The 57,671-nt window shown below is 59.4% G+C and carries 49 protein-coding genes, 1 tRNA gene and 1 riboswitch (2 of these 51 running past the window's edge); of the genes, 12 read left to right on the forward strand and 38 right to left on the reverse strand.

Annotated features, from left to right (window positions below):
• The 5 genes from SLIT_RS10380 to SLIT_RS10400 all read right to left on the reverse strand — a co-directional run.
• Positions 1-1,170, reverse strand: the 5' portion of a protein-coding gene (locus tag SLIT_RS10380; protein ID WP_013030204.1) for an ABC transporter permease. The gene continues 39 nt to the left of window position 1, outside the view; the window shows 1,170 of its 1,209 coding nt (coding positions 1-1,170); it begins with the start codon at positions 1,168-1,170; the stop codon falls past the left edge of the window.
• A complete protein-coding gene (locus SLIT_RS10385; RefSeq protein ID WP_013030205.1) occupies positions 1,167-1,847 on the reverse strand; it encodes an ABC transporter ATP-binding protein in 681 nt (226 codons plus the stop codon). The genes SLIT_RS10380 and SLIT_RS10385 overlap by 4 nt, the downstream gene beginning before the upstream one ends.
• Entirely contained in the window at positions 1,844-3,025 is a 1,182-nt protein-coding gene (locus tag SLIT_RS10390; RefSeq protein ID WP_013030206.1) for an efflux RND transporter periplasmic adaptor subunit, read from the reverse strand. The genes SLIT_RS10385 and SLIT_RS10390 overlap by 4 nt, the downstream gene beginning before the upstream one ends.
• Before the next feature lie 42 nt (positions 3,026-3,067).
• Positions 3,068-3,143 (reverse strand) — tRNA-Thr (locus tag SLIT_RS10395).
• A 45-nt stretch (positions 3,144-3,188) separates the two neighbouring features.
• Positions 3,189-4,208, reverse strand: coding sequence for an NAD(P)/FAD-dependent oxidoreductase (locus SLIT_RS10400; RefSeq protein ID WP_013030207.1), 1,020 nt, complete (start codon positions 4,206-4,208; stop codon positions 3,189-3,191).
• Positions 4,209-4,333: 125 nt separating this feature from the next.
• On the opposite strand from SLIT_RS10400, the gene SLIT_RS10405 reads away from it, so the two are divergent.
• Genes SLIT_RS10405 through SLIT_RS15300 form a run of 6 tightly spaced genes read left to right on the forward strand, consistent with a single transcriptional unit; the run spans position 4,334 to position 12,166 of the window.
• Positions 4,334-4,753, forward strand: a complete 420-nt coding sequence (locus tag SLIT_RS10405) for a type IV pilin protein (RefSeq protein WP_013030208.1) — start codon at positions 4,334-4,336, stop codon at positions 4,751-4,753.
• Positions 4,747-5,400 (forward strand): GspH/FimT family pseudopilin, encoded by a 654-nt coding sequence (locus SLIT_RS10410; protein ID WP_150102998.1) that lies wholly within the window; start codon positions 4,747-4,749, stop codon positions 5,398-5,400. The genes SLIT_RS10405 and SLIT_RS10410 overlap by 7 nt, the downstream gene beginning before the upstream one ends.
• Positions 5,401-5,402: 2 nt before the next feature.
• Positions 5,403-5,858, forward strand: a complete 456-nt coding sequence (locus tag SLIT_RS10415; protein WP_013030210.1) for a type IV pilus modification PilV family protein — start codon at positions 5,403-5,405, stop codon at positions 5,856-5,858.
• Positions 5,859-5,866: 8 nt separating this feature from the next.
• Positions 5,867-6,658: a prepilin-type N-terminal cleavage/methylation domain-containing protein gene (locus SLIT_RS10420; RefSeq protein WP_013030211.1), complete on the forward strand. Its 792-nt coding sequence runs from the start codon at positions 5,867-5,869 to the stop codon at positions 6,656-6,658.
• Positions 6,652-7,290 (forward strand): pilus assembly PilX family protein, encoded by a 639-nt coding sequence (locus tag SLIT_RS15295; protein WP_013030212.1) that lies wholly within the window; start codon positions 6,652-6,654, stop codon positions 7,288-7,290. The genes SLIT_RS10420 and SLIT_RS15295 overlap by 7 nt, the downstream gene beginning before the upstream one ends.
• Before the next feature lie 19 nt (positions 7,291-7,309).
• Positions 7,310-12,166, forward strand: a complete 4,857-nt coding sequence (locus tag SLIT_RS15300; RefSeq protein WP_013030213.1) for a pilus assembly protein — start codon at positions 7,310-7,312, stop codon at positions 12,164-12,166.
• 62 nt (positions 12,167-12,228) lie between these two features.
• Here SLIT_RS15300 and ispH read toward each other — a convergent pair whose 3' ends face one another.
• The 8 genes from ispH to SLIT_RS10470 all read right to left on the reverse strand — a co-directional run bounded on the left by ispH (position 12,229) and on the right by SLIT_RS10470 (position 24,170).
• Positions 12,229-13,158, reverse strand: a complete 930-nt coding sequence (ispH, locus tag SLIT_RS10435; protein ID WP_013030214.1) for a 4-hydroxy-3-methylbut-2-enyl diphosphate reductase — start codon at positions 13,156-13,158, stop codon at positions 12,229-12,231.
• The gene (lspA, locus tag SLIT_RS10440) at positions 13,139-13,615 is read right to left on the reverse strand and encodes a signal peptidase II (RefSeq protein WP_013030215.1); all 477 of its coding nucleotides are present in this window, start codon (positions 13,613-13,615) and stop codon (positions 13,139-13,141) included. The genes ispH and lspA overlap by 20 nt, the downstream gene beginning before the upstream one ends.
• On the reverse strand, positions 13,608-16,496 hold the full coding sequence (gene ileS, locus SLIT_RS10445) for an isoleucine--tRNA ligase (protein WP_013030216.1): 2,889 nt from the start codon (positions 16,494-16,496) through the stop codon (positions 13,608-13,610). Before ileS ends, lspA begins: the two co-directional genes overlap by 8 nt.
• Positions 16,489-17,415, reverse strand: coding sequence for a bifunctional riboflavin kinase/FAD synthetase (locus tag SLIT_RS10450; protein ID WP_013030217.1), 927 nt, complete (start codon positions 17,413-17,415; stop codon positions 16,489-16,491). Before SLIT_RS10450 ends, ileS begins: the two co-directional genes overlap by 8 nt.
• A 145-nt stretch (positions 17,416-17,560) precedes the next feature.
• Positions 17,561-17,986 (reverse strand): bacteriohemerythrin, encoded by a 426-nt coding sequence (locus tag SLIT_RS10455; RefSeq protein ID WP_013030218.1) that lies wholly within the window; start codon positions 17,984-17,986, stop codon positions 17,561-17,563.
• A 41-nt stretch (positions 17,987-18,027) separates the two neighbouring features.
• The gene (tldD, locus tag SLIT_RS10460) at positions 18,028-19,452 is read right to left on the reverse strand and encodes a metalloprotease TldD (RefSeq protein WP_223293788.1); all 1,425 of its coding nucleotides are present in this window, start codon (positions 19,450-19,452) and stop codon (positions 18,028-18,030) included.
• An 8-nt stretch (positions 19,453-19,460) separates the two neighbouring features.
• Positions 19,461-20,318 carry a carbon-nitrogen hydrolase family protein gene (locus SLIT_RS10465; RefSeq protein WP_013030220.1) on the reverse strand — a complete coding sequence of 286 codons (858 nt, stop codon included), beginning with the start codon at positions 20,316-20,318 and terminating at the stop codon, positions 19,461-19,463.
• Positions 20,319-20,384: 66 nt separating this feature from the next.
• Positions 20,385-24,170, reverse strand: a complete 3,786-nt coding sequence (locus SLIT_RS10470; RefSeq protein WP_041420852.1) for a YhdP family protein — start codon at positions 24,168-24,170, stop codon at positions 20,385-20,387.
• Between the two features lie 140 nt (positions 24,171-24,310).
• Between SLIT_RS10470 and glnE the strand changes: the two genes are divergently transcribed.
• Positions 24,311-27,064 carry a bifunctional [glutamate--ammonia ligase]-adenylyl-L-tyrosine phosphorylase/[glutamate--ammonia-ligase] adenylyltransferase gene (glnE, locus tag SLIT_RS10475; protein ID WP_013030222.1) on the forward strand — a complete coding sequence of 918 codons (2,754 nt, stop codon included), beginning with the start codon at positions 24,311-24,313 and terminating at the stop codon, positions 27,062-27,064.
• Here the strand turns inward: glnE and SLIT_RS10480 are convergent.
• Positions 27,061-28,389 carry an adenylate/guanylate cyclase domain-containing protein gene (locus tag SLIT_RS10480; RefSeq protein WP_150102999.1) on the reverse strand — a complete coding sequence of 443 codons (1,329 nt, stop codon included), beginning with the start codon at positions 28,387-28,389 and terminating at the stop codon, positions 27,061-27,063. The genes glnE and SLIT_RS10480 overlap by 4 nt on opposite strands.
• Positions 28,390-28,555: 166 nt before the next feature.
• On the opposite strand from SLIT_RS10480, the gene SLIT_RS10485 reads away from it, so the two are divergent.
• Genes SLIT_RS10485 through SLIT_RS10500 form a run of 4 tightly spaced genes read left to right on the forward strand, consistent with a single transcriptional unit; the run spans position 28,556 to position 32,123 of the window.
• On the forward strand, positions 28,556-29,476 hold the full coding sequence (locus tag SLIT_RS10485) for a branched-chain amino acid transaminase (protein WP_013030224.1): 921 nt from the start codon (positions 28,556-28,558) through the stop codon (positions 29,474-29,476).
• 22 nt (positions 29,477-29,498) lie between these two features.
• Positions 29,499-29,699 carry a zinc-finger domain-containing protein gene (locus SLIT_RS10490; RefSeq protein WP_013030225.1) on the forward strand — a complete coding sequence of 67 codons (201 nt, stop codon included), beginning with the start codon at positions 29,499-29,501 and terminating at the stop codon, positions 29,697-29,699.
• Positions 29,700-29,730: 31 nt separating this feature from the next.
• A complete protein-coding gene (gene waaF / locus SLIT_RS10495; RefSeq protein WP_013030226.1) occupies positions 29,731-30,744 on the forward strand; it encodes a lipopolysaccharide heptosyltransferase II in 1,014 nt (337 codons plus the stop codon).
• Positions 30,745-30,746: 2 nt separating this feature from the next.
• Positions 30,747-32,123 carry a phosphomannomutase/phosphoglucomutase gene (locus SLIT_RS10500; RefSeq protein WP_013030227.1) on the forward strand — a complete coding sequence of 459 codons (1,377 nt, stop codon included), beginning with the start codon at positions 30,747-30,749 and terminating at the stop codon, positions 32,121-32,123.
• 18 nt (positions 32,124-32,141) lie between these two features.
• Here the strand turns inward: SLIT_RS10500 and SLIT_RS10505 are convergent, their stop codons facing one another.
• From SLIT_RS10505 to SLIT_RS10575, 15 genes are all read right to left on the reverse strand, one after another.
• Positions 32,142-32,654, reverse strand: a complete 513-nt coding sequence (locus tag SLIT_RS10505; protein ID WP_049870991.1) for a response regulator — start codon at positions 32,652-32,654, stop codon at positions 32,142-32,144.
• A gap of 109 nt (positions 32,655-32,763) precedes the next feature.
• Positions 32,764-35,385, reverse strand: a complete 2,622-nt coding sequence (gene alaS, locus SLIT_RS10510; protein WP_013030229.1) for an alanine--tRNA ligase — start codon at positions 35,383-35,385, stop codon at positions 32,764-32,766.
• A gap of 90 nt (positions 35,386-35,475) precedes the next feature.
• Positions 35,476-35,949: a recombination regulator RecX gene (gene recX / locus SLIT_RS10515; protein WP_013030230.1), complete on the reverse strand. Its 474-nt coding sequence runs from the start codon at positions 35,947-35,949 to the stop codon at positions 35,476-35,478.
• Positions 35,927-36,952 (reverse strand): recombinase RecA, encoded by a 1,026-nt coding sequence (gene recA / locus SLIT_RS10520; protein WP_013030231.1) that lies wholly within the window; start codon positions 36,950-36,952, stop codon positions 35,927-35,929. Before recA ends, recX begins: the two co-directional genes overlap by 23 nt.
• Before the next feature lie 84 nt (positions 36,953-37,036).
• The gene (locus SLIT_RS10525; protein WP_013030232.1) at positions 37,037-37,528 is read right to left on the reverse strand and encodes a CinA family protein; all 492 of its coding nucleotides are present in this window, start codon (positions 37,526-37,528) and stop codon (positions 37,037-37,039) included.
• On the reverse strand, positions 37,525-38,691 hold the full coding sequence (locus SLIT_RS10530) for an O-succinylhomoserine sulfhydrylase (protein ID WP_013030233.1): 1,167 nt from the start codon (positions 38,689-38,691) through the stop codon (positions 37,525-37,527). The genes SLIT_RS10525 and SLIT_RS10530 overlap by 4 nt, the downstream gene beginning before the upstream one ends.
• A gap of 69 nt (positions 38,692-38,760) precedes the next feature.
• Positions 38,761-38,834, reverse strand: a riboswitch (SAM riboswitch).
• A gap of 30 nt (positions 38,835-38,864) precedes the next feature.
• Complete coding sequence (purF, locus tag SLIT_RS10535) at positions 38,865-40,391, reverse strand: amidophosphoribosyltransferase (RefSeq protein ID WP_013030234.1); 1,527 nt, start codon at positions 40,389-40,391, stop codon at positions 38,865-38,867.
• Between the two features lie 34 nt (positions 40,392-40,425).
• Positions 40,426-40,905, reverse strand: coding sequence for a CvpA family protein (locus SLIT_RS10540; RefSeq protein WP_013030235.1), 480 nt, complete (start codon positions 40,903-40,905; stop codon positions 40,426-40,428).
• A 9-nt stretch (positions 40,906-40,914) separates the two neighbouring features.
• Positions 40,915-41,574 (reverse strand): SPOR domain-containing protein, encoded by a 660-nt coding sequence (locus SLIT_RS10545; RefSeq protein ID WP_013030236.1) that lies wholly within the window; start codon positions 41,572-41,574, stop codon positions 40,915-40,917.
• Positions 41,575-41,592: 18 nt separating this feature from the next.
• Positions 41,593-42,963, reverse strand: coding sequence for a bifunctional tetrahydrofolate synthase/dihydrofolate synthase (gene folC / locus SLIT_RS10550; RefSeq protein ID WP_013030237.1), 1,371 nt, complete (start codon positions 42,961-42,963; stop codon positions 41,593-41,595).
• 16 nt (positions 42,964-42,979) lie between these two features.
• Complete coding sequence (locus SLIT_RS10555) at positions 42,980-43,330, reverse strand: DUF3147 family protein (protein ID WP_013030238.1); 351 nt, start codon at positions 43,328-43,330, stop codon at positions 42,980-42,982.
• A 4-nt stretch (positions 43,331-43,334) separates the two neighbouring features.
• On the reverse strand, positions 43,335-44,219 hold the full coding sequence (gene accD, locus SLIT_RS10560; RefSeq protein WP_013030239.1) for an acetyl-CoA carboxylase, carboxyltransferase subunit beta: 885 nt from the start codon (positions 44,217-44,219) through the stop codon (positions 43,335-43,337).
• A 13-nt stretch (positions 44,220-44,232) separates the two neighbouring features.
• Complete coding sequence (gene trpA / locus SLIT_RS10565) at positions 44,233-45,030, reverse strand: tryptophan synthase subunit alpha (RefSeq protein ID WP_013030240.1); 798 nt, start codon at positions 45,028-45,030, stop codon at positions 44,233-44,235.
• Positions 45,027-46,226 (reverse strand): tryptophan synthase subunit beta, encoded by a 1,200-nt coding sequence (trpB, locus tag SLIT_RS10570; protein ID WP_013030241.1) that lies wholly within the window; start codon positions 46,224-46,226, stop codon positions 45,027-45,029. Before trpB ends, trpA begins: the two co-directional genes overlap by 4 nt.
• Positions 46,207-46,836 (reverse strand): phosphoribosylanthranilate isomerase, encoded by a 630-nt coding sequence (locus tag SLIT_RS10575; protein ID WP_013030242.1) that lies wholly within the window; start codon positions 46,834-46,836, stop codon positions 46,207-46,209. The genes trpB and SLIT_RS10575 overlap by 20 nt, the downstream gene beginning before the upstream one ends.
• Positions 46,837-47,045: 209 nt before the next feature.
• On the opposite strand from SLIT_RS10575, the gene SLIT_RS10580 reads away from it, so the two are divergent.
• Complete coding sequence (locus SLIT_RS10580) at positions 47,046-48,260, forward strand: cation:proton antiporter (RefSeq protein WP_013030243.1); 1,215 nt, start codon at positions 47,046-47,048, stop codon at positions 48,258-48,260.
• A gap of 38 nt (positions 48,261-48,298) precedes the next feature.
• Here the strand turns inward: SLIT_RS10580 and truA are convergent, their stop codons facing one another.
• The 9 genes from truA to leuA all read right to left on the reverse strand — a co-directional run.
• Positions 48,299-49,063, reverse strand: a complete 765-nt coding sequence (truA, locus tag SLIT_RS10585) for a tRNA pseudouridine(38-40) synthase TruA (RefSeq protein WP_013030244.1) — start codon at positions 49,061-49,063, stop codon at positions 48,299-48,301.
• Positions 49,060-49,680, reverse strand: coding sequence for an energy-coupling factor transporter transmembrane component T family protein (locus SLIT_RS10590; RefSeq protein WP_041420853.1), 621 nt, complete (start codon positions 49,678-49,680; stop codon positions 49,060-49,062). The genes truA and SLIT_RS10590 overlap by 4 nt, the downstream gene beginning before the upstream one ends.
• A gap of 59 nt (positions 49,681-49,739) precedes the next feature.
• Positions 49,740-52,448, reverse strand: coding sequence for a motility hub landmark protein FimV (locus SLIT_RS10595; protein ID WP_013030246.1), 2,709 nt, complete (start codon positions 52,446-52,448; stop codon positions 49,740-49,742).
• Between the two features lie 125 nt (positions 52,449-52,573).
• Complete coding sequence (asd, locus tag SLIT_RS10600) at positions 52,574-53,677, reverse strand: aspartate-semialdehyde dehydrogenase (protein WP_013030247.1); 1,104 nt, start codon at positions 53,675-53,677, stop codon at positions 52,574-52,576.
• 22 nt (positions 53,678-53,699) lie between these two features.
• Positions 53,700-54,764, reverse strand: coding sequence for a 3-isopropylmalate dehydrogenase (leuB, locus tag SLIT_RS10605; RefSeq protein ID WP_013030248.1), 1,065 nt, complete (start codon positions 54,762-54,764; stop codon positions 53,700-53,702).
• Between the two features lie 26 nt (positions 54,765-54,790).
• Entirely contained in the window at positions 54,791-55,429 is a 639-nt protein-coding gene (leuD, locus tag SLIT_RS10610; RefSeq protein ID WP_013030249.1) for a 3-isopropylmalate dehydratase small subunit, read from the reverse strand.
• Positions 55,429-55,719 carry a hypothetical protein gene (locus SLIT_RS10615; protein ID WP_013030250.1) on the reverse strand — a complete coding sequence of 97 codons (291 nt, stop codon included), beginning with the start codon at positions 55,717-55,719 and terminating at the stop codon, positions 55,429-55,431. The genes leuD and SLIT_RS10615 overlap by 1 nt, the downstream gene beginning before the upstream one ends.
• A 10-nt stretch (positions 55,720-55,729) precedes the next feature.
• Entirely contained in the window at positions 55,730-57,130 is a 1,401-nt protein-coding gene (leuC, locus tag SLIT_RS10620) for a 3-isopropylmalate dehydratase large subunit (RefSeq protein ID WP_013030251.1), read from the reverse strand.
• 163 nt (positions 57,131-57,293) lie between these two features.
• Positions 57,294-57,671, reverse strand: partial view of a 2-isopropylmalate synthase gene (leuA, locus tag SLIT_RS10625; RefSeq protein ID WP_013030252.1) — the end only. It continues 1,314 nt past the right edge of the window; only the last 378 of its 1,692 coding nucleotides appear in the window; its start codon lies beyond the right edge, outside the window — the gene reads right to left on this strand; its stop codon occupies positions 57,294-57,296.

The following is a 57,671-nucleotide window of genomic DNA, read 5'->3' on the forward strand; positions in this document are numbered from 1 at the left end:
CGCACGCCGTGCCGGCCACACGCTGAACAGGATGCCTGTGCCCAGTGCCGTGCCGCAGGCCGCAAGCACCGCCCACCACGGCGGACTGACCGGCAGACTGGGATATATCTGCCCAATGACGATACTGCCCGCATAACCGAGCACCAGTCCGACGACACTGCCGGCGGTCGAAAGTAGTGCCGCCTCGGCAAAGAACAGCATGCGTATCTGTTTGCCCGGCGCGCCCAGCGCCTTGAGCAGGCCGATCTCCTTGACGCGCTGCGCCACCGCGATGAGCATCACGTTCATGATCAACACCCCCGCCACGGCCAGGCTGATCGCGGCGATGCCTCCCACGGCCATGGTCAGCGCGGTGAGGATACGGTCGAAGGTGGCGAGCACGGCGTCCTGCGTGATGACAGTCACATCCTTTTCCCCGCTGTGGCGCTGGAACATGATCTGCTCGGCATCGTGCTTGGCCTGTTCGATGGAATCGCGGTTCTTGGCTTCGATGAGGATACGGAACAGCCCCGACGTATTGAATAATTGGTGAGCGGAGGCAACCGGTACGATGACCAGCTCATCCGTACGCATGCCCATGGATTCTCCCTGCGAAGCCAATACGCCGATGACCCGGAAGCGCCGATCACCCAGCCGCACCCATTGCCCAACGGCTTGCTCGTTGCCAAACAACTCCTGTTTCATCTGCTTGCCGAGTACGCACACCGAGGAGCTTTCATGAATATCGCCCGCCGGCAAAAACTTGCCGATGCCGATGCTCATATGGCGCACTTCCAGCAAGTTGGACGTGGAACCGAGCACCACCACTTCGCGGTTCAGCGCACCGCGCGACAACGTGGCGGAACCGACGGTCAACGGCGCGATGCGCCTGATCGCTCGGCTGCGCAACAGCGCCTCGGCATCGTCCAGCGTGATATCGCGCGGCGTCTGCCCGGACATCAGGCCCGGGCCGACGCCTGAGGTTTCGGTGCGCCCGGGCAACACGATGACGAGATTGGTGCCGAGCGAGGAGAACTGGTCGACCACATACCGGCGCGCCCCTTCGCCCAGCGCAGTGAGCACCACCACTGCCGCCACGCCGATGGACATCGCCAGCATCATCAACAGCGTGCGCGTCGGGCTGCCGCGCAGGCTGCCAGAGGCGAATTGCAGGGTGTCGGCGAGTTTCATTTTGCGTGTTGTACATCGGAAACGATGCGGCCATCCAGCATGTGTATCTGGCGCCTGGATCTTGCACCGATCTCGGCATCGTGCGTCACCACCACCAGCGTGATGCCCTGCTCCATCAAACCTTCCAGCAATTTCAAAACTTCCCAGCCGGTACTCCGATCCAGATTGCCGGTCGGTTCATCGGCCAGCAGCACCGTGGGGTTCATCACGGTGGCGCGGGCGATGGCCACACGCTGGCGCTGGCCGCCGGAAAGCTGATCTGGTCGGTGATCGGCGCGTTCTGACAATCCATAGTTTTGCATCAGCACTTGCACGCGCGCTCTGCGCTCTTCGGACGGAATACCCGCGAGGATCATCGGCAATTCGACGTTCTGTGCTGCGGTTAGTCGAGGGACAAGGTGGAAGGACTGGAACACGAAGCCGATCTTTTCGCGGCGTACGCGTGCCTGCTGCTCGTCGTTCAGGTCGCTGACGTTGCCGCCATCCAGCAGGTAGGTGCCGGATGTCGGCCGGTCAAGCAGGCCAAGCATGTTGAGCATGGTGGATTTACCCGAACCGGACGGCCCCATGATGGAAATGTATTCACCCGCATCGAGGCGCAGGTTGATGTCGCGCAATGCGGCGACTTGCTGGTCGCCGACGATGAAGGTGCGGCAGACGTTTTGCAGTTCGATCATTTCGCCGGCTTGGCCTGTTCTGGAACGGCACGCACCCCGGCTTTCACGCCCGGGCGATCCAGTGAAGACACGACCCGATCACCCTCTTCCAGGCCGGAAGTCACTTCGGCGTATTCCCAGTTGGACAGACCCGTCGTCACCTTGCGTTCTTCCAGTACGCCGTCGTTGCCGTAGCGCAGCACGCGATTGCCTTCCAGCAAGGTCTGCGTGGGGATGCGCAACACCTGATTGCGCACATCGTAGATGATCTCGACGTCGGCACTGTAGCCCACGAGCAGGTTGTTCTTCTCGTTGAGCTTGTCGAATTCCACTTCGACCTCGACCGTGCGCGCCTGTTTTTCCAAGTCGAGCACGTATGGCGCGATGCGCCGCACCTTGCCGCCGAATACGCGCCCCTTGATCGCATCCAGCGTGATGCGGCTGCGCTGCCCGATCTTGAGTTTGCTGGCGTCCACTTCGTCGATCGGCGCACTCACATACATGCAACTGTCGTCGATCAGATCGATGGCCGGCAGGGTCGGGATCCCGGGCGGCGACGGCGTGGCATATTCGCCCAGCTCGCCGCTGATATCCGCCACCACGCCGTCGAACGGCGCACGCAACACCATGCGGTCCAGCGTGGCACGGGCAAGCGCGATGCGCGACTTGCTCTGATCGATATCGCCCTTGGCGGAATTGCAGGCCGACTGCTTCGACGATGCATCGGTGAGCGCGCGGTCGAGTTGCTGCGCCGAGATGAATCCCTTGTTGCGCAATTCCTGCGAACGCACAGCATCGCGCTGTGCCGCATCGGCCAGCGTGCACACTTCATTCACACGGGATTGCGAAACCTTGAGCTGCTCTTGCGCCAGCCGCTCCTGGGCATGCAGGTCATTGTCCCAGAGCTCGAGCAGCACCTGTCCCTTCTTCACGCGCTGACCTTTCTTCACCTGCAGCTTGGATATCTGGCCTCCGGCCGCGGGCGACATCTTGGCTCGGCGGCAGGCATTCACCGTACCGGCGCGGGTATTGCTCACCGAGGCCTCCACAGTGCCGCGCTCGACTGTTTGCAGTAGCACCGGGATAGGCTTGCTGCGTGTGAAATAACCGATACCGACCGCCAATGCGGTGACGGCAACGACTGCGATGGTGAGCTTCTTGTATTTTGACGGGATGCTGCCGAGTTGCGGGAAAGTCATTGACGCTCCTGACCGTTCGCTGCCGTGATGAAGCTGGAAGAGTGGTGCCGATGACCGGGATCGAACTGGTGACCTACGCGTTACGAGTGCGTTGCTCTACCAACTGAGCTACATCGGCGTTCCGGCGCGGATTATAAGCGGACATGCGAAGAAGCGGCAACGCTTAACGCCACAGATAGGGTGAAACATCGAACGGCTGTGGTGTGCCGTTGATCGTATTCATCAGCACTTCCACGCTGGCCGGTGTCATGGTTACGCCGTAGCGGTAATGACCGCTGTTGATAAAAAGGTTGGGCAGGTGCGGATGCCGCCCGATGGTCGGGATGTTGCCGGGAGAACCAGGACGCAACCCTGCCCAATGTTTGATGACAGGCATTTCACGCAAGGCTGGCAACAACACAGCCCCGCGTTGCAACAGCATCGCGTGCGCCTCTTCGGTGGTGCTCTTGTCGAAACCCACATCCTCGCGCGTACTGCCCAGCAACAGATGGCCGTCACGGCGCGGAATCAGATAGATGTCTCCTTGCAACACGATATGCGGTAGCGGTGGCGCGTCGAATTTGAACAGCAGCATCTGTCCGCGTATCGGCTTGATGTCGGCGTGCAGGGCATGTGCACCCAACAGCACTTTGCTCCATGCGCCTGCGGTCACGACGTAGGCATCCGCGCTGAAATCGCCCTGAGTCGTTGCCAGATGCGTGACCTTCCCCGCTTTCTCAACGATCTGTTCGACTGCGCATTGTTCCACGATGCGTCCACCAAGCTGTTCGACACGGGCACGCAGGCTTTGCATCAGACGCGGATTGCGCGCCTGGGCGATGTCCGGCAACAACAGCCCATCGTCGTTTCGTTCAGCCTTCATCCCGTGCGTGGCACACCATCGCAGCGCAGCCAGCATGTCGAATGGCGGCATCACCAGCATGCCGCTGCGCTGATATTCGGGATCGATGCCCGTCGCCCGATGCAAAGCCTCGGCGTAGTCGCCGAACAGGCCCATGCCGCGCAATGCCAGCCGGTTCACTTCGTCCGGATAGTCCCAGGGGCACAGCGGCGACAATATCCCGCCGCCCGCCCACGAAGACTCCCGCCCGACCGGACCGCGTTCCAGCACGGTCACGCCGCCACCCTGCCGCAACAGAGCTTCCGCCGTCGCCAGCCCCAGCGCGCCGGCCCCTATCACCATGAATTCAGTACCCAAAATCACCCTTCCATGCCGCTGGTCTGGCAAAATTGCCTCTCATCGGTTTTGACTAACCGTATTGACATGTTCTGTTCTAACTTTCGCATTACAAAATTTGGGAGAGCAAAATGAAATTGCACAAAGGATTTACCTTGATCGAGTTGATGGTCGTTGTAGCCATCATCGCCATACTAGCATCGGTGGCTTTCCCCGCCTATCAGGATTACGTCGTCAGAAGCAAGATTCCCGAGGCGACTTCAACCCTCTCGACCATGCGCGTGCAGATGGAGCAATGCTTCCAGGACAATCGCTCCTATGCGACCTGCAACTGCAACAACACCGGCAACAATTTCGATGTCTCCTGCCCCGCGACGCCTGGCGCCACCACTTATACTTTGCAGGCGATCGGCAAGAACACCATGGCCGGATTCACTTATACCGTGGACCAGGCCAACGCCCAGACCTCCACCATCGCCGCGCCGGCCCCTGCCAACTGGCAAAGTCCACAACAGTCCTGCTGGATAACCAAAGCGGGGGGCCAGTGTTAATCAACAGACACAATTCGAAGGGCATGACCCTGGTCGAGATCATGGTCGCGCTGGCGATCGTGTTCATCCTGTTCGCCGCCGCCGCACCCAATTTCTCCGACTGGATACAGAACACAAAGATACGCTCAGCCACCGAGTCGATGTTGAACGGTTTGGCCATCGCCAAGAACGAGGCCGTGCACCGCAACACCACAGCGCAATTCGTCACCTGCGCAAGCAATGATTCGTCCTGGGACGTGGTCGTCTCTTCGGCTGCCGCCAATACCAATGTTTGCAATACCGTCGCGAACGCCGGAGTGGAAAGGGTGCAAAGTCAGATATTGCAAGGCGGATCGACTAACGCTTCGGTCAACGCCGGCCAAGCCACCATCGCCTTCAACGGTCTGGGACGGCAAGTGAGCTCGACAGATCTGCTTGTTGGGGGCGCCACGCCAAACCCTTCCGTGGCCGTAAATATCGATGTCAGCGCCAATCTCAGCGGCGCATCCTGTTACTGCCCGGCGGCGAATGCGGGTTGTGGTTATCCGCCTGCAATCAGCTATTCAACCACCGGCAAGCTGCGCTGCTTGCGTATCGTGGTGTCGTCCGGCGGGCAGGTGCGCATGTGCGACCCTGCGCTTACCCCCAATACACCCCAAGGATGCTGATCATGAAGACACAGCACAATCTTCCAGCTTTCAGACAACGCGGCGTGATGCTGCTGGAAGCGCTGATCGCCATCCTGATCTTCTCGATCGGCATCCTTGCCATCGTCGCCTTGCAGGCCAATTCGATCAAGCTGGCCAGCGATTCGAAATACCGTTCCGATGCCAATTTGCTGGCCAACCGGCTGATCGGAGAGATGTGGCTGGCGCACTCCGCCCCGAATTTTGCCACCGCTTACCAGACCGGCGGTGCTTCGTATACTGCCTGGGCGAATACGGTTGCCGCGACCCTGCCTACTACAGGCGCTTCCGCACCTACAGTCACCATAGTTCCATTTACCGCTGCAGCTTCCACGCCCAGCAATGCCGTCACCATCAATGTCTTCTGGACCGTGCCGGGTGAAAACACAGGCACTGCAACCGGCCACCAGTACAGCACCCTCACCCAGATAACCAACTAGGAGCCACTGTGTTTTCTGCCCACATTACAGTCCGCAATCACCATCATGCACGGGGCTTCACCCTGGTGGAGATCATGGTTGCCATGGTCATCGGCATGCTGGGCATCATCATCATGATGCAGATGTTCTCCCTGTTCGAGGGGCAGAAGCGAACGACCAGCGGTGGCGACGATGCATTGAACGCCGGCGCCATCGCAATGTATGGCATCCAGCAGAACGTGCAGCAGGCAGGGTATTGTTTTGCTTCGGCGACGTCCGCAGCCGTTGCTGCGCCCACTCTGTCGTGGAACGGGGCCACCCTGAGCCCGGTGATGATCAACTATGCTCCCCTGGCCATATCCGGCGTCAGGGACACCAATACCGACACCCTCATGGTCGCTTATGGCAACGATGCCTGCGCACCGGAATCCGCTTCGGGTGTCGCCGCTGCCGGCAACACGATCAACGTCCTGGCCTATGCAGTCAGCGGAGGCAACCTGAGGCAATGCGACTATGTCACCAGCGATTGCTCCCTCCCTGCCAACTGGATATCGATCGCCGGCGATGTGGTCAGCATGAGGGCAGAATGCAATGCGGGCCAAAGCGTCCGGCTCGCCCTGGTCACCAGGAACCACCAGCTGGAAAAAATAGCGGTCACTGGTGTCTCTGCACCTGTGCCGGCATGGTCAGGCACTGGCGCGATCGATTTGACGGGGACTTCGTTTGATCCCGGGTTTACATGGCAAAACTATCGCTACAAGACTTTTGAAAGCCTGATACCGATACGAAATTCATTGTGGACAGGAGCACCCGGATGTTAACTCCCACCCTTCAATCACGCGAACTCAACGGTCGCTCCAGGCAAAAAGGCGTGGTGCTGCTGATCACGCTCATCATGCTGGTAGCCATGACGCTGGCCGCCATCGCCTTGATGCGCTCAGTGGATACGACCAACCTGGTTTCCGGCAACCTGGCGTTCCAGCAATCTTCATTGAATGCTGCGGATACGGGCACGGAAACGGCGATTGCATACCTTTACAACAACGTCCCGAACTTGCAATGCGACGGCTCGACTCCCACCAACCCATGTGCAAACGGCTACAAGTCCTACCACCAGCCACTGCTGGAGCCGCCCACAGCCAACACCACCTGGGAAAGCTACTGGACTGCCATGGTAGGCGGCCCCGGCGTGGTGTCGCTGACCACCCTGCCAACAGGTTACAGCGGGGCATTCGTCATCGAAGCCATGTGTGGCAGCCCGCAACAAGTCAATTGCACCATCGCCACCTCGACCACCACGACGACGACCCCGCAAGGCCAGGATATAGGAAGTACATCTCGAGATTTCAGCTCGTCCACGCAAACCTCGAATTTGCATTACTACCGGATCACCACCAGGGTCGTAGGCCCGCGCAACAGCGTCAGCTACGTCCAGGCCATGATCGCGCTGTAACTTTTCAGAAGGAGTCATCATGAAGACTTTCACCCGCTCAATCAGATTCGCCGGCACTGCCCTCCTCTTCGGGACCATGCTCAATGCATATAGTGCGACCACGGATCTTGCAACGGCGCCGTTGATCACTTCGCCAACCTCATCCGTTCTGCCCAACATATTCCTCATGATGGACGACTCGGGCAGTATGGCCTGGGATTACATGCCTGATAACGCTGGCAATTTCAATGCCGGCACCTATGGCGCCGCCAGTCCGCAGTGCAACGGCATGTTTTATGACCATACCATCACCTACACGTCGCCCGTCGATTCGACCGGTGCCTCGTATGCGAACTCCAGCTTCACTTCGGCCTGGAACGATGGTTATAACACCACCGGGGGTTCGACCGACCTGAGCACCAGTTTCAGGGATCCCGGCGGCGACCCGGTGCAACCGGCTTTTTATTACAAATATACCGGTACGCAAACCACCGAAAAACTGAAGGATTATTACAACTCAAGCAGCCAGTTTTACCTGGAATGCAACAGCAAGGTAACTACCGCCACCATTACCTTCAGTGGTACTTCCAGCACCACTGTTACCAGCGTCACCGTGAACGGGACGACCATCGCGGTAAACTCCACGACCAGCAGCAGCAGCACCATGGCGAGCAACGTCGCCAGTGCAATCAATGCTTCCGGTACGGGATACACTGCCACCAGCTCAAGCAGCAAAGTGACCATAGCAGGCATATCACCTGCAGATGTTGGCACCACGCCAAGCGTCAGTGTCAGCACCGGTACAATGAGTTCCACCACAACAGCATTCTCGACCACAACAGGTTCCGGCGTATTCACCAAGGTGCTTGTGACCTCGACTTCCGGTCCCGGGGCGACGGATGAACGCACCAATTTCGCCAACTGGTGGAGCTATTACCACACGCGCATACTGATGATGAAGACGGCAACCGGTCAGGCATTCAGTTCGCTGGGCACCACGTTCCGCGTCGGCTTTGCCACCATCAACAACAATACCGGTTCGGATCTCCTGGCTCTAAACACCTTCGACGCGACACAGAAAGCCGCCTGGTATGCCAAGCTGTATGCCACCAGGGCGAACAACAGTACCCCCCTGCGCCAGGCGCTTGCTGATGTCGGCCGCATGTACGCGCACAAGTTGCCCTCAACTAACTCGAACAATGCGCTAACCAGCAGCGTGCCGGATCCAGTCCAGTTCTCCTGTCAGCAGAACTTCACCATCCTGACAACCGATGGTTTCTGGAACGGCCCTACCCCAACCGATCTGTCCGGCAATGCCATCGGCAACCAGGATTATTTCGAGCCAAGGCCGATGTACGACGGCGCTAACTATTCCACCACGACCGTGACACCGTACACGACTGTGCAGACCAGGCAGACCGTCACCACGGGACAAACCACCACATACACCTTCACTTATACAGTCACATCGATAGGTTCTGCGTGTACAACGCCAAGCATCACGGTATCCCATACGGTCAGCTCATTGACTGACAACGGCAAAACGATTGCCGTAGGCATCGCCAGCACCAATCCGAACACTTCGCGCTGCCACCAACTGGCCGCCAATGCCTGGATATGCAGAAGCAGTAGCAATCCTTTTTCCGGGTCATCCGTCACTGACTCGACCGGGACGACGTGGAGTCTGGTCAACAGTTTTTCCGGCAACACCGGCTGCGTCAGCGATCGCACTGCATTCGGCAGCGGCTACAGTTCTTCCGTGGGAGCCTGCCAGAGCAAAGCTGGTGTCGGCGGTTCCACCGTCACCACCATACCGCACTCGATCGTAGAAACCGCAACCGGTTATACGGCAACCTCGGTTGACCAGTACACCGCCGACCAGCAAACGACCCAAACCACCATCAACGGGGTGGTCGGCCCGACCAGCGCACTGACGCCATCGACGCTGACGTACAACTTCACCGGCAACCTGAGTTATACCTCCACGGTTCCCACCTTTACCGTGGGCCCCGATAATGCAGGTACGCCGAACAGCGTATGCACGGCCACTGCCTCGCTTCCTGTTCCGGATCCGACGTCATGGGCCACGACCACTCCAACCGGCTGGGGAACATGGGACACGCCGCCGTATACAACCTCCATCACCGGGGGAACAGCTACCACCACCATAGTCAGCACGGTAGGCCCGACTGCGGGTACGCCTGTCGTCTCTTCATCAAACAGTGGGGGCACTTTCAACACACTGGCTGACGTCGCCGAGTATTACTACATCACCGATCTGCGCACCACCGCGCTGGGCAACAACCTTTCCGGCGCTCCGGGCGCGGTGAACGGCACAGACATCAGCGCCAACAATGTGCCGTCGAGCGGCCTGGATGCTGCAGCGCATCAGCACATGACCACATTTACTCTTGGTCTCGGTGCACGCGGAAACATGGTATTCGACCCCAGTTACGAATCCGAGACTGCCGCCAACGGCGGCGGCGATTTCTGGGATGTCAGGAGCGGCAACACCGCCAACGGATCGACCGTCTGTCCTTGGCAAGCCAGCGGAAGCTGCAACTGGCCGGTTCCGGCTTCCAACTCCATCAATAACATCGATGACTTGTGGCATGCCGCTGTAGACGGGCGCGGCACCTACTTCAGCGCTGCCAACCCCTCCGACCTGGCAACCGCCCTTTCCAGAGCCCTGGCAGGCGTATCCGCCCGCACCGGCTCGGCAGCGGCAGCCACGACCAGTAATGCGTTCGTGACTCAGGGTGACAACTTCCTGTTCCGTTCGACCTTCGTCTCGCAACAATGGACGGGCGAACTGATACGCCAGCAACTGGATGTCACCACCGGCGCAGTCCTTCCTGCCATCGACTGGTCAGCGCAGGCTCTGCTGGATGCCAATGCCGCGCGCAACATCTATTTCTTCGATGCAAGTGCGACCAACAAACTGTCGTCTTTCACGCTGGCTAATCTGACCACAGCTGGTCTGAACAGCAATTTCATCCTGCCGCATATCGCATCGCTCAGCCAACTGTGTGCGGTCGGAGCCACTTGCCTGGCTAGCTGGACACCCAGCACCTTCTATACGGCAGGCGATGTATATCGGAACGGCACGACCTGGTACCAAGTCAATACGGCATACACATCAGGAGCCACCTTTGGTGCCCTTGATACCACCAATAGCACCGTGACGTCAGGCATCGAGGGACTCAACCTGGTGGCCTTCCTCAAGGGAGACCGCACCTACGAGGGTGCGTCCACCGACACCCTCACTGGCAAATACTATCGCCAGCGCAACCATGTGATGGGTGACATCGTGAGCTCCGAATCCAACTATGTGAAAGCTGCCCTGTCACCGTTCTATGGTGACCCCGGTTACAAGACTGGCACCAGCAACTTCGTCACTGCCATGGCGGACAGGCAAGCCATGGTGTATGTCGGCGGCAACGACGGCATGTTGCATGCATTCTATGCAGCAACAGACATGATGAGCAGCACGACAGGTCATGTCGTCTCGACCGGGGGCATCAACGTGAATGGCGGCGACGAGGCGTGGGCCTTCATTCCCACTGCGGTCATTCCCAACCTCTACAAGCTTGCCGACAAGAATTACCCTCTCCAGCACCAATATTACGTGGACGGTTCGCCAGTCACTGCCGATATCTGCATAAGCAATTGCACCAGCAACACTGCTGCCGTCTGGAAAACGATACTGGTAGGTGGACTGAATGGCGGCGGCACAAGCTACTATGCGCTGGACATCACCAATCCGGCCCACCCCATCGCATTGTGGCAGTTCACAGATGCCAACATGGGATACACCTATGGCAACCCCAAGGTTGTCAAATTGAAGACCGGGGAATGGGTGGTGTTGTTCACCTCGGGTTATAACAATACCGCTGGCGATGGACAAGGTTACCTGTATGTGGTCGATGCCTACACCGGCACACTGGTCACCTCGGTCAACGGCACGGGCATCATCGGCACCGGCGTTGGCAGCGTGGCAACGCCCAGCGGCCTCGGCAAACTCGATGCTCCGTTGGTCTCTCCCGGTGTCGATGCAACTGCCACGGCAGTCTACGCCGGAGACATGCTCGGCAACCTGTGGCGATTCGATATCAACGGCGATCTTGGTGCTGCAGGATATGACGCTCAGCTGTTGGCCACGCTGCAAGGTCCTTCCCCTGCCGGCAACATACAACCGATCACGACCAAGCCGTTATTGTCCCTGGTCAATAACACTGTTGTGATTTTTGTAGGCACAGGTCGCTACCTGGGCTCCACGGACCTGAGCGATACCAGCCAACAGTCCTTCTATGCCATCAAGGACACTTACCCGGCCGGTACGACACCCAGTGTCGCGATCTTTGGCAACCCGAGAACGCAGGGCACATTCGTGCAGCAGACGCAAACTTCGACGACCTGCCCTGTAGGAACTGCTGCGACGATCTGTACCTCGGGCCAAAGCGTGGTCGTCACCAGCAACAATGCCGTAAGTTTCTCCAGCAATGGAGGCTGGTACTTCGACTTCCCGCTGGCGGGAGAGCGAGTGAATGTCGACCCTGCGATCATCGATCAGACATTGGTCATCAACTCCAACGTACCCAATGCCAGTTCCTGCTCCGTGGGCGGCGACAGCTTCCAGTATCAATTGAATTACCTGACTGGCGGTTCAGTCTCCTCGTCACCCACAGGGGTCATCGCGACAAAACTCGGCAACGAGCTGACCACGCGCCCGGTGGTTGCGACACTGCTGGATGGCACTAACAAGGCTTACTCACAGGGTTCAGGCGGCGGCACACCTAACGAAAGCTCTGTCTGGAGCAACAAGGGCAATAACAACAATACGACTGCCACAGGAGTTCCCACCCGTAAATCCTGGCGAGAACTGATCCAGCAGTAAAGTTTTCAGATGGTTGAAGTATGCTGCGGCGCCCTCAGGGCGCCGCAGTTCTTTATGCGAAACTAAATGTTTGGGTTGAGCGCTTTCGGTAACGGGAATACCACGTTCTCCCGGATACCGTCCATCTCGCGCACGCTGGCCGCACCCAGTTCTTTCAAACGCGCGATGACCTCCTGCACCAGCACTTCCGGGGCTGATGCACCCGCTGTGATGCCCACGCGCTGTTTTCCTTGCAACCATTCCGGCTTGAGTTCGCTTGCGTTATCGACCAGATAGGCCGGGACGTTGAGGTTGCGTGCCACTTCGCGCAGGCGGTTGGAATTGGAACTGTTCGGCGAACCGACCACGATGACGAGGTCGCATTGGCCGGCCAGCAATTTCACCGAATCCTGGCGGTTCTGCGTGGCATAACATATATCGTCCTTTTTAGGACCGGTGATGAACGGGAAGCGCGTTTTCAAAGCGGCGATGATGCTGCTGGCATCGTCCACGGACAGGGTGGTCTGCGTCACATAGGAAAGATTCTGCTCATCCTGCACTTGCAGCGTCTGCACGTCGGCCGGTGTTTCGACCAGATACATGCCACCGTTGCTCTGCCCCATCGTGCCTTCCACCTCTGGATGCCCCTTGTGGCCGATCATCACGATCTCCCTACCCTGCTGGCGCATGCGCGAGACCTCGATGTGCACCTTGGTCACCAGCGGGCAGGTCGCATCGAACACGGTCAGACCGCGCGCTTCGGCTTCGCGCCGGACCGATTGCGGCACGCCGTGCGCACTGAAGATCAGGATACTGCCGGAAGGAACATCCTTCAGGTCTTCGATGAAGATCGCGCCCTTGGCGATCAGGCTGTCCACCACGAACTTGTTGTGCACCACCTCATGCCGCACATAGATCGGCGCGCCGTGCAGCGCCAATGCACGCTCTACGATCTCGATGGCACGGTCCACGCCGGCGCAGAAACCGCGGGGATTAGCGAGCAGCAATTCCATGTGTTTTTCCTTTGAAGCTGTCCCAGATCAGCAAGCCTGCACCGCAGGTGATGGCGGAGTCGGCCAGATTGAATGCGGCAAAGTGATAGCCACCCCAATAGAAGTCGAGGAAGTCCACCACATAGCCGTAGGCGATGCGGTCGATCAGGTTGCCCAGCGCACCTCCGAGTATGAAAGCCAGCGCAAAGCAAAACAGTTTTTGCGCATGATGTTTGCGCAGCAACCAGAATATCCACACCGAAGCGACGATGGCGATGGCGCTGAACAGCCAGCGCTGCGACCCGCCCGCCTCACTCAGAAAGCTGAACGCCGCGCCCGTGTTGTGTGCCAGCACCAGATTGAAGAACGGCAGCACGGCCATGCTCTCGCCATAGACGAAATGGCTGCTGACCGCCGCCTTGCTCAACTGGTCGAGCACGATGACCACGATTGAGACCAGCAACCAGCGGCTAAGCATAGCGGCGCGCCTCGCCCTCACCATACAGGTTGCTTACGCAACGGCCACATAGCGTGGGGTGATTGGCATCGCTGCCGACGTCGGAGCGGTAGTGCCAGCAGCGCTCACATTTGGCGTGTGCGCTCGGTGTCACTATTTCGGCTTGCATGTTTGGACTAATTGTTGATGCTTTTAAAGTTGCTCGCGAAACAATTAGAACAAGTCGCAATTCATCCCCTAGTGAAGCCAATGCATCATATGTTTTGCCCGATGCATTAACATCAACCTCAGCCTGCAAAGATGAACCTATGTATCCAGCAACACGAGCTCCCTCCAGTTGCTTTGTTAAAACTCCACGATATTCTCGAATCAAAGCCCATTTATCCAACAGGCTAGTCGCGTCTACATTCGGCAATTCATACCAAAGCTGCTCAAACACACTGACATCATCCTTGCCATTCAAAGTCGCCCATACCTCTTCTCCGGTGAAACTCAGGATAGGCGAGACCAGTCGCGCCAGCGCATGGGCGATGTGGTACAGCGCATTTTGCGCCGAGCGCCGCGCCTTTGAATTCTCGCCAGCGGTATAAAGCCTGTCCTTGAGGATATCGAGGTAGAAGCCGCCCAAGTCTTCCGAGCAGAAGCCTTGCAGCTTCTGCACCGCCAAGTGGAACTCGTAGCGATCGTAATCACCGCACACTGCATCCTGCAGCTGCTGAGTCAAAGCCAGTGCATAGCGGTCGATCTCCAGCCACTGCTCCACCGGCATCGCATCGCGCGCCATGTCGAAATCGGCGATATTGGCCAGCAGGAAGCGCAGGGTGTTGCGGATGCGACGGTAACCGTCGGTCACGCGCTTGAGGATCTCTTCCGACAGCGACATCTCGCCGGAATAGTCGGTCGACGCGATCCACAGGCGCAGGATGTCCGCGCCGAGCTTGTTGCAGATGTCCTGCGGCTCGATGCCGTTGCCCTTGGACTTGGACATCTTGTAGCCCTTCTCGTCCACGGTGAAGCCGTGCGTCAGCAACTGGCGATACGGTGCGCGGCCGTCGATGGCGCAGCCGGTGAGCAGGCTGGACTGGAACCAGCCGCGATGCTGGTCTGAACCTTCCAGATAGAGGTCAGCCGGATAGGCCAACTCTGGGCGGTTACGCAGCACGGCGAAATGCGTCGCACCGGAATCGAACCACACGTCCAGCGTATCAGACAGCTTGCGGTAATGCGCCGCATCGTCACCCAGTAGGTCGGCGCTGTTCAGCGAGAACCATGCCTCGATACCGGACTGTTCCACCAGTTTGGCGACCTTCTCCAGCAGTTCCGGCGTGCGCGGGTGCAGTGCCATGGTCTCCTTGTGCACGAAGAACGGCATCGGCACTCCCCAGCTGCGCTGGCGCGACACGCACCAGTCAGGGCGGTTCCTGATCATGGCCTCCAGACGCGCGCGTCCCCACGCAGGGAAGAATTCGGTCTGCTCGACGGCCTTGTTCGCCAAGTCGCGCAACGCCACCCCCGCTTTTTCCCGCGCATGTGTTTCAGAATGGCGTGTAGCCTGGATCAAGTCCTCTTTTCCGCCGACGGAAGAGGAAGATACCTGCTCCATACCGATGAACCACTGTGGTGTGGCGCGGAAGATGATCGGTGTCTTGTGGCGCCAGCAATGCGGATAGCTGTGCTTGACCTTCTCCTGGTGCAGCAGGTGTCCGCTGGCTTCCATGGCTTGCAGTACGATGTCGTTGGCCTTCCACACGAACACGCCGGCCAGCGGCGTGGCACCGACCGCGGGCGTGGTCGAGATGAACTTGCCGTCGTCGCCCACCGGATTGTCGCTCGGCAGATTGTATTTCTGCCCCACCACATAGTCGTCCACGCCGTGCGCCGGCGCGGTGTGCACCAGTCCGGTACCCGCCTCCAGCGTGACATGCTCTCCGCAGATGATGGGCACGATGCGGTCGTAGAACGGATGTTGCAACGGCAAGCCTTCCAGTGCGGAACCGTAGCAGGTGGCGGCGAGGCCGTCGCCGCGGTCGTTGTTGCCGCCGAGCTGGTAGCGCTTCAGGCAATCGCCGGCCAGATCGAACGCCAGGATCAGGTAGCCCTTGTCGGTCTTGATCAGGTCGTATTCCAGGGCAGGATGCACGCTCACCGCCTGGTTGGCGGGCAGGGTCCATGGCGTGGTGGTCCAGATCACCGCATACACTTTGGCAGAGCCCGGCAGCGACACGCCGAAGGCTTTTTCCACCGCATGCTTGTCCTTCACCTCGAAACCGACGTCGATGGCGGTCGATACCTTGTCTTCGTATTCCACCTCGGCCTCGGCCAGCGCGGAGCCGCAATCCAGGCACCAGTTCACCGGCTTGCGTCCCTGGTAGACATAACCGCGCTCAAGTATCTTGCCCAGGGCGCGGATGATGTCGGCCTCGGTCTTGAAATCCATGGTCAGGTAGGGATGGTCCCAGTCGCCCAGCACGCCGAGGCGGATGAAATCCTTCTTCTGTTTTGCCACCTGCTCTGCAGCGTATTGACGGCACAGTTCGCGGAACTGCGCCGGCGGGATGCCCTTGCCATGCTTCTTCTCCACATGCAGCTCGATGGGCAGACCGTGGCAATCCCAGCCCGGCACATAGGGCGCATCGAAGCCCGCCAGCGTCTTCGATTTGACGATGATGTCCTTGAGTATCTTGTTCACCGCGTGGCCAAGATGGATATCGCCGTTGGCATAGGGCGGACCGTCATGCAGGATGAATTTGGGTCGTCCGGCGGCAGCCTTGCGGATGCGCTGGTAGCGCTGCTGCGCCTGCCATTGCGCCAGCATCAGCGGCTCGCGCTTGGCAAGGTCGCCGCGCATGGGGAAAGCCGTGTCGGGGAGATTCAGCGGGTATTTTTTCTTGTCTTCACTCATAATCAATGAACCATTGCTTTGCATGTTCGACATCCAACGCGATCTGCCGCGTCAGCGCTTCCAGATTCGGGTATTTCTCTTCGTTGCGCAGTTTCTGCAGAAATTCCACGCGCAGATGCTTGCCGTATATCTGTTGCGCGAACTCGAACAGATGCACTTCCAGAACGGGTTTCGCATCCTGTTTCAGCGTCGGGCGCACTCCCAGACTCGACACGCCCTGCAACACGCCCAGTCCTTCCGCATGTGCCAGCACCACATAGATGCCTTTGAGCGGCGGCAGATTGTGCTTCAGCTGGATGTTGGCAGTCGGATAACCCAGTTTGCGCCCCATGCCATCGCCATGCACCACCCGTCCGCTGATACTGTAGGGGCGGCCAAGATAGTCCCGCGCCATGCGTATCTGGCCGGCTGCCAGCGCTTCCCGTATCGCTGTGCTGGAAATGCGCACGCCGTCATGCAGCACACTGTGTACTGCCGCGACCTCGAAACCGCGTTGCGCACCGATCTTCTGCATCAAGGCAAAATCGCCTGCACGCCCACTGCCGAAACGGAAATCGTCACCGATCAGCACGAACCTGGCATGCAGGCTGTCATACAGTGCATGGATGAAATCGTCCGCCGTCTGTTTGGCAAACAACACATCGAAACGGCATACATGCACGCGATCCACTCCCATCGTACGGAACAGTTCCAGCTTTTCGCGCAGGCTGGTCAGCCGCGCCGGTGCCTGTTGCGGGGTGAAGAATTCGCGCGGATGAGGTTCGAAGATCACCACTGCCGTTTGCAGGCCGCGCGCCTGGGCCGCCGCACGCAATTCGCCCAATAAAGCCTGATGGCCGAGATGTACCCCATCGAAGTTGCCGATGGTGACCGCCACTGCCTGAGTACCTGATGAATGAAGTCCGCGTAGAATCTGCATAGGGCGCGGATTATACCGTGAGATATGCCGTTGATGCCTGCCACCACAAAGGGAAAACCATACCGCAGCCGTAACTCGCCTGCGGCACCACGGCCCCGGTCAAACCGGAATACATCAGGAAACGGGGGCTTGATCGCCCTGCCGCTTATCTGGGGTCAAAGAGCGGAGAGAGTTTTTGCAGCACGGGCTTCATCAGCAGATCCTCCTTGATGACATGGTCGATCAGCCAATTCCGCAACAGGCGGGTAAGGCGCTCGGCCGTTTCGGACGACCACACCTGCACCATCTCGCCGACCTCTTGCCTTACCTGATCGAGCTGGTTGAGCAATGCCTGATGGGTTTCGCCCAGATGCGGGACCTGCTCATAACCAGCAGCATGGGCGATCTTTTCCTCCCTGGCAAAATGCTCTTGCGAGTAATGGGAAAGACTGTCCAGCCCGGCCACCAGCTCTCTGCGGTTCCTGGTGCTCAGACTCTGACCGACCCGATTGATGATATCAATCAGGTAGCGGTGATCGGAGTCGATCACATCGTTGCCCACGCTCAACTGCTCCCGCCACACCAAGCTCATATGAACCTCCCAGCTAAAACACCGGCAAAGCTGCAACTGCCTTATGCCGTACCGCCCACCGTAAGTCCGTCGATTCGAATCGTGGGCTGCCCGACTCCGACCGGAACGCTTTGCCCTTCCTTGCCGCAGGTGCCGACACCGGGGTCGAGCGCCATGTCGTTGCCGATCATGCTGACGCGCGTCAGCGCCTCGGGGCCGTTGCCGATCAGCGTTGCACCTTTGACCGGGTAGGTGATCTTGCCGTCCTCGATCATGTAGGCTTCGGTGGTGGAGAACACGAACTTGCCGCTGGTGATGTCCACCTGCCCGCCGCCAAAGTTGGCGGCATACAGCCCGTGCTTGACCGAAGCGATGATCTCCTCAGGCGTCTTGTCGCCGTTCAGCATCATGGTGTTGGTCATGCGCGGGATAGGCAGATGCGCGAACGATTCGCGCCGCGCGTTGCCGGTCACCGGCACCCCCATCAGGCGCGCGTTCATGGTGTCCTGCAGGTATCCGCGCAGGATGCCGTCCTCGATCAGCACGGTGCGCTGCGTCGGATTGCCCTCGTCGTCCACGTTGAGCGAGCCGCGCCGGTCCTTGATGGTGCCGTCGTCCACCACGGTCACTCCCTTGGCCGCTACGCGTTCCCCGATACGGCCGGAAAATGCCGAACTGCCTTTACGGTTGAAATCGCCTTCCAGACCGTGCCCTACCGCCTCATGCAGCAGGATGCCCGGCCAGCCGCTGCCCAGCACCACGGTCATGTTGCCGGCCGGTGCGGGACGGGCATCCAGATTGACGACAGCCTGGTGCACCGCCTCTTTGGCATAGCGCTGCAGTATCTCGTCGCTGAAGTAGTCGTAACCGAAACGCCCTCCGCCACCAGCTGATCCCTGTTCGCGGCGGCCGTTGCTTTCGACGATCACTTGCAGCGAAAGGCGTACCAGCGGCCGGATGTCCGCGCTCATCAGCCCGTCGTTGCGCGCCACCAGGATCACATCGTATTCACCGGCCAGGTTGGCCATCACCTGGGTCACGCGCGGATCGAGCGATCGCGCCATGCGTTCCAGTTTCTCCAGCAGCGCGACCTTGTCATCGGCTTTCAGGGTCGCGATGGGATCGTGCGGCAGGTAAAGCGCCCGCGCCTTGCCGACATGCATATGGGCAGCCGTCTGCTTGCCGCCCTGGCGTGCAATCGCGCGGGTGGCCAATGCGGCATCTTCCAGTGCATGCAGCGTGATGTCATCGGAGTAGGCGAAGGCGGTCTTCTCGCCACTCACCGCACGCACCCCGACCCCCTGGTCGATATTGAAGCTGCCGGATTTGACGATGCCTTCCTCCAGCGCCCAGCTCTCGGCACGACTGTACTGGAAATAAAGGTCGGCGTAATCCACACGATGTGCCAGCATCTTGCCGAACACCTGTTCCAGATTGCGCGGCTCCAATCCATGCTCAGTGAGCAAGGCACGTTGCGCCAGTTGCATCGTTGAACTCATGTGTTGCATGACAGCGTACGATGCGACAGGGCAGGCAGGCTGCTGCGCAAGCTGGCCTGGTATGAGGGATTCACATCGGCGATGACCACACCGGAACCACGTTGCAACTCATCCATGACGCGCCCCCAGGGGTCGACGATCATGCTGTGACCGTGCGTCTCGCGTCCGCTCACATGGTAACCGCCTTGGGCTGCCGCGATGACATAGGACAGATTCTCGATGGCACGGGCACGCACCAGCGGCTCCCAGTGCACCTTGCCGGTGGTTGCGGTAAATGCCGAGGGCAGCACGATGATGTTCACGTCCTTCATGGCGCGAAACAGCTCGGGAAAGCGCAAGTCGTAGCAGATTGCCAGACCGATGCGCCCGAACGGGCTGTCGACCACCACTACCTTGTCGCCCGGTTCGATGGTCTGCGCTTCGTTGTAGCTCTCGTTGCCCAGCGTCAGGTTGAACAGGTGGATCTTGTCGTAACGCGCGACTTGCGCGCCGGTCTCGTCGAACACCAGCAGGCTGTTGCGCACCTTGTCCGGCGTATTGGCTGCCAAGGGAATGGAACCACCCACCAGCCATATCTTGTGCTTGCGCGCCATCTCGCTGAGAAAGCTCTGGATCGGTCCCTGGCCCGGCAGCTCGCGCACCTTGACCTTGTCCTGTTCGTTCATGCCCATGATGGCGAAGAACTCGGGCAGCACCACCAGCTTCGCCCCCTGCTCCGCCGCCTTGGCGATCAGGCGTCGCGCCTCGCTCAGGTTGCCTTCGACCTTGGGGCCGGAGGCCATCTGGATGGCGGCGACCTTGAAGGCATTGAGTTGCGCGGCGATTCTGGACTGGGTGCTATCGAGGGATGACATATTCGACTTTCAGTAATTTTGGTTATTCGGGCCTTGCCATGCTTGATGCTGATCATTGGTTCGACATTACGGAGATTTGGGCTGTCCGACCTTTTCCACCTTGGGATCCACCCAACTGCCGCTGACATTGTATTCAAACGACACCAGCTTATCGAGCGGATCGCGCAATAATTTGTTTGCCAGCAACACTCCCATGCCGACCACAGGTCCGGCGGCAAATGAAAGCAATGAAACGTTATCGCCGATAGTCGGCAGGACGCGCACCTTCAGATCCTGCGTCTCGTGGTTTATATCGACCTGCCCGGCCATGGTAACCTTTGCCGCCGCCCCCGTAAGTTTCATATCGTTGGTCAGCAACAGACCATTCACAATTTGGGCATTGCCGGTGATGCTGTCGAACTGGAATCCGCCGCTGAACACATCGGTAAAGTCCAGCGTGATGCGTTTCGGGATGGATTGCAGGCTCAGCACGCCGAGCAGCTTGGCCGCACCGGGATCGACCTTGAGAAAGCGTCCTTTGCCGACGTTCAAATGGATCTCGCCGTTCAGTTTGGAGTAGGCAAAGGTATCCGGCGCTCCCGCCCAGTGCAGGTCGCTTTGCAGAGAACCGCTGCCGTCCTTGAGACTTTCCGGATAACCCGAGCGCGACAATATCTTGCCCGCATCGCTGATATCCACACGCAACTTGACCTGCGTCTGTTCGGGCTTGGCCTGCCACTTGCCGCTCATGCTCAACACGCCATCCGGATTGACCAGTTGCAGATTATCCAGGAGTACATCCCCGTCGGATTCGCTCATGTTCATTTCCAGCTTGCCGAGGTGACGTCCCTTGTAGACGAGTTTATCTACCGCCACATCAACTTCCGGGAACGAGGAATTGTCTGGCGGGCCGCTCCTCGCCAGAACTTCCGGCACGGTCGGTGCGGAATCGAAGTGCCCTTCGCCCAGCATCGCGTTCTTGAAGCGTCCAAGCAACTTGCCGTTGCCCTGCGGCTGCCAGATCACATCGCCATTCAATTCCCGCGAAGCCAGCCGCAGGCTGAGCAATCCGTTGCGTCCGCTGCCGTTGATGTCCAGCGCATTCACCGTATTGCCGTAACCGGTCAACTTATCCACGGTCACATCGATGCCGGCAATGTTGGGCAGCTCCCCGCCATTCGAGGCAAACCCCAAACCGCTCCACCCCTCGATCGACACATGCGGCAACCTGCCGACCACCCATATTCCTTCCCTGCCGCCTTTTGCCGCACTGCCGCCGAGTGCGATGCGTCCGCGCCGGATGTTCCATGTCCCGTCCTTGCCGAGTTGGCGCGCCAACCGGGCATCGACCAGCGTCCCGACGCTCAAGCCCAGCATGTCCTGCCGCGAGCCGATGCTCTTTTGCTCGAAATGGAATGGCACGCGTTCGCCGGCCCGCTTGTTGAAAGGCTCCGGCAAGTCCGACGTAACCCCCTGCAGATCGGAATCCAGCGTCACATCGGCCTGTTTGTTCTGCACGCGGATATCGGCATTCCAGTCTGCCCCGCCATGCACGCGGCGTAACAGCGGCTGCGGAGTCACTGCGTTCAGATTGTCCAGGTCGAACTTGCCATATGCCTTGGTCATCAGGGCCCCGTTCTGGCTCGCCACCATCAGATGCGCTGCACCGCCAAGTATCTGCGCACTAATGTCGCCCGCATTCACCGACGATTCGGTGAACAGCAACACGCCATTCACTTTTCGCAATACCGGCACATTCTTGTCGAGATCGATGTCGTTGTTGGCGAAATGGTAGTCACCCCGCACCTTGACCGGCTCATCGCTGTCCAGCGGAATGTCGAGTTGCAGCCCCAGCCTGCCGTCGCCGCTCGCCTTGATCCCTTCGGTGAAGCCATCGAGGTAGCCGTTCACCGGGCTCTTGCCGATGTAATCAAGGCAACGCTGCGTGGCATCTGCCGCTTCGCCGCGCACTTGCAACAGCAGGTTGTTCGCCAGCAAGTCGGGAATGCTTACTTTGATATTCTGCAGATGCGCGCCCGCCGTCGTGGCTGTCGCTGCTTTGATTTCCAGCTTGTTGCCTTCTATCAACAGGTCGGTCTGTGCATCCTCGATACGCGGCCAGCCCTTGGCGAACTCCATCTCCACATCCTTGGCCCGCGCTTCCAGCTTGAAGATGCCGCGCTTGTTCCCGACAAAGGGAAAGTCGCGCAGATCCCCGCGCAGCCGCACGCGAAACTTGTCCGCCTGCCCCCCCTGCAAGGCCGCCTGCAACCAGTCGTGCGTCGCCTTGTTCACCGCCGGTAGCGGGGTATAGCGCCCGGTGCGCTGCACTGCGACACGCGTCATATCGACCGTAGCGTCGATTGATCCTGGACCGTCACGTTCAGTCTGGTAACTGCCATAGATGGTTCCGGCAAGGTCGGCGTTGGACAGCACAACATTGTTCAGCTTGATCTCCAATCCTTGCGCGTTGCGTTGCCAGCCGAGCCGGGCCGCAAGCTTGTCGAACTCTACGGGCTCGGCGAACAATTGCGGAACATCCAGACTGAGCTTGCGGCTGTCGATCGTGAGCAAACCGCCACTGTCCGCGCCATCCACCTCCCCGCTCAAACCGGAAAAACCGGGCAGCCCGCCGACTCGCCGCATCGACAATCCGTCGAAGCGCGCCCTGATCTCGTAGCGAGTGATGTTATCGATGCTGCCTTGCCACTGTGCCTGCAGATCGTCGATCTGGCCGCGCGGCTGCGCCCCGATCCAGCGCTCCTTGATTTCCTTGTTCAGCGGCAGGTAGTCCATCATCCTGACGAATCCGCCCAGTCTCAGGGCGTTAGCCCGTATCTCGCCGGAAGACTGCTGCGAACCTTCCGGTCCCGACATCAGGCGCAGGTAGAAATCGGTTGGCTTCAATTCGAAGCCATCGCGCATTTTCAGTGCCAACCGTTGCGTATTGACCTCGAAGCCGCGCTCCAGCTGGTGCCAGCCGATACGCCCGCGCATTTCCTTCAGGTCAAGCTGCGGCAACTCTTCCGACAGTCGCGCCCGCACTCCCGCCAGGGCGACGTCAGCATCCACACTGCTCAATTGTCCCTGCTCGAAGCCCAGCCACATCCGCAACGCGCCCTTGCCATGCTTGAATGCGTTCGGCAGCGACACCCAGGGTTTCCATGCCAGCACGTCGGCATAGTCGAGCTGGGTGTAGAGCTGTCCGCGCCAGTCGCTCATGTCGGTGAAACTGTCGCCGTAGAAATTCCCGCGCACATCCAGTCGGGAAGCCAGCCTTTCCGGCGCCGAAGCAAGCACCGCGAAACGATGGCGCCCGAACCGGTTGTCGATGCTCAGGTCCACATGTTCCAGTGCCAATAGCGGCGCGCCACGCAAGTCGTCCTGCCAGGTAATGCGTCCGTCGCGAATGACCACATTGGATTGGTGCAGCAACCAATCTGCGCTATCCGGCCCCTCGGCAGATTGTCCTTCAAGGGGGATGCCAGCCACGAACCAGTGCCCCTGCGCATCGCGCCGCACCGACAGGTCGGGACTGTCGATCTCCAGTCGTTGAAAGCGCAGTTCCGCCGTGAACAGGCTGGTCCATGCCACGGTATTCTCCAGGCGCGGCAAACTCAGCGCGACATGGCCCTGTTTATCCAGTATCTGCACCTCGGACAACAACAGACGCGGACGCAAACCATCCCAATCCGCCTCTATCCTTCCTATGTGCAGCGGTTGACCGATGGCGACGCTCGCCGCGGCGGTGATCTGTTCGTGATAGCGTTCGATGTCCGGCAATATGCGATAACGCAAGGTCAGCAGCACCAGCGCGCCGGCGATCGCCAACAGCAAGGAGATTTCCAGCGCGATGCGGGTCAACGTCCCCATTCCGCGCCAGGCCAGAAGAAGGGAGTTTTTCAGCATTGTGTGCGGGATGACAGCATGAAGAAATGAGACCGGCAGTGCATGGAGAACCTATAATGCAACGAAGAAGGACAGTGAGCATATTTTAACCCGAAGCCCCCCGCATGAATACCGAAAACCCTCGCCCCGCAACCGATTTCGACGGACTGGTACGGCACGCCAGATATTGCAGCCGCTATCTCGCCCGGCTGCTGGATGCCGAGCCGGAACTGCTGGGCTGGTTGCGTGCACATCTTCTCACCCCGTGCAGCGCCGGGGTGGTGCACTCCTGGTCGGACGAGCTTCCGGCCGACAACGAGGAGCAGCTGTCACGCGCGCTACGCCAGCTGCGCAAACGCGTCATGCTGCATGTACTGACCCGCGACCTGAACGGATTGGCCGACCTCGGCGAAGTGATGCGCAGCATGACCACCCTGGCCGAACTGGCCGTACGCCGTGCGCAAACACTCATCATGCAAAACATGGTCGAACAATTCGGGCACCCCATAGGCAAGGAGAACGGAGCTCGTCAGGAACTGCTGGTGATCGGCATGGGCAAGCTGGGCGGCGGCGAGTTGAACGTCTCTTCGGACATCGACCTGATCTTCGTCTATCCCGAAGACGGGGAGACCAGCGGCGCACGCGGCTTGTCCAACCACGAATTCTTCAACCGTCTCGGGCGTAGAACGATCGCCCTCATCAACGACCTGACCGCCGATGGTTACGTGTTCCGCGTCGATATGCGCCTGCGTCCTTACGGCGACAGCGGCCCGCTGACCATGAGCTTCGCCGCGCTGGAAGAATATCTGGTATCGCAGGGACGCGAATGGGAGCGTTATGCCTGGATAAAGGCCCGCGTCATTTCGCCGGAAAACAGCCCGCATACCGCCGAGTTGGAAAAACTCGTGCAGCCGTTCGTATTCCGCAAATACCTGGATTTCGGCTCGTTCGATTCCATGCGCAAGCTGCATGCGCAGATTCGCGCCGAAGTCGCCCGCCGCGACCGGCATCACAACATCAAGCTCGGCCGCGGCGGCATCCGCGAGATCGAATTCATCGCACAGGTGTTCCAGCTGATACGCGGGGGTCGCGATGCCCGCCTGCGTATCCGCCCCACACAACAGGTATTACAGCAACTGGCGCATGACGGGGAACTTGCCGCAGATGTGGTAGCCCGACTGGATAACAGCTATGTCTTCCTGCGCAACCTCGAGCACCGTTTGCAATATCTCGACGACCAGCAGACCCAGGAGCTGCCGGAAAACGTCGAACAGCGATCCATCATCGCCGAAGCAATGGGATATGCCGACTATGACGCCTTGCTTGCCGCATTGTTTCCACTGCGTGAGTTCGTCAGCCAGCAATTCGAGACCGTGTTCGGGGCCAAGCAGGAAAGCGTTGACAACACCTGGTGGCGAGACGATGCCACAACAGGAGAATTCGATAGGGCGCTTGCTGCGCTCGGTTATGGCGAGAGCGGCCTGCTCGCCGAAAATCTGCTGCAGTTCCGCAACGGCAGCCGCTACCAGCAATTGCCGGAGTTCAGCCGCCAACGGCTGGACAAGCTGGTACCACGACTGGCAGAACTCTGCACAGAGACTTCCAATCCGGACAAGGCGTTGCATCGCACACTTGTCTTGCTGGAAGCGATCGCACGCCGCGCCGCCTACCTGGCTTTCCTTGCCGAATATCCGCAGGCATTGCCGCGCCTGGTCCGGCTGCTATCTGCCAGCGCCTGGGCGGGCGATTATCTGACCCAGCACCCCATCCTGCTCGACGAACTGCTGGACACACGCGAACTGTATGTCGCGCCGGACTGGCCCGAACTCGATGCGAGGCTGACGTCGCAACTTGCCGCACATGCCGGCGATACCGAGCGGGAAATGGACACGCTGCGCCAGTTCCAGCAGGCGCAGACTTTCCAGCTGCTGGCAATGGACCTGCAGGGCCTTTTGCCGCTGGAAAGACTGAGCGACCACCTGAGCGACCTCGCCGATCTGCTACTCCGCCATGTGCTGCGCCTGTGCTGGCGCGATGCGCGCAAAAAACACCGCGAGCAGCCGCACTTCGCCAGTGACAATTTCGCATCCAGCTCGCTGGATAGCGAATTGCCTGCCTTTGGTATCATCGCCTATGGCAAGCTGGGCGGACGCGAACTGGGTTACGCCTCAGACCTCGACCTGGTATTCCTCTATGACGATGATCATCCCGATGCCGGCGAGGTCTATGCCCGCCTGGCACAACGCATCAACACCATGCTTTCCAGCTACACCTCTTCCGGCCGCCTGTACGAAGTCGATCTGCGCCTGCGACCGAACGGCGAGAGCGGATTGCTGGTCAGTTCGATCGCCGCATTCGAGGAGTATCAGCGCAACAATGCATGGGTATGGGAACACCAGGCTCTGACACGGGCCCGCTTTTGCGCAGGAGATGAGTCTGTTGGCGTGCAGTTCGAGCGCATCCGCAACGAAGTTCTGCGCATGCCGCGCGACATTGCCAGGCTACGCCAAGATGTCATCGAAATGCGCCGGAAGATGCACGACGGCCATCCCAACAAAACATCGCTGTTCGACATCAAACAGGACGGCGGCGGCATGGTGGACATCGAGTTCATGGTGCAATTCATCGTGCTCGCTCACGCCGCAGTCCACCCGGAGCTCACGGCAAACAGCGGCAACCTGGCGCTTCTGGACATGGCAGCGAAGCTGGAGCTGATCGATGGCGGACTCAGCAGCCAGGTGCGCGAGTTGTACCGGGAGCTGCGCCGCATCCAGCATCAGATGCGCCTGAACAATCAGGAGCCCTGCCGCATCGAGCGGGGCCTCATGGACATTACGCCCGTAACAGAGTTGTGGAAATCGCTGCTGGACGGAACCTAGGCAGAAGCCGGCGCTCCGCCTGCGGCAGGAAGGTGGTAGACGTTGCCCGCGGTGTCCGGCCCATCTGCATGTGCGACACGTCCGATCATGCGGTATGAGGTCATCTCCCCCTTGCCTTTGACGTTCAGCACATTGGGCGGCTCGAACAGGTAGCCGAAGCGAAGCCGGTTATAGGTGAGCTTGTCGGTCAGGATGTGCCCTTGTCGCGCGTCATCGGTCAGCCGGCTGGCGATATTCACCGTATCGCCCCACAGGTCATAGATGAATCGTTTGGTGCCGATCACGCCAGCCACGACCGGACCGGTAGCGATGCCGATATGGATACCCAGGTTGCGCTTGACCAACGCCGGATGCCTGGCAACAAAATCCAGCATGTCGATCGCCATGTTGGCCATGTCCTCCACGTAATCTGGCCGTTCCCGCGACAGGCCACCCACCACCATGTAGGCATCGCCGATGGTCTTGATCTTCTCCAGACCGTATTTCTCGGAAAGCTCGTCGAAACCGGAGAAGACAGTATTGAGCAAACCGACCATCTGCTCCGGCGACATCTGTTCTGTAAGCTGGGTGAAGTTCACTAGATCGGCGAACATCACGGTCACATCGGCATAACCGTCGGCGATCAGCCCCTGGCTGTTCTTCAGGCGTTCGGCAATGTTGGATGGCAATACATTGAACAGCACCCGCTCCGACTTCTTCTGCTCTTCCGCCAGCAACGCGTGCTGCTGGTCCAGCTGGATCTTGATCTTTTCAGTCTCTACCACGAAGTAGCGCACCAGAAAATACAGGATGGACGACATCGCCGCAAAGTTGAGTGCAAAGAACACGCCGATGGTGTTCATCGGAATACCGGTCGCCGTCCCTGAACCCAGATAGAAATCGAAGAAACCGGACACTGCAGTGAGCACGATGTAAGCGAAGAACCAGGGAATGGACTCTTTCCAGCCGGACACCACCAGCGCCCCGATCGGCGCCAGCAAGGCCCAGAGCGCCACCCCGCTCGATGTGACCGAGCTGCCTATGCTCCATTGCATGATGAAAGGGGCGAACAGGAACAGGGTGAGCTGCACGAAGCGAAGGACCTCGAAATTGCGGGTCCGCATGTAATAGATCAGGGAGGCTACAGAGACGGCCTGGTAGCCGAGCGGGACGTTGCTGGAGAAGTTCAGGCCCATCATCCAGTAGATGGCCAGCCACAGCATGACAGCAAACGTCATGAAAGCGGCCGCGAAGATGAGCAGGCTCTTGCGCAGCTTCTCTTCCTGCGTATCCATCACTTCCGGCTTGACTTCCTTCGAATCGATGTGCTGCACCATACCGCCCATGCCCCCCGCTGCCATATAAAAGCAATGATTACATGATACGGCAACAAAAGGAATACACACGATCACGCTCAAGCCGGGATCGATCCAGATGCACCCTTCATAATCTGCACAGAAACAGCTAGAATCGCTGCCCTCGCAACAACATTACAAACTCAAGGAAATCACCATGTCCATGTCCGACCGCGACGGCTTCATCTGGTACGACGGCAAGCTCGTACCCTGGCGCGAAGCCACCACCCACGTGCTCACCCATACCCTGCATTACGGCATGGGGGTGTTTGAAGGCGTGCGGGCATACAAGACCACGCAGGGCACGGCCATCTTCCGCCTGCAGGAACATACCGACCGCCTGTTCAATTCGGCCTCCATCTTCAAGATGAAGATGCCCTATGACAAGGCCACCCTGATGGAAGCGCAACGCGAAGTCGTCCGCGCCAACAAGCTGGAATCCTGCTATATCCGCCCCATCGTGTTCTTCGGTTCCGAAGCGATGGGCATCGCCGCCACCACCCTGTCGGTACACGTCGCCATCGCGGCCTGGCCCTGGGGCGCCTATCTGGGCGAGGAGGGCATGGCCAAAGGCATCCGCGTGAAGACTTCCAGCTTCACCCGCCATCACGTGAACATCAACATGTGCCGCGCCAAATCGGTCGGCTCCTATACCAATTCCATCCTGGCGCATCAGGAAGTGGCACATGACGGCTACGACGAGGCCCTGCTGCTCGACCCGGAAGGCTACGTGGCCGAAGGCGCGGGAGAGAACCTGTTCATCGTGAAGAAGGGCAAGCTGTATACCCCCGACCTGACCTCCTGCCTGGAAGGCATCACACGCGACTCCATCATCACGCTAGCCAAGGACATGGGGCTGGAACTGATCGAGAAACGCATCACGCGCGACGAAGTGTATTGTTGCGATGAGGCGTTCTTCACAGGTACCGCAGCCGAGGTCACCCCGATCCGCGAACTGGACACCCGCACCATCGGTATCGGCTCGCGCGGCCCGATCACGACCAAGCTGCAGGCTGCTTTCTTTGAAATCGTCGCCGGCAAGAACAAGAAATACGCCGACTGGCTGGCACACGTATAACAATTTGATACAAGGGGAAAGCATGCCTAACGAGAACATCTCGCAGCGTTACGTCGAAGTCAGTGCAGAGGCGCTGCCCCTGTTCTGCCCCACCCCGGCGATCAGCCTGTGGAGCGCGCATCCGCGCGTCGCCATCCCGGTGGAAAAACTGGGCGAAGCTCGCTGCCCTTATTGCGGCACGCTATACAAGTTCAAGGGCGAGTTGCCGCACGGGCATCATTGAGCGAGCAACCTCCCCTTCCTGCCAACTTCCCGTGAGAAAGATCCTCATCATCGCCCCAAGCTGGGTGGGCGACTGCATGCTGATGCAGCCCATGCTGCACCGCCTGCAGCAGCGGCATTCAGGCGTGCTTATCGATGTCCTGGCCCCGCCGTGGACGGAGAAACTGCTGCGGCAGATGCCTGAAGTCCATGATGTCATCATCAATCCGTTTCCGCACGGCGATTTCGGTTTTTTCCAACGCCGCCGCCTGGGAATTGCGTTGCGCGATGCGCGATACGACCAAGCCATCGTGCTGCCCAATTCCTGGAAATCGGCACTGGTTCCGTTCTTTGCAAACATTCCGGTGCGCACTGGCTATGTGGGCGAATCGCGTTATGGCCTGCTCAACGACGCACGCAAGCTGGACAAGATGAAACTGCCGCTGATGGTGGAACGTTTCGCGCAACTCGCTGAAGCACCATGCAACGAGATCGAACGGCCCCTGCCGTCGCCGATGCTGAAAGTGAGCGATACGCAACGAGCTGAGACACTCGCCAGGTTCGATCTGTCGCAGGACAAACCGGTCGCCGTGTTCTGCCCGGGCGCGGAATACGGCCCGGCCAAGCGCTGGCCGGCACATTATTATGCCGAACTGGCCCAGCATCTGCGCACCCAAGGCTATGCCGTCTGGCTCATCGGCTCCCCCAAGGACAAAGAAGTCGCTGACAAGATCATCGCGCTTGGCAACGAGCCGTGCCGCAACCTTTGCGGCACGACCGATCTTGCCGACGCCATCGCGTTGATGTCGTGCGCCGACCTGGTGGTCAGCAACGATTCCGGCCTGATGCATATCGCTGCTGCACTGAACAAGCCGCTGCTGGCGATCTTCGGCTCCAGCAGCCCGCAGTTCACGCCGCCGCTGTCGGACAAGGCGCAGGTGCTCAAGCTCGACCTGCCGTGCAGTCCCTGTTTCAAGCGCGAGTGCCCGCTCGGCCATTTCAATTGCATGATCAAGCTGACGCCCAAAGAGGTGGCCCGGCACATCCCGATCCTTTCCAGGAAATGACCATGGCAAACCTTCCCAAAGAGATATTCAAGGCCTACGACATACGCGGCATCGTCAGCAAGTCGCTGACCAATGAGATCGTGGAATCCATCGGGCATGCCATCGGCTCGGAAGCGGTCGCACGCAATCAGCACAGCATCGCCATCGGCCGCGACGGCCGACTGTCGGGTCCCGAATTCGCTAGGTCGCTGGCCCGCGGCATCCAGAAGAGCGGCATCAACGTCATCGACGTAGGTCGCGTTGCCACGCCGATGACCTACTTTGCCGCCTTCCAGCTCAAGACCGATTGCGCGGTGATGATCACCGGCAGCCACAATCCACCTGATTACAACGGCCTCAAGATGGTGCTGGCAGGTGAAACGCTGTCCGGTGAAACCATCCAGAAACTGCGCCAGCGTATCGAAACGAACGATCTCGAGCACGGTAACGGCGGCTATTCGCAATACGATATCGCGCCGGAATATCTGGCGCGCATCATCGGCGACATCAAGCTGACGCGTCCGCTGAAGATCACGGTGGACTGTGGCAACGGCGTGGCCGGGGATTTCGCCGCCAAACTCTATCGCGGCATCGGCTGTAGCGTCACCGAGCTGTTCTGCGAGGTGGACGGCAACTTCCCCAACCACCACCCCGACCCCTCCGATCCACACAACCTGGAAGACCTGATCGCCGCCCTGCGCGGCAACGACAGCGAACTGGGACTGGCATTCGACGGCGACGGCGACCGTCTCGGCGTGGTCACCAAGGACGGCAAGATCATCTTCCCAGACCGTCAGCTGATGCTGTTCGCAGCCGATGTGCTGAGCCGAAATGCGGGCGCCGAGATCATCTTCGACGTGAAATCCACGCGCAACCTGTTCCCGTGGATACGCGAGCGCGGCGGCAAGCCGATCCTGTGGAAGACCGGCCATTCGCTGGTCAAGGCCAAGATGAAGGAGACCGGCGCGCTGCTCGCAGGCGAGATGAGCGGGCACGTGTTCTTCAAGGAGCGCTGGTATGGCTTCGACGACGGACTGTATGCGGGAGCGCGCTTGCTGGAGATATTGAGCAAGGTCGCCGACGCCAATGCCACGCTGAATGCCCTGCCGGACGCGGTTTGCACGCCAGAACTGCATATCCATACGGCCGAGGGCGTGAACCACAGCCTGATCGCGCTCTTGCAAAAGGAAGCCCGCTTTCCCGATGCCAAAGACATCATCACTATCGACGGACTGCGCGTGGAATATGCCGACGGGTTCGGGCTGATGCGCCCCTCAAACACTACGCCGGTGATCGTGCTGCGTTTCGAAGCGGACAATGTTGCTGCTCTGCAGCGTATTCAGAACGACTTCCGTCGTGTGTTACTGAATGCGGAAAGCAGTCTGACGCTTCCGTTCTGAACCGTATTTCCGCTCGATTCATCCTGATATGGATTGGGGATGGGCGTGTTGCAGCCCCTTGCCACTCAGCCAGCCAAGGTCGGCCAGTTCGTTCAGAAGCCGGGTGAATTCGACCAGATTCACCGGTTTCTTCACGAAGCTGTTGGCACCGATCTGGTAACTCAACACCACATCCGCGGGATCGTGAAGCTCGGAGAAAACGACAATAGGCACATCCTGCAGCCGGGCCTCCATACGCAATGTTCTCAGCACGGCCAGACCGGCAAGTTTTGGGAGTTTCAAATCAAGCAGGATCAAGCGCGGCATCGCATAACCGCGTTCGACGGTATCGGTCAACCATGCCAGCGCCTCGGTCGCATCCCGTGCCACTGCAAGATGCAACTTGTCCGGACAGCTTGCCACGGCCTGCTGTATCAGCAGCACCTCAGCCTCGCCGTCTTCAACCAGCAGTATCGTATCGTTCGCTTGCCTGAGCATCGTCCGCTTCACCTTGTATTCATCTGAAAACGAAGCAGCCGATCTGGTACGCATGGACCATCACACTTCATCTCCATCCCTGCCCGAACCCTACACCAGCAGCGCGCGCTTTGGCAACCTGTAATAAACAACGAACAATCGGGTGCCTGGAGCCCTGTTCCGATCAGAGCTTTGCCTTTACCCAATCCGGAACGGATGCCAGTGCCTTCGCCAGGTGTTCCGGTTGCGTGCCGCCTGCTTGCGCCATGTCCGGCCTGCCGCCGCCCTTGCCACCGACCTGTTGCGCGACAAAATTCACCAACTCGCCTGCCTTGACCTTGGCTGTCGCATCGGCAGTCACGCCCGCGATCAGGCTCACCTTGCCTTCGGCTACCGAGGCCAGTACGACCGCAGCGGATTTGAGCTTGTCTTTCAGCTTGTCCAGCGTCTCGCGCAGCACTGCTGCATCGGCGCCATCCAGCTTGGCCGCGAGGACTTTCACGCCGCTGACATCCTGCGCCTGAGCCAGCAGCTCGTCGCCCTGTGCGGAAGCGAGTTTGGACTTCAGTGCCGCCAGCTCTTTCTCCAGCGACTTCACGTTATCGAGGATTTGCGTGATGCGAGCGGCGGCTTCCTGCGGCTGCGCCTTCACGGCATCGGCCACCTGCTGCAGTTGCACTTCCTGCTGTTGCACCAGCGCCAGCGCACCTTCGCCGGTCACCGCCTCGACACGGCGCACACCAGCCGCCACGCCGCTTTCGGCCACGATCTTGAACAGGCCGATATCGCCGGTGCGCTTCACGTGCGTACCGCCGCACAATTCGATGGACGAACCGATGTTCAGCACGCGCACCACATCGCCGTATTTCTCGCCGAACAGCATCATCGCGCCGGTCTTCTGTGCTTCCTCGATCGGCATCACGCGCGACTGGCACTCGGCATTGCTCAATATTTCGGCGTTCACGATGGCTTCCACCTTGCGGATCTCCGCATCGCTCATCGGCTGCGTATGCACGAAGTCGAAGCGCGTCTTGTCCGCATCGACCTGCGAACCCTTTTGCTGCACATGGGTGCCCAGCACTTCGCGCAGCGCCTTGTGCATCAGGTGCGTCGCCGAGTGATTGCGCATGGTGCGGCTGCGCGCCGCCACATCCACCCTGGCGGTGACGCCGTTGCCCACGCTCAGCTTGCCGGTCTTCACCACGCCGTGGTGACCAAACACCGAGGCTTGTATCTTCTGCGTGTCTTCCACCGCGAAGATGCCATGCACGCTGCGCAGTTCACCGCTGTCGCCGACCTGTCCGCCGGACTCGGCGTAGAACGGGGTATCGTCCAGCACCACCACGCCCAGGTCGCCTTCATTCAGTTCGTTCACTTCGACACCATCCTTGTACAAAGCGAGGATGTTGCCTTTGTGTTCCAGCGATTCATATCCATGGAAAGTGGTCGCCGGACCGGAATATTCGAGGTTCGCAGCCATCTTGAACTTGCCCGCCGCGCGCGCCTGCTCCTTCTGGCGCGCCATCGCCGCATTGAACGCGGCATCGTCCACCTTCACGCCGCGTTCGCGGCAGATGTCGGCGGTCAGGTCGAGCGGGAAACCGTAAGTGTCGTGCAGCTTGAACGCGGTCTCGCCGTTGAATACCTTACCGCCCGCCTTCTCCATCTCGGCCAGGTCGGCTTCGAGGATCGCCATGCCATGCTCGATGGTGGCAAAGAAGCGTTCCTCTTCCAGCTTGAGGATGCCCTTCACACGCACCTGCTCGGCAACTAGCTCCGGATAAGCGCTGCCCATCTGCTCCACCAGATCGGGCACCATCTTGTAGAAGAACGCTTCACGCGCGCCAAGCTTGTAGCCGTGGCGGATGGCACGCCTAATGATGCGGCGCAGTACATAGCCGCGACCTTCGTTGCCGGGGATGACGCCATCGGCGATCAGGAAAGAGCAGGCGCGAATGTGGTCGGCCAGCACACGCAAGCTGGGCTGGTCGAGGTTGGTCTGATTGGTTTCGCGTGCGGCCGCCTTGATCAGCGCCTGGAACAGGTCGATCTCGTAATTGGCGTGTACATGCTGCAACACTGCCGAGATGCGCTCCAGCCCCATGCCGGTGTCGACGGAAGGCTTGGGCAACGGATGCATCACGCCCGCTTCGTCGCGGTTGAACTGCATGAATACGTTGTTCCAGATCTCGATATAGCGGTCGCCGTCTTCTTCCGGCGTGCCGGGCAGGCCGCCGGGAATATGTGCGCCGTGGTCGTAGAAGATCTCGGTACAGGGACCGCAGGGGCCGGTGTCTCCCATCATCCAGAAGTTGTCGGACGCGTAGCGCGCACCCTTGTTGTCACCGATGCGGATCACGCGATCCGCAGCCAGTCCGACTTTCTTGGTCCAGATGTCGTAGGCCTCGTCGTCCTCGGCATACACGGTGACGTAGAGCTTGTCCTTGGGCAGCTTGAACACCTCGGTCAGCAGTTCCCAGGCGTACTTGATCGCGTCGCGCTTGAAGTAGTCGCCAAAGCTGAAGTTGCCCAGCATCTCGAAGAAGGTATGGTGGCGCGCGGTATAACCGACATTTTCCAGGTCGTTGTGCTTGCCGCCGGCACGCACGCATTTCTGCGACGAAGCGGCGCGGGTATAGGGGCGCTTGTCGAAACCGAGGAACACGTCCTTGAACTGGTTCATGCCCGCATTGGTGAACAGCAGCGTCGGGTCTTCGTGCGGCACCAGCGAACTGGAAGAAACGACGGTATGGCCTTTGGAGGCAAAATAATCCAGGAATTTCTGGCGGATTTCACTGCTTTTCATCGATGCACCCTGAGCTCTTAAAGTCACGTTCCAGGCAGGCTGGACAAGGCGCGCATCATACCATTTGGTGTGCCTGTACGGCGTGCCGTGTCAGCCTTCCCCCTCCTCCATGACGGAGGACAGTTTCAGGACTTTGAGGGTCACGTCTATGGAAAACCCGCGCGATTGCAGAAATCGCACTTGTCTGGCTTTTTCCTTGGCGTCTTTAGGCAGAACGCCGAACTTCTTCTGCCACACCTCGCGCGCCGCGTCCAGTTCGGTTTCTTTCAGTTGGGGGATGGCATCGGCGATCAGGTTCTCGGCGATGCCTTTCTGGCGCAGTTCGTGGGCGATACGCTGGGTGCCGAAGCGCCCGCGTTTGGCATCCACCCACTGTGTGGCGGCGCGGATGTCCGAGAGCCAGTTGCGCTTTTCCAGCTCGTCCAGCACGGCAACCAGGTCTTCGCCTTCCTGCACATAGGGCTGCAGCTTGGCGTGCAGCTCGGCCCGGCTATGTTCGCGCCGCGCCAGATACCGCATGGCGCGGACGCGCAGGCTGAGTTCAGGCTTCTTCTGCGACTTCACTGACGCCCAAGGCGGCGACGCCGACCGCCGCACGCACCCTGTTCTCGATCTCGGCGGCGATCACCGGGTTGCTCTTCAGGAATTCGCGCGCATTATCCTTGCCCTGGCCGATCTTCTCGCCGTTGTAGGCATACCATGCGCCGGACTTCTCGACGATCTTGTGCAGCACACCCAGCTCGATGATCTCGCCCTCGCGCGAGATGCCTTCGCCATACAGGATGTCGAAGTTGGCTTCCTTGAACGGAGGTGCAACCTTGTTCTTGACCACCTTGACGCGGGTCTCGTTGCCGATGACCTCGTCGCCCTTCTTGATCGCACCAGTGCGGCGGATATCCATGCGCACCGAAGCGTAGAACTTCAGCGCATTGCCACCGGTGGTGGTCTCGGGATTGCCGAACATCACGCCGATCTTCATGCGGATCTGGTTGATGAAGATGACCATGGTATTGGAACGATTGATATTCGCGGTGAGCTTGCGTAGCGCTTGCGACATCAGGCGGGCATGCAGGCCCATCTGCGCATCACCCATCTCACCTTCGATCTCGGCCTTCGGCGTCAGCGCGGCAACGGAGTCGACCACCACCACATCGACCGAACCGGAGCGCACCAGCATGTCGACGATCTCCAGCGCCTGCTCGCCGTTGTCCGGCTGCGAGATCAGCAGGTCTTCGACCTTCACGCCCAGCTTCTTGGCATAGCCCGGATCGAGCGCGTGCTCGGCATCGATGAAAGCAGCGGTACCGCCCATCTTCTGCATCTCGGCGATGACTTGCAGGGTGAGCGTGGTCTTGCCGGAGGATTCCGGGCCGTAGATCTCGATCACGCGACCGCGCGGCAGGCCGCCGACGCCCAGCGCGATGTCCAGACCCAGCGAACCGGTCGACACGACCTGGATGTCCTTGCCGACCTCGCTCTCGCCCAGCCGCATGATAGAGCCTTTGCCAAACTGCTTTTCGATCTGGCTGAGTGCCGCCGCGAGTGCCTTGCTCTTGTTGTCATCCATTTTGTTCCCCTTTCAGAAAATTCGATGGGGCGGATTGTGGCACAACAATTCCGACTTGTACAGAACGTTCGTTCTCTTTCTGAGTTACGCAAGCTTTGTTATGTTATTCAACAAGTTGATCGTTCCTTGCAGGGCGATTCGCACCGCTTTCACCCTTATCGCATCGCGATCCCCGGCCAGATGGTGACAGGCAGTACGCACCGTATCGCTGGTCGCCCAGGCAAACCAGACGGTACCGACCGGCTTCTCCGGCGTACCGCCGGTTGGTCCGGCGATCCCGCTCACGGACAGGGCCACCTGCGCACGGCTATATTGCAGCGCTCCTTGCGCCATTTCACGCACCGTTGCCTCACTCACCGCCCCATGCTTCACCAGCGTTTCGGGCGCAACGCCCAACATCTCTTCTTTTGCAGTGTTGGAATAGGTCACGAAACCCCGGTCGAACCAGGCCGAGCTGCCCGATATTCTGGTCACCGCCTGTGCAACGCCGCCGCCGGTGCAGGATTCCGCTGTCGCCAGCATCATGGCATGCGCCTTGAGTACCGATCCCAGCTGTTTGGCCAGTCTGGCACTCATAACCCGCGCGCCAGGTCGTTCTGGATGTCGACCACTGCTTCCAGACCCACGGCGATGCGGATCAAGCCATCGCCGATGCCGGCAGCCGCGCGCGCTTCCGGCGAGATGCGCGCATGCGTGGTGGTCGCCGGGTGGGTGATGGTGGTCTTGGTGTCGCCCAGATTCGCCGTGATGGACAACAGCTTGGTGTTATCGATCACGCGCCAGGCTGCTGCTTTGCCGCCCTTCACTTCGAACGCCACGATGCCGCCGCCGGTCTTTTGCTGTTTCATCGCCAGTGCATGCTGCGGATGCGACGGCAGGCCGGGATAGAACACGCGCGCCACGTTGGCTTGGCTCTCCAGCCAATGCGCCAGTTGCAGCGCATTGGCGCTGTGCGCTTCCATGCGCAGTTTGAGCGTCTCGATGCCTTTCAGGAATATCCAGGCGTTGAACGCGCTCATGGTCGGACCGGTGGTGCGCAGAAATCCATACACCGGCTCCATCAGTTTCTTGCTGCCCAGCACTGCGCCACCCAGCACGCGGCCCTGGCCGTCGATGTATTTGGTGGCGGAATGAATGACGATGTCGGCGCCGAATTCGAACGGACGTTGCAGGATGGGAGTACAGAAACAGTTGTCCACTGCCAGCAAGGCGCCGCAACCCTTCGCCACGGCTGAGATCGCCGCGATGTCGGAGATTTCGGTCAGCGGGTTGGACGGCGTCTCCAGGAAGAACAGTTTCGTGCTGGGGCGCACCGCCGCCTGCCATTGCGCGACATCGGTGGCGGAAACGAAGGTCGTCTCCACGCCGAATTTCTTCAGCACGTTGTTGAACAGGTTCACGGTCGAACCGAAGATGCTCTGCGACGCAACCACATGATCGCCAGCCTTGAGCAACCCCATGCAGGCCGACAGGATGGCGGACATGCCGGACGATGTCGCCACGCACTGCTCGGCGCCTTCCAACGCGGCGAGGCGCTCTTCGAACATGGTGACGGTGGGGTTGGTGAAGCGCGAATAGATGTTGCCCGGCTCTTCGCCAATGAAACGCTTGGCGGCCTGTTCCGCACTGTCGAAGGTAAAACTGGAAGTGAGGAACAAAGCCTCGCTGTGTTCGTGGAACTGGCTTTGCACGCCACCGGCACGTAACGCCAGCGTCTCTGGTTGGTATGATTCAGTCATTTTTTCGTCCTTGCGACCTGTCCACGCCGACAACGTCGCCAATAAAAAACCCGGAAAGCTTAGCGCTAAACCGGGTTTCCCTCGCTTTAGCAGTATTTGTAATGCGCCCGCAAGCTGTTCCTCAAATCGGCGCAGACGGAAAGTAACACCCCCCGCCGCGAACTGTCAACGCATCACATCGAGCTGACGGACATCGCCAGGTCGAGCTCCATCTGCTCATCGTCCACCTGCTTGTTCGCCTTGCCGCCGACCCGTGCCGCTTCGACGCGGTCCAGATATTCGTCGGTGATGTCGCCGGTGATGTATTCGCCATCGAAACAGGAGCAATCGAACTTGGCGATCCCGGGATTGCATTTCTGCACTGCAGCCTTCAGGTCTTCCAGATCCTGATAGATGATACGGTCGGCGCTGATCTCGCGGCATATCTCTTCGTCCGTGCGCCCGGTGGCGATGAGTTCCTTGCGGCTGGGCATGTCGATGCCGTACACATTGGGGAACTTGACGGGGGGTGCGGCGGAAGCGAAATAGACCTTGCGCGCACCAGCATCACGCGCCATCTGCACGATCTCGCGGCTGGTGGTGCCGCGCACGATGGAATCGTCCACCAGCAGCACGTTTTTGCCCTTGAATTCGACGCTGATGGCATTGAGCTTCTGGCGCACCGATTTCTTGCGCATCGCCTGTCCCGGCATGATGAAGGTACGGCCGATGTAGCGGTTCTTCACAAAACCCTCGCGGAAGGGGATGCCCAGACGGTTGGCCAATTGCAGCGCGCTGGGGCGGCTGGAATCGGGGATGGGGATGACCACGTCGATGTCGTGATCCGGCCAAACGCGCATGAGCTTGTCTGCCAGGTACTCTCCCATGTTCAAGCGTGTCTCATACACGGATATCCCATCGATCACCGAATCGGGCCGTGCGAAATAGACATACTCGAAGATGCAGGGATTCAGCGCAGGATGCTCGGCGCATTGCTGATGGTGGAAATTGCCGTCGAGATCGATGAACACCGCTTCGCCGGGTTCGATGTCGCGCAGGTATTTGAAGCCCAGTGTATCCAGCGCCACACTTTCGGAGGCCACCAGGTATTCCACCCCCTTGTCAGTCTGGTTGCTGCCGACCACCAGCGGACGTATGCCGTGCGTGTCGCGAAACGCCAGCAGGCCGTAACCAGAGATCATCGCCACCACGGCATAGGCGCCGCGGCAACGGCGATGCACCGCCGAGACGGCGGCAAAGATGCCTTTTTTGTCGAGACGGAAGTTCGTGGCATTGGCCTGCAACTCATGCGCCAGCACGTTGAGCAGCACTTCCGAATCGGAGTTGGTGTTCACATGGCGCATGTCCTCGAGGAACAATTCCTTCTGCAGTTGCGCGGTGTTGGTGAGGTTGCCGTTGTGCCCCAGCACCAGGCCGAACGGCGAATTCACATAGAACGGTTGCGCTTCGTTGTGATCGACGGCGGAACCAGCGGTCGGATAGCGCACATGGGCGATACCCGCATTGCCGGTCAGCGCACGCATGTTGCGGGTGCGGAACACGTCGTGCGCCAGGCCATTGCCCTTGTGCAAATGGAAGGTGTTGCGATCCAGCGTGGCGATACCCGCAGCATCCTGCCCGCGATGCTGCAATACTTGCAAGCCGTCATACAGCAACTGGTTGACGGGGCTTTGCGCAACGACACCTAGAATCCCACACATATTCGCTATCTGCTTCTCAAGTAAGTTGATCTGACTATTTCTTCGCCGTGTCTTCCGGCAGGTAATCCCTGGCATACAGCGCCGCCTGCTGCAACGGCTTGCTCGACAGTGCATTGCGCCAGAACGGCAACTGCGGCAAGTCGGTCAGGCCACCAAGCCATACCAGCGCGATCACCACCAAGCCGCCGCGCAACATGCCGAAGATGGCGCCAAACTTCCCGTCCATCCCGCTCAAACCGGCGAATTTCGCCAACCGTGCCAGGAACCATGCAAACAGCGCCCCCACGATCAGCGTCACGATGAACAGGGCTGCAAACGCCGCCGCCGAACGGATGTTTTCCGCGCCCACCGCCAAAGGAACATAAGGCGTTACCTGCGCAGAATAGGTGCGCGCCACTATATATGCCGCCAACCAGCCGATCAGCGAGAACAGCTCGTACATGAATCCGCGCCACCAACCCACCAGCGCCGACAGCACCATGATCGCAATGACCGCAAAATCGAACGACGTCACTCGCGAACCTTATTCCAGACTGACCACGTTGGACTGAGTCCCCTGTGCTTCCAGCCTGCTTTGCACCTTCTCTGCTGCTTCGCGCGTAGGATAACTGCCAACGCGCACTCTTACGACATTGCCGGCCTTCTCGGTATAAGCGTGAAACCCCTTTTTGCTCAACTTCGCTTGCAGACTTTTGGCGGTATCTGCGTTGGCAAAGGCACCTACCTGCACCCCCCAGCCCGTTTTCGGCACCGGCTGTGACTTGGCTACCGGCTTGCTCACGGCTTTGGGCTTGGGAGCAGGCTTTGGCTCTGGCTTGGCTTTTACTTCCGGCTTGTGTTTGGTCGCTGGCTGCAAGGCGGCGGGTTTTTCTGCAGGCGCAGGAGTAAGCACTGTCACTGGCGCCTCGGTCACAGCCGACGCGCTCGCCACTGAAGAAGCAGGCACGACAGCAGAAGCCATCTTGTCCAGCTCGGGCAAGTCGATCTTGGGCTGGAACTCGCCTGCGTTGTCCTTGTTGGGTATCCGCAGTTCGATGTCATTTCCCTTGGTTGCTGGCGGTTCGCTGTCGAAAACCACCGGCAGCAGAATGACCACCAGCAATACCAGCGCAACAGCGCCAATCAAGCGGCGCCGGGTCTGCCGCTTCAAGTTGAATTCTTCATCTGTCGTCTGTTTTGCCATTGCGTCGCACCAGTAAGTTCAGCCGTAGCGCAAGCCGCGCACCCGCATCACTTCCGCCACTGTATAGAATGATCCGAAGGCCGCGATTCTATCATTTTCGCCCGCCCGATTGCTGGCCTCATGCATCGCATCGGCGATGGATGCACAGGGTTGGATCTCGCCGCGAACCTGTACATCCTGAAGTACCTGGACCAGCTCTGCCGCTGTTGCCCCGCGCGGAGCAGTTATGCCCGCAACCAGCCAGACGTCGATCTGCCCGTCGAGCGCCTCCACCACCCCGGTCATATCCTTGTCCTTGAGCATGGCAAACACTGCGAAGGTTTTGGCGGGTGGCAGCGCCGCCAGATTCTGCGCCAGCGACCGCGCCGCATGCGGGTTGTGCGCCACGTCCAGAATCAACTGCGGCAACCCCGGCACGAACTGAAACCGCCCCGCAAGCTGCACCTCCACCAAACCGCGCCGCACAGCTTCCATGCTCACCGGCAGCTTATCCTTCAGCGCATCCAGCACCGCCAACACCGCGCTGGCGTTGTGCAACTGGAATGCGCCGCGCAAGGCGGGGAACGGCAATGAACTGCGAGTCCCCACTTTGCTGTAGAAATTCCATTGCCCCATCGGCTTCTGTTCCCTCTCCCGCGAGCGGGAGAGGGCTAGGGAGAGTGGCTGTCCGACGTTGATAACGTGAGCTTCGCCACCACCCTCTCCCCCGCCTGCGGGGGAGGGGAGTTGAAAGCCGAACTCGCTACCGATACACCACAACTCCGCCGCAACCGCTTGTGCGTGCTGGCGCAACGCCTGCGGCACATCGCCATCCGCACAGATCGCCACCCGCCCCTGGCGGAATATCCCTGCCTTCTCAAACGCGATCTTTTCGCGCGTATCGCCCAGGTAATCGACATGGTCGATATCCACGCTGGCCACCACAGCCACATCTGCATCGAACACGTTCACTGCATCCAGCCTGCCACCCAGGCCGACCTCGAGGACGGCGACATCGACCTGGTGAGAAATGAAGCACTGCATGGCAGCCAGCGTGCCGAATTCGAAATAGGTCAACGAAATATCGCCGCGCGCCTGCTCGATCTCGGCGAACGAGGCACACAACTCGGCATCGCTGGCCTGCTGCTTGGCGATGCGCACGCGTTCGTTGTATTCCAGCAGGTGCGGCGAGGTGTAGCAGCCGACCTTGTATCCGGCAGCATGCAGGATGGATTCCAGCATCGCACATACCGAGCCTTTGCCGTTGGTGCCGCCAACGATGATGACGGGAAATGCCGGCTGCAGGTTCAGTTTCCGTCTGACCTGCTCCACGCGCTCTAGGCCAAGCGCGATGGTCTTGGGATGCAGGGATTCGAGGTAGGACAGCCAGTCGGCCAGGGTGCTTGGCATTTCGATGTCGAGAGGATTACAACTGCACCCCGAGCTTGCGCAACACGGGCAGCAGCGCGAGGTAGCAGGCGACGGTTGCCGCAAGCGAGAGCGCCAGGCTCAGCCAGAAGCCCAGCCCCTGCCTGAGCAGCAACGGCAGCAGCACGAACAGGATCAGGGACGGGATGACCAGCCAGAAGATCTGGCCGGAGAGTTCGGCGATGCGGGCAGGCTCGCCGCCTTCGATATGCATCCAGATGAACGCCAGCACCGAGGTCAGCGGGATCGCCGCCAGCAGTGCAGCAATGCCGATGTTGCGTTTCGCGATCTCCGCGATCGCCACAATGACGACTGCGGACACCGCGACCTTGAGCGCGTAGTACAGCATCGCGTCAGGCCGCTTCGATCTCCGCCACGGCTGACTGTTTGGTCAGCAGGGTGATCAGAGTTGCGAGTTGCTTACGCATCTCGCGCCGATCGACGATCATGTCGATAGCACCGTGTTCCAGCAGGAACTCGGCACGCTGAAAACCTTCCGGCAGCGTTTCGCGCACGGTCTGCTGGATCACGCGCGCACCGGCAAAACCGATCAATGCCCCCGGTTCGGCGATGACCACGTCACCGAGAAAGGCAAAACTTGCCGAGACGCCGCCCATGGTCGGATCGGTCAGCACCGAGATGAACGGCAGCCTGGCTTCGGAAAGCTGGGTGAGCGCGGCGCTGGTCTTGGCCATCTGCATCAGCGACAGCAGGCCTTCCTGCATGCGCGCACCGCCGCTGGCAGAAAAACAGATGTAAGGGCATTGCTGTTCCAGCGCCACCTGCACGCCGCGCACAAAACGCTCACCCACGACAGAGCCCATGGAGCCGCCCATGAAGTCGAACTCGAATGCAGCCGCAACGACCGGCAATGCATGGATGCTGCCCTGCAGCACGATCAGGGCATCGTCCTCGCCGGTCTTCTTCTTCGCATCGACCAGACGGTCGCTGTATTTCTTCTGATCCTTGAATTTCAGCGTATCGACCGACAGCACTTCGGAGCCGATCTCGAAACGACCTTCGGTGTCCAGCAACCAATCGAGACGGGTGCGGGCGCTGATGCGGTGATGGTGGTTGCACTTGGGACAGACGCTATGGTTCTTTTCCAGATCGGCGTGATACAGCACCGCCTGGCACGATGGACATTTGTGCCACAAGCCGTCCGGCACACTCTTTTTGGCCTCGGCCTCGCCCCTGCGTTTAATCTTGGGCGGTAACAGTTTTTGGAACCAGCTCATGGTGCTCTCCTCTTTATTGATCGATCGCCTGACGCAATTCTTTCACCAATTTACCCACGTTGGCGACTACATTTTGTTCGGTCGAATCCTCGACTTCCTGCACGATGCGGCTGCCCACCACCACGCCGTCGCATAACCCCGCGACAGCCCTGGCAGTCGCTGCATCGCGGATACCGAAACCGACGCCGATGGGCAGCTTGATGTGCTTGCGCAGCTGCGGCAGTTTCTGCTCGATGGCCGCCAGGTCGAGATTGCCCGCACCGGTGACGCCCTTGAGCGAGACGTAATACACATAACCGCGCGCCAGCTTGGCGACTTGGGCTATGCGCGCTTCGTTGGTGGTCGGCGCCAGCAGGAAGATGGGGGCGATGTTGTGGCGCTGCAGATGCTCGAACGCCTCGTGGCTCTCTTCCGGGGGGAAATCCACCGTCAGTACACCGTCCACGCCGACTTCGGCGCAACGTTGCGCGAATGTTTCCCAGCCCATGGCCTCGATCGGGTTACCATAGCCCATCAGCACCACCGGCGTGGTCGTGTCCTGTTTGCGGAACTCCGCCACCATGCCCAGCACGCCGCGCAGCGACATGCCGTTCCTGAGCGCACGCTCGGAAGCGCGCTGAATGGTCGGGCCGTCCGCCATCGGATCGGAGAATGGCACACCGAGTTCCAACACATCTGCACCGGCAGCCACCAAGCCGTGCATCAGCGGCACAGTGAGCTGCTGCGACGGGTCGCCGGCCGTGATGAACGGGATCAGCGCCTTGCGCTGTTGCTGCTTCAGCTTGTCAAAGGTCGCTTGGATGCGGCTCATAGCGTGATCCCCTTCAGCTTGGCGACGGTGTTCATGTCCTTGTCGCCGCGACCGGACAGGTTCACCAGCAGCACCTTGTCGTTACCCATGGTTGGCGCGATCTTCATCGCGTGCGCCAGTGCATGGCTCGATTCCAGCGCGGGAATGATGCCTTCCAAACGGCACAGCGCATCGAAGGCAGCGATGGCTTCATCGTCGTTGATGGCGACATATTGCGCACGGCCGATGTCCTTCAACAGGCAATGCTCAGGACCTACGCCCGGATAGTCCAGTCCGGCGGAAATGGAGTGCGTCTCGATGATCTGTCCGTTCTCGTCCTGCATCAGGTAGACCTTGTTGCCGTGCAGCACGCCAACCTTGGCATTGCCGGTGAGCGGCGCGGCATGCTGCCCGCTGGCGATGCCGTGACCACCTGCTTCCACGCCGATGATCTGCACGTTCGGCACTTCGATATAGGGATAGAACATGCCGATGGCATTGGAACCGCCGCCGACGCAGGCGATCACCGTATCGGGCTGGCGCCCGATCATCTCCGGCATCTGCACCTTGGCTTCGTTGCCGATCACGCACTGGAAATCACGCACCATCATCGGATATGGGTGCGGCCCCGCCGCGGTGCCGAAGATGTAGAACGTGCTTTCGACATTGGTGACCCAATCGCGGATCGCTTCGTTGCAGGCGTCCTTGAGCGTTCTGGAACCGCTTTCCACCGGCACCACTTTCGCACCCAGCAGCTTCATGCGGAACACATTGGGCGCCTGGCGCTGAATGTCTTCCGCGCCCATATAGACGATGCATTCCATGCCAAAGCGTGCGGCCACCGTCGCCGTCGCCACGCCATGCATGCCGGCGCCGGTCTCGGCGATGACGCGTTTCTTGCCCATGCGCTTGGCCAGCAGGGCCTGACCGATGGCGTTGTTGATCTTGTGCGCGCCGGTATGGTTGAGGTCTTCGCGCTTGAGGTAGATCTGCGCACCGCCCAGGCTGTCCGACAGGCGCTTGGCGTGATAGATCGGGCTGGGGCGGCCGACGTAGTGCTTCAGCTCATAAGCGAATTCAGCCTTGAATTCCGGATCGTCGCGAAAGCGCAGGTACTGCTGGCGCAACTCCTCCACCGCCGGAATGAGCGTCTCGGCCATGTAGATGCCGCCGAACTGGCCGAAATGGCCGGATGAATCAGGAAAGTTGTAAGTCAATCTGCTTAACCTCGTTGATGAACGCGGCGACTTTCGCCGCGTCCTTGATCCCCTTTGCCGCCTCCACGCCACTGGACACATCCACCGCGTAAGGCCGGATTTTTCTTATCGCTTCAGCCACATTGCCCGCATGCAAACCGCCGGACAGGATCAGCGGCAGCGAAAGTTCGCGCGGGATCAGCGACCAGTCGAACGACTCCCCGGTGCCGCCTTGCGTGCCTTCGACAAAGGCATCCAGCAACAAGCCTTGGGCAGCACTGTAAGAAGCCGCGCATTGTACCAAATCCACCCCCGGCTTGACCCGGATTGCCTTCAAGTAAGGCCTGCCGAACTGCCGGCAGAACTCCGGTGTTTCCTCACCATGGAACTGCAACACATCCAGCGGCACCTGCGCCAGCACATCGCGCACATATTCGTCGGAAGAGTTCACAAACAAACCCACCAGCGTGACGAACGGTGGCACGGCACGTGCCAGCTTCGCGGCCTGTTGCGGCGTGACGTAACGCGGGCTCTTATCATAGAACACGAATCCGATCGCATCAGCACCGCTGCGCGCGACCGCCAACGCATCTTCTGCGCGGGTGATGCCGCAAATCTTGATCCTGGTCATATTGTCAGGGGGTTAGCTCAATTACCGAGGCGGCATTGTAAAGCATTCCGGCAAGATGCCGGATTCCACATGCTCTGGCTTGCTCTTTTGATACCAGGGAAACTCGAACAGATATTGACTCCCACCCATTGGCGGGATACGTTTCTGACAAGGTAAGCAATCAATATAGCCAGCATCTCCCATGGAGCAAACAGCTACCAATAATACAGATGAACTCCCAAACATTTCTGCTCCAGCTTCTCGGCATCCTGATCGCCTCCCGCATCTTTGCAGAGCTGGCGGTGCGCCTGAAATCTCCTTCGGTTATCGGCGAGTTGCTTGCCGGAGTGGCACTGGGGCCGAGCCTGCTTGGATGGATCGAGCCGACGCAGACGTTCCGCCTGCTGGCCGAAATCGGCATCATCTTGCTGCTGTTCGATGTCGGGCTGGAAACCGACATCATGCAACTGGTACGCGCCGGCAGCAGGTCCGTGGTGGTAGCCATCACCGGCTTCATCCTGCCTTTCGTCCTTGGATTCGCGCTATGTTTCTGGGGATTCGGTCTGGCCATGATCGTCTCCCTCTTTGTTGCCGGCACCATTACTGCCACCAGCATCGGCATCACTCTGCGCGTGCTGGCCGACCTGGATCGCCAGCACAGTCATGAAGCCCAAGTCATCCTGGGCGCAGCGGTCATAGATGACATATTGGGTATTCTATTGCTTGCATTGCTCTATGAATTCTCCGTCAGCGGGAACGTCGACTTTACCGAAAGCGGCAAGGTCCTGCTGTTCGTTCTGGCGTTTTTCCTGATCGCTCCGGCTGCAGCCAAGCTGATGTCGGTGCTCATCCAGCATTTCGACCAGGCCAGCGCCCTCCCCGGTCTCATTCCAATCTCCATTGTGTCGCTGGTGTTGTTCTTTGCCTGGTTTGCCCATGCCATCGGCGCACCGGAGTTACTGGGCGGATTCGCTGCCGGGCTGGCCTTGTCGCGCAGGTTCTTTCTTCCATTCGGCCTTGCACTACACAGCAACCCCAGCTTCAACGAACAAGTGGAAAAACAGATGTTGCCGATCATCAACTTGTTCACCCCGATCTTTTTCGTGGTGGTCGGGCTCTCCCTCAATCTTCAGCAAGTCAACTGGAATTCTGTTTTCGTATACGCCTTTTCGGCCAGCTTGCTGCTGGTGGCCATAGCGGGAAAACTCGTTGGCGCACTGTTACTGCGCGAGCCCATGCATGTGCGCTGGGCCATCGGCATATCGATGGTCCCGCGTGGAGAAGTCGGCTTGATTTTTGCCGAGCTGGGCCGAGCCAATGGCATCCTGGTCGATGATGTATATGCCGCGACGATCATCGTGATCGCTTTGACTACGCTGCTGCCGCCATTCGTACTCAAAGCGTTTTATAACCGGCATGGCGATCGCTTCAAAGCAACCAGCTAACCGGCAAGCATCCGCTTACCCGCAAACGCCAGCACGGATCAACCACGTCCTTGCGGCAAACCCCATTTTGCATCGTAAGTGATATGGCACAAATACAAACCATCCGGCGCAAAGGTCGGTGCTGCCAGTTTGCGCTCGCGCCCCTGTAGCAGTTCATGCATCCACTGCGGCGGGTACTTTCCCTTGCCAACGTACAACAGACAACCGACGATATTGCGCACCATGTGGTGGAGGAAGGCGTTTGCCGTCAGGTTGAAAATGATGATATCGCCCTGTTGCACGATGTCGAGTTGCGCCAGTGTCTTCACCGGGGTCTTGGCCTGACACTGTGAGGAACGGAAGGCGCTGAAGTCGTGTTCACCCAGCAGGTTTTGCGCTGCCATCCGCATCGCCTCCACGTCCAGCGGCAAGTGGAACCAGCCCACCTTGCCGTGATGGACCGCGCTCCGCGAAGGCCGGTTGATGAGCACATACTGATAGCTGCGTGCCTGTGCCGAGAAACGCGCATGGAACTCATCGGCAACGGGATGCGCCCACAGCACGGCAACATCTTTCGGCAACAAGGCATTCGTGCCCCGCACCCACGAGGCGAGCGGCCTGACGATGCCGGTATCGAAATGCACAACCTGTTCCAGTGCATGAACGCCAGTATCGGTCCTTCCTGCGGCAATGATGGAGATATTTTCGCCTGCGATCCTGCTCAACGCCGCTTGCAATGTGTCCTGAATATTGGGCACGTCCGGCTGGCTTTGCCAGCCGTTGTAGCCGCTGCCGTCGTATTCGATGCCAAGCGCTATCCTCATCGCCAGATTCCTGTCAGCACAGCCGCACATGCCAGTAACAACAAGATATCGACGGCACGGAAAGGCTGGAGCTTCAATTCGATATGCTCGGGGCCGCTTGCAGAAGACTGCATGGCAGCACGAATGGTTGAACGCCAATCACTCGCCGTATCGCGCATGGCGGATTCCGCATACTCCAGCGTCAACGCCAGCCTTACAGCGATACGCTCGCGCGACAATCCGAGCCAGCGCAGCGGATATGCAAGGGTATATAGCCCGCCGATCAGTTGTGACTGTGGCAGCAACTCCAACAGAATGGCCAGTCCTGACAACACGCACAGCAAGCGCCCCAGCTGCAACGATCCATCCAGCAGACCCTCCCGGGTGGGAGAAACGATGCCAAGCTGAAACCAAAGCGCCGTTCCCGGTGTCGTGTAAGCATAGATCAGCAGCAGGGAGACCAATATCCAGCGCGTGCGCCGCACCAGGCCAAGTATCTGTTTCGCGCATAGACTCAAAGCCAGCACGAACAGGATGAAGGTAACCGCCAGCAAGGCGATCGGCCGCAGATGTTGCGCCAGCAAGGCAAGCAACACCCAGACAAGTATCTGCATGGCAGGATGTGGAATCAATTTCATATCAGTAAAATGAAAAACGGCAGCCGCGCAGGCTGCCGTTCGGTTCGCAACAGCATAAATTACAGTTGCTGCATCAATGCTTGCGCAGAATCTCGCTGCTGTTCGTCTCCATCGCGCAAGACTTCTTCCAGTATCTCGCGTGCCCCGGCAGCATCGCCCATCTCCTGGTAAGCCTTGGCCAGATCGAGTTTGGTGGCAACTTCCTGCCAGCGCTCGTCCTTCTGTGCTGTAGCACCTGCCGAGACAGATGTCCCGGTTTTATCCAGGTTCAGGGTGATCTCATCCAGGCCCAGGCTGCGGGCTGGAGTGACCGCTGCCGGTGTGCTCTCCAGCGGGAAGTCGAGTGTAAACGCCAGCCCGCCATCTTCTGCAGGAGCCGCAGCGACAGGAGCAGAAGCAGGTACTTTGGGATGGGTGGCGGTCACGTCGAATACCAGATCATCCATGGTCGTTACCGCCGCCAAATCCTGCTGGGCAGAACCGAGCGCCGGCACACCAGGATTGGTGCCGGTTATATCAAAATCCATCGGGGCAGCTTGAACTGCACGCTGCAACTCTTCCTGCGACATGATGGCTGTCTTCTCTTGCACTGGCTGCGCCTCCAGCACTACTGTGTTCTGACTTGCGAATGCAGGAGCGGCCGGCGCTGGAGAGCCGAAGCCCAGATCGAAGTCTACGGCCGGTGCCGCCGGTGCAGCTTCAGCTTTTCCCCCGGCAGCAGCTGAGGCGCTGGAATCGCCGCCATAGTACGGATTGCTGGGATCGACCTCCCGACCCATCGCAGCAGCCTGTTGCCAGGCGGCATCATCTCCCGATTCCTTTATCTCGCGTGCGTAGCTGTAAAAAGAATTGGTGTCCTTGCGATTGGCATAGATGGACAACAGCTTGAGCTTGACCGGCATGTTGTTCGGATTCTTTTTCAATGCCTCTTTCAGCACTTCTTCGGCCTGCGCATCGCGACCGAACGTCAGGAACAGATCCGCTTCTCCAATGGGATCCACTTCCTCAGAATCCGCGCTTGCAACAGGTGCCGCTTGTGCTGCAGCATTTGTGAAGTCACCTGTTTCTGGAGAGGGGGCGATCGGCGCCGCCATGCGTCCGGTGGAACTACCCTCATCCTCGTCTTTTTTCTTTGCCGGCGCTTTCTTCTTGCCACCACCCTGCTTGCCGCGCTTTACAGCCATGAATCCCAATCCGCCCAGCAGCAGTAATACTGCCGCGCCACCGGCAAGGTAGAGCGGCTCGCTCATCAGTTGCTCTACCAGCGAAGGTTGTTCAACGACCTTAGGCATAGCAATCTTGGGGTGAACCACCTTTGGTTTTGCAGGCGCCACACTGCTGGCCGCCTGCGTAGCCGAGGCAGCATTGACTGTGACCGCAGCCGCAGGTGCAGATGCTGTTGCGGCTTCTTGCTTCAACTCAGCCAGACGCTTCATATCCTGGACGTTCTTTTCCAGAATCGCGGTACGTTCCTGAGCATCCTTCAATGCCTTGCCTTGAGCTATGGATTCCTCTTCCTTGGCAATGACTTTGTCCTGTGACGTGGATTTTCCGCCACCGACCGCTTTGTCATTCGGGGCTTCGCCTTTGGAGAGTTTCAATACCTCTTTGGCTGGCTCCTTGCTGGAAGTTGCCTTGTCGGTCACAGCAGTGCTGATCTTGCCAGCGGCTTCCTGCTTGTCCTCGCTCTCTGCCTTTGCAGTGCGAGCCGCCGACAATTTCTGGCGGTACGCATTCCAATCGGCAGCCTGTGCGCGTATCTCCTCCACCGCATCCGCCTGAGGCATCTTCTGGACTGCATCGCTTGACGGGATATTCAGTATCTTCCCCGCCCTTATCCGGTTCATGTTATGTCCGTCGAACACTCCGGCGTTTTCGCGATACAGCGCAACCAGCATACGCTCCAGACTGACATTGTCAGGTTTGATCTGCGCAGCGATCTTGCTCAGCGTGTCGCCACGCAGCACGGTGATATGTTCGGACGAACCAACTGGAGACGCTTCGGCAAGCGCCTCTTCCTTGCTCAGCGCATCCTGCTTCACAGGGGCGACCTCGGCAGGTGCTGCCGCAACCGGCGCACTCGCCTGGGACAGCTCTTGCTCGGTCAGCCCACTTTCGGCTGGTGCAGACTCTGCTGCCGGCGCCGCAGTCACTGCGCTTTCTGCCACTGGCGCTGCGACAACGGCACTTTCGGCAGTCGGCACAACGGCAGGAAGCGCCTCTGCCGATGCAGGCTGCGGCATGGCAGCAACAGGTTCGGAAGCCGCCTCTTCGGCAGTGGCGACTGGTGCCGAGGCTGGTTCAACGACTGGCGCAGCCAGGACCGGCTCGATCGGCGTCACTTCTTCCGGTTTGGGTTGCTCGGGCTTGTAGCCGGGCGGATCGAGCAGGAAGGTGTATTCCCGCAATAGCTTGCCGGAAGACCAATTCAATTCGACCAGCAAGGTGAGGAACGGGTCGTTGATCGGCTGGATAGAGGTCACCTTGATGAATGAGTCACCATTGGCATGATCCTCGATCTGGAACTTGAGCTTGGGGATGCCATATGGAAAATCCATACCTGCATTCTTGTATGCATCGGCAGATGCCAGTTTGGCCCTGAGGGTTGATTTGTCTGCTTTATCGATATCGAGCACCGCGATCTCGGCCTTCAGGGGTTGCCCCAGCGACGAGGTCACATTGATGCCTCCCAAGCCTGCCGCACTGGCGATGCCAGACCCAGCCAGACAGGCAATGAAAATTGACGCTTTTAGAATTGATTTAAGCACGCCGCCACCCTTTTATTTTCCCAGACGTTATTCAGATTAACATCATAGGGTTAGTGATGCAAGCTCACTTTTCCCTTAAGTTCATGCGTTAACCACTAGTTAAAAACCGGATTTACCTTGTCGAACTACTTGCCTAACAGGATGCGCAGCATGCGGCGCAACGGTTCTGCCGCACCCCATAGCAATTGATCGCCACAGACGAAGGCGCTTACATACTCCGGCCCCAGCTCCATTTTGCGCACACGTCCGACCGCCACATCCAGCTTGCCGGTCACGGCAACCGGGGTCAGTTCGCGCACGGAGATCTCGCGCTGGTTCGGCACGAACTTGACCCAGGGATTGCCACCCTTGATGTGCGTCTCGATCTCGGCAAGCGGAACATCCTTCTTCAATTTAAGTGTCAGCGCCAAGCTGTGGCAGCGCATCGCACCGATGCGCACACAAAGACCATCCACCGGAATGCGTTGCGTTGTTCCCAGGATCTTGTTGACCTCGGCCTGCCCTTTCCATTCCTCCTTGGACTGACCGTTATCGAGTTGCTTGTCGATCCATGGAATCAGACTGCCCGCAAGCGGCGCGCCGAAATTCTCGGTTGGCATTTCAGCCGAGCGCAGCTTATCCGCCAAACGGCGATCGATCTCCAGAATGGCCGACTTCGGGTCGGCCAGCAGGTCAGCAACCGACGCATAGGCCATCCCCATCTGGTTGAGCAGTTCGCGCATGTTCTGGGCTCCCGCGCCGCTTGCAGCCTGATAGGTCATGGACGAAACCCACTCCACCAGACCCGCATGGAACAAGCCCCCCAATCCCATCAGCAATATGCTGTTGGTGCAATTGCCACCGATGAAATTCTTGCCGCCGCTCGCCAGCGAACTCTTGATCAGGTCGAGATTCACCGGGTCGAGGATGATGACCGCATCCTTTTCCATACGCAGCGTGGAAGCTGCATCGATCCAGTAACCCTGCCAGCCAGCAGCACGCAATCTGGGAAATATCTCGGTGGTGTAATCGCCGCCCTGGCAGGAGATGATGGCATCCATCGCCTTCAGCTCGTTCAAGTCGTGCGCATCTTTCAGGCGCACGCCACGACCCTCAGCTGGCGCTTCGCCGCCAGCATTCGAGGTGGTAAAGAATACCGCGTCGATCAGATCGAAGTCCTTTTCTTCACGCATGCGCTGCATGAGCACCGACCCGACCATTCCGCGCCAACCGATCAAACCTACTTTCATGACTCTTCCCTAGCCTTCCAAATCAAAGCGCGGCGACCACTGCATCGCCCATCGCGGCACAGCCGACCTTCTGCTTGCCTTCTTCGTAGATATCGCCGGTGCGCAGGCCTTGCTGCAGCACCTTGCGCACTGCCGCCTCGATGCGCTGCGCGATATCGGCACGTCCGAAACTGTATTGCATCATCATCGCCACCGACAGGATGGTCGCCAGCGGATTGGCGATGTCCTTGCCGGCGATATCCGGCGCGGAACCGTGGCACGGCTCATACAAGCCCTTGTTGCTCTCGTCCAGCGATGCAGACGGCAACATGCCGATGGATCCGGTCAGCATCGACGCCTCGTCCGACAGGATATCGCCGAAGATATTGCCGGTCAGGATCACGTCGAACTGTTTGGGTGCCCGCACCAGTTGCATCGCCGCATTGTCCACATACATGTGTGACAGCGCCACTTGCGGATATTCCTTCGCCACTTCGGTGACGATCTCGCGCCAGAACATGCTGGTATCCAGCACATTGGCCTTGTCTACCGAGCACAGTTTTTTGTTGCGCTTCATCGCGATCTGGAAACCGACATGCGCCACTCGGCGCACTTCCGATTCGCTGTAGTGCATGGTGTCGAAGCCCTGGCGTTCGCCATTCTCCAGTGTGCGGATGCCGCGCGGCTGGCCAAAGTAGATATCGCCGGTCAGTTCGCGCAGGATCATGATGTCCAGGCCGGATACGATATCCGAGCGCAGCGTCGAGGCATTCACCAGCTCCGGATACACCATCGCCGGACGCAGGTTGGCGAACAGCCCAAGGCCCTTGCGGATGCGCAACAGGCCTTGTTCCGGACGCATCGGACGCGGCAAGTTGTCATACTGGTAACCGCCCACGGCTCCGAGCAACACCGCGTCGGATGCCTTGGACAGATCCAGCGTCGCTTCCGGCAGCGGATCCTTTGCCGCATCGTAACCAGCCCCTCCGATGTGCGCATGCTCCATCTCGATCTTCAAGCCGTCACTGCGCAACGCTTCCAGCACTTTCACCGCTTGCGCCACGATCTCCGGACCGATACCGTCACCCGGCAATACTGCGATCTTCATCTCTTCTTCCAATCAGGTTAAATAAATCAAGCAAACAGCCACGGCTGTGCGGCACGATGCTTCGTTTCGAATTCCTTGATGTCATCCACATGCTGCAAGGTCAGGCCGATGTCGTCCAGCCCGTTCAACAGACAATGCTTGCGGAAAGAATCCACTTCGAACTTGTACGCGGCACCGTCCGGAGCAGTGATGACTTGCCGTTCCAGGTCGACCTTCAGCTTGTAACCCGCGCCTGCTTCCACTGCCTTGAACAGCACATCGACTGTCGCCGCATCGAGTTTGATCGGCAACAGACCGTTCTTGAAACAGTTGTTGAAAAAAATATCGGCGTAGCTCGGCGCTATGATAACCCTGAAACCATAGTCCTCCAGCGCCCACGGCGCATGTTCGCGCGAGGAACCACAGCCGAAGTTTTCGCGCGCCAGCAGTATCTCCGCCCCCTGATAGCGCGGCTGGTTCAGCACGAAGTCCTTGTTGAGCGGTCGCTTGCTGTTGTCCATGCCCGGCTCGCCATGGTCGAGATAACGCCATTCGTCGAACGCATTGGGGCCGAAACCGGAACGCTTGATCGATTTCAGGAACTGCTTGGGAATGATCGCATCGGTATCCACGTTGGCCCTGTCCAACGGAGCGACCAATCCATCCAGCAAGGTGAATTTACGCATCACTTGGTCGCCTTCTGTAATTTTTCCCCGCCAATTTCCAGCTCCTTGCCGACCCATTCGCCAGCTTTCTTGAGTCCCTTGACGGTGGCTTCGCCGCCTTTCTTGAGACCATGACCCACCACCTCGCCACCCTTTTCAATACCGCGACCAGCCGCCTCGCCGCCTTTTTTCACGCTGTCGCCTACGCGCTCGGAAGTGCTTTCCTTCCTGGATTCCTCTTCCTGCGCCAATACACCCTGCATCAGAAATGCGCCCAGCAACAACGATATCAACACAATTGATTTTTTCACGTCACCACTCCTATCGACTGACATCCACGAAATGCCCGGCGATCGCGGCGGCTGCCGCCATCTCCGGACTGACCAGATGTGTACGCCCGCCCTGCCCCTGGCGTCCCTCGAAATTGCGGTTCGAAGTCGCCGCACAGCGTTCGCCCGGAGCAAGCTTGTCGTCGTTCATCGCCAGGCACATCGAACAGCCGGGATCGCGCCATTCGAACCCTGCTGCGATGAACACCTTGTCCAGACCTTCGCGCTCTGCCTGCTGCTTCACCAGGCCGGAACCCGGCACCACCATTGCCAGCTTCACATTCGGAGCGACCTTGCCGCCCCTGATCACAGCCGCTGCCGCACGCATGTCTTCGATACGGGCGTTGGTGCAGGAGCCGATGAACACCTTGTCGACCCGAATATCGGTGATGAGGGTATTCGCCTTCAGCCCCATGTACTGCAAGGCGCGCTCCCAGTCGCCGCGCTTGACCGGATCAGGCACAGCCGACGGATCGGGCACACACCCGTCTACCGACACCACCATCTCGGGCGAAGTTCCCCAGGTCACTTGCGGCCTGATCTGCGATGCATCCAGCTCCACCACCGTGTCGAACTTCGCCCCCTCATCGCTGTGCAAGGTGCGCCAATAGGCTACCGCCTTGTCCCATTGCTCGCCCTGCGGCGCGAACGGACGCCCCTTGATGTATGCGAACGTCGTATCGTCCGCTGCCACCATCCCGGCACGTGCACCCGCCTCGATGGCCATGTTGCACAAGGTCATGCGGCCTTCCATGCTCAAGGCACGGATCGCAGCGCCTGCGAATTCGATCGCGTAACCCGTACCGCCAGCCGTGCCGATCTTGCCGATCACTGCCAGCGCGACGTCTTTCGCGGTCACGCCGTTGCCGAGCGCCCCTTCCACTCTGACCAGCATGGATCTCGATTTCTTGGCCATCAGGCATTGTGTCGCCATCACATGCTCGACCTCGGAGGTGCCGATACCGTGAGCCAGCGCGGCGAACGCACCATGCGTACTGGTATGCGAATCGCCGCATACCACCGTCATGCCCGGCAAGGTCGCGCCCTGCTCCGGGCCGATCACGTGCACGATGCCCTGACGCACATCGTTCATCTTGAATTCGGTCACCTTGAACTCGGCACAGTTGGCATCGAGCGTATCCACCTGCAAACGCGAGACCGGATCGGCGATACCCGCCGCACGGTTCGTGGTCGGCACGTTGTGATCCGCCACCGCCAGGATGGAGTCCGTACGCCACAAGCCGCGATGCGCCAGTTTCAGGCCTTCGAAGGCCTGCGGGCTGGTCACTTCATGCACCAAGTGACGATCGATGTACAACAGCACGGTGCCATCGGCTTCCTGCCGCACCACATGACTGTCCCAGAGTTTGTCGTATAAAGTTTTTGCGTTCATTGCTGCACCTCGATTGAGCAAGCGATTATGCCACAGCCGCCGCGCCATCCCAAACCGCGCCTATCTCTCCGCGATACTTGCGGAACGGCGATCCATTCAAGGCTCATCAAGCCCTGCGATCAAGAAACCATTTTGGCCAGACACCTTGATTCCCATCCGGGAACTACGCCGCCCGCAGGCCATCTCGGAGGGACAGCCCGGCCCGATTGACGCCGCTCACCAGCGCCCTGATCGAGGCGGTCACGATGTTCGCGTCCAGGCCCACGCCATAGCAATCGGCATTGTTTTCCGGGCTGGCGATCTCCATGAAGGCGCAGGCTCGGGCATCTCCCGCCTCTCCGCTGGCACCCATCGAACGCTCTTCATAGCTGCGCACCTGAACCTTGATGCCGATACCTTGCAAGGCGTGAACCGCAGCATCGATGGGGCCGTTGCCTTCGCCCACGAGCAAATGCGAAGTGCCATGGATTTCCACATTCAGGCGGATGCCCTGTGCTGCGCCATGTTCGAACAGGTGGTGTTCACGGTAACGCACCGGCTC

Origin of the sequence: Sideroxydans lithotrophicus ES-1, assembly GCF_000025705.1 — a bacterium.
Taxonomy (GTDB): Bacteria; Pseudomonadota; Gammaproteobacteria; order Burkholderiales; family Gallionellaceae; genus Sideroxyarcus; species Sideroxyarcus lithotrophicus.

Bases quoted from the DNA above. Each gene is read 5' to 3' on its own strand.
- SLIT_RS10385 (WP_013030205.1), bottom strand. From the start codon at position 1,847: ATGATCGAACTGCAAAACGTCTGCCGCACCTTCATCGTCGGCGACCAG.
- SLIT_RS10390 (WP_013030206.1), bottom strand. From the start codon at position 3,025: ATGACTTTCCCGCAACTCGGCAGCATCCCGTCAAAATACAAGAAGCTC.
- SLIT_RS10400 (WP_013030207.1), bottom strand. From the start codon at position 4,208: ATGGTGATAGGGGCCGGCGCGCTGGGGCTGGCGACGGCGGAAGCTCTG.
- SLIT_RS10405 (WP_013030208.1), top strand. From the start codon at position 4,334: ATGAAATTGCACAAAGGATTTACCTTGATCGAGTTGATGGTCGTTGTA.
- SLIT_RS10415 (WP_013030210.1), top strand. From the start codon at position 5,403: ATGAAGACACAGCACAATCTTCCAGCTTTCAGACAACGCGGCGTGATG.
- SLIT_RS15295 (WP_013030212.1), top strand. From the start codon at position 6,652: ATGTTAACTCCCACCCTTCAATCACGCGAACTCAACGGTCGCTCCAGG.
- SLIT_RS15300 (WP_013030213.1), top strand. From the start codon at position 7,310: ATGAAGACTTTCACCCGCTCAATCAGATTCGCCGGCACTGCCCTCCTC.
- ispH (WP_013030214.1), bottom strand. From the start codon at position 13,158: ATGGAATTGCTGCTCGCTAATCCCCGCGGTTTCTGCGCCGGCGTGGAC.
- lspA (WP_013030215.1), bottom strand. From the start codon at position 13,615: ATGCTTAGCCGCTGGTTGCTGGTCTCAATCGTGGTCATCGTGCTCGAC.
- ileS (WP_013030216.1), bottom strand. From the start codon at position 16,496: ATGAGTGAAGACAAGAAAAAATACCCGCTGAATCTCCCCGACACGGCT.
- SLIT_RS10450 (WP_013030217.1), bottom strand. From the start codon at position 17,415: ATGCAGATTCTACGCGGACTTCATTCATCAGGTACTCAGGCAGTGGCG.
- SLIT_RS10455 (WP_013030218.1), bottom strand. From the start codon at position 17,986: ATGAGCTTGGTGTGGCGGGAGCAGTTGAGCGTGGGCAACGATGTGATC.
- tldD (WP_223293788.1), bottom strand. From the start codon at position 19,452: ATGCAACTGGCGCAACGTGCCTTGCTCACTGAGCATGGATTGGAGCCG.
- SLIT_RS10465 (WP_013030220.1), bottom strand. From the start codon at position 20,318: ATGTCATCCCTCGATAGCACCCAGTCCAGAATCGCCGCGCAACTCAAT.
- SLIT_RS10470 (WP_041420852.1), bottom strand. From the start codon at position 24,170: ATGGGGACGTTGACCCGCATCGCGCTGGAAATCTCCTTGCTGTTGGCG.
- glnE (WP_013030222.1), top strand. From the start codon at position 24,311: ATGAATACCGAAAACCCTCGCCCCGCAACCGATTTCGACGGACTGGTA.
- SLIT_RS10480 (WP_150102999.1), bottom strand. From the start codon at position 28,389: ATGGGCGGTATGGTGCAGCACATCGATTCGAAGGAAGTCAAGCCGGAA.
- SLIT_RS10485 (WP_013030224.1), top strand. From the start codon at position 28,556: ATGTCCATGTCCGACCGCGACGGCTTCATCTGGTACGACGGCAAGCTC.
- SLIT_RS10490 (WP_013030225.1), top strand. From the start codon at position 29,499: ATGCCTAACGAGAACATCTCGCAGCGTTACGTCGAAGTCAGTGCAGAG.
- SLIT_RS10500 (WP_013030227.1), top strand. From the start codon at position 30,747: ATGGCAAACCTTCCCAAAGAGATATTCAAGGCCTACGACATACGCGGC.
- SLIT_RS10505 (WP_049870991.1), bottom strand. From the start codon at position 32,654: ATGCGTACCAGATCGGCTGCTTCGTTTTCAGATGAATACAAGGTGAAG.
- alaS (WP_013030229.1), bottom strand. From the start codon at position 35,385: ATGAAAAGCAGTGAAATCCGCCAGAAATTCCTGGATTATTTTGCCTCC.
- recA (WP_013030231.1), bottom strand. From the start codon at position 36,952: ATGGATGACAACAAGAGCAAGGCACTCGCGGCGGCACTCAGCCAGATC.
- SLIT_RS10525 (WP_013030232.1), bottom strand. From the start codon at position 37,528: ATGAGTGCCAGACTGGCCAAACAGCTGGGATCGGTACTCAAGGCGCAT.
- SLIT_RS10530 (WP_013030233.1), bottom strand. From the start codon at position 38,691: ATGACTGAATCATACCAACCAGAGACGCTGGCGTTACGTGCCGGTGGC.
- purF (WP_013030234.1), bottom strand. From the start codon at position 40,391: ATGTGTGGGATTCTAGGTGTCGTTGCGCAAAGCCCCGTCAACCAGTTG.
- SLIT_RS10545 (WP_013030236.1), bottom strand. From the start codon at position 41,574: ATGGCAAAACAGACGACAGATGAAGAATTCAACTTGAAGCGGCAGACC.
- folC (WP_013030237.1), bottom strand. From the start codon at position 42,963: ATGCCAAGCACCCTGGCCGACTGGCTGTCCTACCTCGAATCCCTGCAT.
- SLIT_RS10555 (WP_013030238.1), bottom strand. From the start codon at position 43,330: ATGCTGTACTACGCGCTCAAGGTCGCGGTGTCCGCAGTCGTCATTGTG.
- accD (WP_013030239.1), bottom strand. From the start codon at position 44,219: ATGAGCTGGTTCCAAAAACTGTTACCGCCCAAGATTAAACGCAGGGGC.
- trpA (WP_013030240.1), bottom strand. From the start codon at position 45,030: ATGAGCCGCATCCAAGCGACCTTTGACAAGCTGAAGCAGCAACAGCGC.
- SLIT_RS10575 (WP_013030242.1), bottom strand. From the start codon at position 46,836: ATGACCAGGATCAAGATTTGCGGCATCACCCGCGCAGAAGATGCGTTG.
- SLIT_RS10580 (WP_013030243.1), top strand. From the start codon at position 47,046: ATGAACTCCCAAACATTTCTGCTCCAGCTTCTCGGCATCCTGATCGCC.
- truA (WP_013030244.1), bottom strand. From the start codon at position 49,063: ATGAGGATAGCGCTTGGCATCGAATACGACGGCAGCGGCTACAACGGC.
- SLIT_RS10590 (WP_041420853.1), bottom strand. From the start codon at position 49,680: ATGAAATTGATTCCACATCCTGCCATGCAGATACTTGTCTGGGTGTTG.
- asd (WP_013030247.1), bottom strand. From the start codon at position 53,677: ATGAAAGTAGGTTTGATCGGTTGGCGCGGAATGGTCGGGTCGGTGCTC.
- leuB (WP_013030248.1), bottom strand. From the start codon at position 54,764: ATGAAGATCGCAGTATTGCCGGGTGACGGTATCGGTCCGGAGATCGTG.
- leuD (WP_013030249.1), bottom strand. From the start codon at position 55,429: ATGCGTAAATTCACCTTGCTGGATGGATTGGTCGCTCCGTTGGACAGG.
- leuC (WP_013030251.1), bottom strand. From the start codon at position 57,130: ATGAACGCAAAAACTTTATACGACAAACTCTGGGACAGTCATGTGGTG.